Origin of the sequence: Piscinibacter defluvii (assembly GCF_004011805.1) — a bacterium.
Classification (GTDB): Bacteria; Pseudomonadota; Gammaproteobacteria; order Burkholderiales; family Burkholderiaceae_C; genus Piscinibacter; species Piscinibacter defluvii.
The window spans coordinates 1-54,771 of the sequence record NZ_RCHJ01000015.1 but is presented as its reverse complement, the minus strand read 5'-3'; the positions used below and the strand labels follow the sequence as shown (position 1 = coordinate 54,771).

At 68.6% G+C, this 54,771-nt stretch carries 57 protein-coding genes (1 of these 57 only partly in view); 25 read left to right on the top strand and 32 right to left on the bottom strand.

Annotation, left to right across the window (positions count from 1 at the left end; all coding sequences use genetic code 11):
* The 4 genes from D9C15_RS22590 to D9C15_RS22575 all read left to right on the top strand — a co-directional run.
* On the top strand, positions 1 to 791 hold the 3' portion of the coding sequence (locus D9C15_RS22590) for an NAD(+)--dinitrogen-reductase ADP-D-ribosyltransferase (protein ID WP_205854876.1). 37 nt of this gene lie to the left of the window's left edge; 791 of the gene's 828 nt are visible here — the last part of the coding sequence; its start codon lies off the left edge, out of view; its stop codon occupies positions 789 to 791.
* Entirely contained in the window at positions 781 to 1,707 is a 927-nt protein-coding gene (gene draG, locus D9C15_RS22585) for an ADP-ribosyl-[dinitrogen reductase] hydrolase (RefSeq protein WP_128000729.1), read from the top strand. Before D9C15_RS22590 ends, draG begins: the two co-directional genes overlap by 11 nt.
* Positions 1,708 to 1,718: 11 nt before the next feature.
* The gene (locus tag D9C15_RS22580; RefSeq protein WP_128000728.1) at positions 1,719 to 1,955 is read left to right on the top strand and encodes an FmdB family zinc ribbon protein; all 237 of its coding nucleotides are present in this window, start codon (positions 1,719 to 1,721) and stop codon (positions 1,953 to 1,955) included.
* 274 nt (positions 1,956 to 2,229) lie between these two features.
* Entirely contained in the window at positions 2,230 to 3,291 is a 1,062-nt protein-coding gene (locus tag D9C15_RS22575) for a trypsin-like serine peptidase (protein WP_310734488.1), read from the top strand.
* Between the two features lie 29 nt (positions 3,292 to 3,320).
* Here D9C15_RS22575 and D9C15_RS22570 read toward each other — a convergent pair whose 3' ends face one another.
* Together D9C15_RS22570 and cspE are read right to left on the bottom strand one after the other, a co-directional pair.
* A complete protein-coding gene (locus D9C15_RS22570; RefSeq protein ID WP_205854875.1) occupies positions 3,321 to 3,611 on the bottom strand; it encodes a hypothetical protein in 291 nt (96 codons plus the stop codon).
* Positions 3,612 to 3,709: 98 nt separating this feature from the next.
* Positions 3,710 to 3,922, bottom strand: coding sequence for a transcription antiterminator/RNA stability regulator CspE (gene cspE, locus D9C15_RS22565; RefSeq protein WP_112190595.1), 213 nt, complete (start codon positions 3,920 to 3,922; stop codon positions 3,710 to 3,712).
* 308 nt (positions 3,923 to 4,230) lie between these two features.
* Between cspE and D9C15_RS22560 the strand changes: the two genes are divergently transcribed.
* Positions 4,231 to 5,451, top strand: a complete 1,221-nt coding sequence (locus tag D9C15_RS22560) for an esterase/lipase family protein (protein ID WP_128000727.1) — start codon at positions 4,231 to 4,233, stop codon at positions 5,449 to 5,451.
* Between the two features lie 159 nt (positions 5,452 to 5,610).
* On the opposite strand, the gene D9C15_RS22555 is transcribed toward D9C15_RS22560, so the two are convergent.
* The 16 genes from D9C15_RS22555 to D9C15_RS22480 form a co-directional block, all read right to left on the bottom strand.
* A complete protein-coding gene (locus D9C15_RS22555; RefSeq protein ID WP_128000726.1) occupies positions 5,611 to 5,979 on the bottom strand; it encodes a ribonuclease HepT family protein in 369 nt (122 codons plus the stop codon).
* 18 nt (positions 5,980 to 5,997) lie between these two features.
* On the bottom strand, positions 5,998 to 6,303 hold the full coding sequence (locus D9C15_RS22550) for a 2Fe-2S iron-sulfur cluster-binding protein (RefSeq protein WP_128000725.1): 306 nt from the start codon (positions 6,301 to 6,303) through the stop codon (positions 5,998 to 6,000).
* A gap of 18 nt (positions 6,304 to 6,321) precedes the next feature.
* The gene (locus tag D9C15_RS22545; RefSeq protein ID WP_128000724.1) at positions 6,322 to 7,161 is read right to left on the bottom strand and encodes an SIR2 family NAD-dependent protein deacylase; all 840 of its coding nucleotides are present in this window, start codon (positions 7,159 to 7,161) and stop codon (positions 6,322 to 6,324) included.
* Positions 7,162 to 7,169: 8 nt separating this feature from the next.
* Positions 7,170 to 8,333, bottom strand: a complete 1,164-nt coding sequence (locus tag D9C15_RS22540; protein WP_128000888.1) for a DegT/DnrJ/EryC1/StrS family aminotransferase — start codon at positions 8,331 to 8,333, stop codon at positions 7,170 to 7,172.
* Between the two features lie 32 nt (positions 8,334 to 8,365).
* Positions 8,366 to 8,614, bottom strand: a complete 249-nt coding sequence (locus tag D9C15_RS22535) for a DUF6129 family protein (RefSeq protein ID WP_128000723.1) — start codon at positions 8,612 to 8,614, stop codon at positions 8,366 to 8,368.
* Position 8,615: 1 nt separating this feature from the next.
* Positions 8,616 to 8,828, bottom strand: a complete 213-nt coding sequence (nifT, locus tag D9C15_RS22530) for a putative nitrogen fixation protein NifT (protein ID WP_128000722.1) — start codon at positions 8,826 to 8,828, stop codon at positions 8,616 to 8,618.
* Positions 8,825 to 9,988, bottom strand: a complete 1,164-nt coding sequence (locus tag D9C15_RS22525; protein ID WP_128000721.1) for a cysteine desulfurase family protein — start codon at positions 9,986 to 9,988, stop codon at positions 8,825 to 8,827. The genes nifT and D9C15_RS22525 overlap by 4 nt, the downstream gene beginning before the upstream one ends.
* On the bottom strand, positions 9,985 to 10,308 hold the full coding sequence (locus tag D9C15_RS22520; protein WP_128000720.1) for a DUF3024 domain-containing protein: 324 nt from the start codon (positions 10,306 to 10,308) through the stop codon (positions 9,985 to 9,987). Before D9C15_RS22520 ends, D9C15_RS22525 begins: the two co-directional genes overlap by 4 nt.
* Positions 10,305 to 10,607: a nitrogen fixation protein NifZ gene (locus tag D9C15_RS22515; protein WP_128000719.1), complete on the bottom strand. Its 303-nt coding sequence runs from the start codon at positions 10,605 to 10,607 to the stop codon at positions 10,305 to 10,307. The genes D9C15_RS22520 and D9C15_RS22515 overlap by 4 nt, the downstream gene beginning before the upstream one ends.
* Before the next feature lie 9 nt (positions 10,608 to 10,616).
* Complete coding sequence (locus D9C15_RS22510) at positions 10,617 to 10,964, bottom strand: nitrogen fixation protein NifZ (protein WP_128000718.1); 348 nt, start codon at positions 10,962 to 10,964, stop codon at positions 10,617 to 10,619.
* On the bottom strand, positions 10,957 to 11,658 hold the full coding sequence (locus tag D9C15_RS22505) for a 4Fe4S-binding leucine-rich repeat protein (RefSeq protein ID WP_128000717.1): 702 nt from the start codon (positions 11,656 to 11,658) through the stop codon (positions 10,957 to 10,959). The genes D9C15_RS22510 and D9C15_RS22505 overlap by 8 nt, the downstream gene beginning before the upstream one ends.
* A gap of 9 nt (positions 11,659 to 11,667) precedes the next feature.
* Positions 11,668 to 12,240, bottom strand: coding sequence for a hypothetical protein (locus tag D9C15_RS22500; RefSeq protein WP_128000716.1), 573 nt, complete (start codon positions 12,238 to 12,240; stop codon positions 11,668 to 11,670).
* Between the two features lie 149 nt (positions 12,241 to 12,389).
* On the bottom strand, positions 12,390 to 12,779 hold the full coding sequence (locus D9C15_RS22495) for a HesB/IscA family protein (protein ID WP_128000715.1): 390 nt from the start codon (positions 12,777 to 12,779) through the stop codon (positions 12,390 to 12,392).
* A 2-nt stretch (positions 12,780 to 12,781) separates the two neighbouring features.
* Positions 12,782 to 12,976 (bottom strand): 4Fe-4S binding protein, encoded by a 195-nt coding sequence (locus tag D9C15_RS22490; protein WP_128000714.1) that lies wholly within the window; start codon positions 12,974 to 12,976, stop codon positions 12,782 to 12,784.
* A gap of 25 nt (positions 12,977 to 13,001) precedes the next feature.
* Entirely contained in the window at positions 13,002 to 14,591 is a 1,590-nt protein-coding gene (gene nifB / locus D9C15_RS22485; RefSeq protein ID WP_128000713.1) for a nitrogenase cofactor biosynthesis protein NifB, read from the bottom strand.
* A 116-nt stretch (positions 14,592 to 14,707) separates the two neighbouring features.
* Complete coding sequence (locus tag D9C15_RS22480) at positions 14,708 to 15,178, bottom strand: SRPBCC family protein (protein WP_128000712.1); 471 nt, start codon at positions 15,176 to 15,178, stop codon at positions 14,708 to 14,710.
* 137 nt (positions 15,179 to 15,315) lie between these two features.
* Between D9C15_RS22480 and D9C15_RS22475 the strand changes: the two genes are divergently transcribed.
* The 4 genes from D9C15_RS22475 (at position 15,316) to D9C15_RS22460 (ending at position 18,160) form a co-directional block, all read left to right on the top strand.
* Positions 15,316 to 15,744: a cupin domain-containing protein gene (locus D9C15_RS22475; protein ID WP_128000711.1), complete on the top strand. Its 429-nt coding sequence runs from the start codon at positions 15,316 to 15,318 to the stop codon at positions 15,742 to 15,744.
* A gap of 78 nt (positions 15,745 to 15,822) precedes the next feature.
* Positions 15,823 to 16,542, top strand: a complete 720-nt coding sequence (locus D9C15_RS22470; RefSeq protein WP_128000710.1) for a sigma-70 family RNA polymerase sigma factor — start codon at positions 15,823 to 15,825, stop codon at positions 16,540 to 16,542.
* A 22-nt stretch (positions 16,543 to 16,564) separates the two neighbouring features.
* Positions 16,565 to 17,392, top strand: coding sequence for a cupin domain-containing protein (locus D9C15_RS22465; protein WP_128000709.1), 828 nt, complete (start codon positions 16,565 to 16,567; stop codon positions 17,390 to 17,392).
* A gap of 18 nt (positions 17,393 to 17,410) precedes the next feature.
* On the top strand, positions 17,411 to 18,160 hold the full coding sequence (locus D9C15_RS22460) for an MBL fold metallo-hydrolase (protein ID WP_128000708.1): 750 nt from the start codon (positions 17,411 to 17,413) through the stop codon (positions 18,158 to 18,160).
* Positions 18,161 to 18,197: 37 nt separating this feature from the next.
* On the opposite strand, the gene D9C15_RS22455 is transcribed toward D9C15_RS22460, so the two are convergent.
* A complete protein-coding gene (locus D9C15_RS22455) occupies positions 18,198 to 18,512 on the bottom strand; it encodes a hypothetical protein (RefSeq protein WP_128000707.1) in 315 nt (104 codons plus the stop codon).
* 124 nt (positions 18,513 to 18,636) lie between these two features.
* Between D9C15_RS22455 and D9C15_RS22450 the strand changes: the two genes are divergently transcribed.
* Positions 18,637 to 19,518 (top strand): HDOD domain-containing protein, encoded by an 882-nt coding sequence (locus tag D9C15_RS22450; protein WP_128000706.1) that lies wholly within the window; start codon positions 18,637 to 18,639, stop codon positions 19,516 to 19,518.
* 43 nt (positions 19,519 to 19,561) lie between these two features.
* Here the strand turns inward: D9C15_RS22450 and D9C15_RS22445 are convergent, their stop codons facing one another.
* The 3 genes from D9C15_RS22445 to D9C15_RS22435 all read right to left on the bottom strand — a co-directional run bounded on the left by D9C15_RS22445 (position 19,562) and on the right by D9C15_RS22435 (position 23,485).
* Positions 19,562 to 20,116, bottom strand: coding sequence for a DUF2796 domain-containing protein (locus D9C15_RS22445; protein WP_240668528.1), 555 nt, complete (start codon positions 20,114 to 20,116; stop codon positions 19,562 to 19,564).
* Positions 20,117 to 20,709: 593 nt separating this feature from the next.
* Positions 20,710 to 21,432, bottom strand: coding sequence for a response regulator transcription factor (locus D9C15_RS22440; protein WP_128000705.1), 723 nt, complete (start codon positions 21,430 to 21,432; stop codon positions 20,710 to 20,712).
* Between the two features lie 4 nt (positions 21,433 to 21,436).
* Positions 21,437 to 23,485, bottom strand: coding sequence for a PAS-domain containing protein (locus D9C15_RS22435; protein ID WP_240668526.1), 2,049 nt, complete (start codon positions 23,483 to 23,485; stop codon positions 21,437 to 21,439).
* 94 nt (positions 23,486 to 23,579) lie between these two features.
* Between D9C15_RS22435 and D9C15_RS22430 the strand changes: the two genes are divergently transcribed.
* From D9C15_RS22430 to D9C15_RS22370, 13 genes are all read left to right on the top strand, one after another.
* Positions 23,580 to 25,244: an acyl-CoA synthetase gene (locus tag D9C15_RS22430; RefSeq protein WP_128000704.1), complete on the top strand. Its 1,665-nt coding sequence runs from the start codon at positions 23,580 to 23,582 to the stop codon at positions 25,242 to 25,244.
* Between the two features lie 8 nt (positions 25,245 to 25,252).
* Positions 25,253 to 26,005 (top strand): ABC transporter ATP-binding protein, encoded by a 753-nt coding sequence (locus D9C15_RS22425; RefSeq protein WP_128000703.1) that lies wholly within the window; start codon positions 25,253 to 25,255, stop codon positions 26,003 to 26,005.
* The gene (locus D9C15_RS22420) at positions 26,002 to 26,727 is read left to right on the top strand and encodes an ABC transporter ATP-binding protein (protein ID WP_128000702.1); all 726 of its coding nucleotides are present in this window, start codon (positions 26,002 to 26,004) and stop codon (positions 26,725 to 26,727) included. The genes D9C15_RS22425 and D9C15_RS22420 overlap by 4 nt, the downstream gene beginning before the upstream one ends.
* A gap of 50 nt (positions 26,728 to 26,777) precedes the next feature.
* On the top strand, positions 26,778 to 27,980 hold the full coding sequence (locus tag D9C15_RS22415) for an ABC transporter substrate-binding protein (protein ID WP_128000701.1): 1,203 nt from the start codon (positions 26,778 to 26,780) through the stop codon (positions 27,978 to 27,980).
* A 69-nt stretch (positions 27,981 to 28,049) separates the two neighbouring features.
* Complete coding sequence (locus D9C15_RS22410; protein WP_128000700.1) at positions 28,050 to 28,934, top strand: branched-chain amino acid ABC transporter permease; 885 nt, start codon at positions 28,050 to 28,052, stop codon at positions 28,932 to 28,934.
* A gap of 13 nt (positions 28,935 to 28,947) precedes the next feature.
* Entirely contained in the window at positions 28,948 to 29,907 is a 960-nt protein-coding gene (locus tag D9C15_RS22405) for a branched-chain amino acid ABC transporter permease (protein WP_128000699.1), read from the top strand.
* Positions 29,908 to 29,959: 52 nt separating this feature from the next.
* On the top strand, positions 29,960 to 31,741 hold the full coding sequence (locus D9C15_RS22400) for an acyl-CoA dehydrogenase (protein WP_128000698.1): 1,782 nt from the start codon (positions 29,960 to 29,962) through the stop codon (positions 31,739 to 31,741).
* A 13-nt stretch (positions 31,742 to 31,754) separates the two neighbouring features.
* A complete protein-coding gene (locus D9C15_RS22395; RefSeq protein WP_128000697.1) occupies positions 31,755 to 32,255 on the top strand; it encodes a MaoC family dehydratase in 501 nt (166 codons plus the stop codon).
* A gap of 30 nt (positions 32,256 to 32,285) precedes the next feature.
* On the top strand, positions 32,286 to 33,035 hold the full coding sequence (locus D9C15_RS22390) for an electron transfer flavoprotein subunit beta/FixA family protein (RefSeq protein WP_128000696.1): 750 nt from the start codon (positions 32,286 to 32,288) through the stop codon (positions 33,033 to 33,035).
* Between the two features lie 28 nt (positions 33,036 to 33,063).
* Entirely contained in the window at positions 33,064 to 34,737 is a 1,674-nt protein-coding gene (locus D9C15_RS22385; RefSeq protein WP_128000695.1) for an electron transfer flavoprotein-ubiquinone oxidoreductase, read from the top strand.
* Positions 34,738 to 34,780: 43 nt separating this feature from the next.
* The gene (locus tag D9C15_RS22380) at positions 34,781 to 35,722 is read left to right on the top strand and encodes an electron transfer flavoprotein subunit alpha/FixB family protein (protein ID WP_128000694.1); all 942 of its coding nucleotides are present in this window, start codon (positions 34,781 to 34,783) and stop codon (positions 35,720 to 35,722) included.
* Positions 35,723 to 35,814: 92 nt separating this feature from the next.
* A complete protein-coding gene (locus D9C15_RS22375) occupies positions 35,815 to 37,440 on the top strand; it encodes a 3-(methylthio)propionyl-CoA ligase (RefSeq protein WP_128000693.1) in 1,626 nt (541 codons plus the stop codon).
* 15 nt (positions 37,441 to 37,455) lie between these two features.
* Positions 37,456 to 38,130 carry a response regulator transcription factor gene (locus D9C15_RS22370; protein ID WP_128000692.1) on the top strand — a complete coding sequence of 225 codons (675 nt, stop codon included), beginning with the start codon at positions 37,456 to 37,458 and terminating at the stop codon, positions 38,128 to 38,130.
* Between the two features lie 251 nt (positions 38,131 to 38,381).
* Here D9C15_RS22370 and D9C15_RS22365 read toward each other — a convergent pair whose 3' ends face one another.
* The 10 genes from D9C15_RS22365 to D9C15_RS22320 all read right to left on the bottom strand — a co-directional run bounded on the left by D9C15_RS22365 (position 38,382) and on the right by D9C15_RS22320 (position 52,064).
* Positions 38,382 to 38,792, bottom strand: a complete 411-nt coding sequence (locus D9C15_RS22365; RefSeq protein ID WP_128000691.1) for a hypothetical protein — start codon at positions 38,790 to 38,792, stop codon at positions 38,382 to 38,384.
* A 13-nt stretch (positions 38,793 to 38,805) separates the two neighbouring features.
* The gene (locus tag D9C15_RS22360; RefSeq protein WP_128000690.1) at positions 38,806 to 39,870 is read right to left on the bottom strand and encodes a nuclease-related domain-containing protein; all 1,065 of its coding nucleotides are present in this window, start codon (positions 39,868 to 39,870) and stop codon (positions 38,806 to 38,808) included.
* A gap of 97 nt (positions 39,871 to 39,967) precedes the next feature.
* The gene (locus D9C15_RS22355) at positions 39,968 to 40,435 is read right to left on the bottom strand and encodes a tyrosine-type recombinase/integrase (protein ID WP_240668524.1); all 468 of its coding nucleotides are present in this window, start codon (positions 40,433 to 40,435) and stop codon (positions 39,968 to 39,970) included.
* A 382-nt stretch (positions 40,436 to 40,817) separates the two neighbouring features.
* Positions 40,818 to 41,969 carry a Fic family protein gene (locus tag D9C15_RS22350; RefSeq protein ID WP_128000689.1) on the bottom strand — a complete coding sequence of 384 codons (1,152 nt, stop codon included), beginning with the start codon at positions 41,967 to 41,969 and terminating at the stop codon, positions 40,818 to 40,820.
* 407 nt (positions 41,970 to 42,376) lie between these two features.
* On the bottom strand, positions 42,377 to 43,102 hold the full coding sequence (locus D9C15_RS22345; protein ID WP_128000688.1) for a M48 family metallopeptidase: 726 nt from the start codon (positions 43,100 to 43,102) through the stop codon (positions 42,377 to 42,379).
* Complete coding sequence (locus D9C15_RS22340) at positions 43,092 to 46,364, bottom strand: type I restriction endonuclease subunit R (protein WP_128000687.1); 3,273 nt, start codon at positions 46,362 to 46,364, stop codon at positions 43,092 to 43,094. The genes D9C15_RS22345 and D9C15_RS22340 overlap by 11 nt, the downstream gene beginning before the upstream one ends.
* Before the next feature lie 24 nt (positions 46,365 to 46,388).
* Complete coding sequence (darG, locus tag D9C15_RS22335) at positions 46,389 to 47,558, bottom strand: type II toxin-antitoxin system antitoxin DNA ADP-ribosyl glycohydrolase DarG (protein WP_128000686.1); 1,170 nt, start codon at positions 47,556 to 47,558, stop codon at positions 46,389 to 46,391.
* Positions 47,558 to 48,211 carry a type II toxin-antitoxin system toxin DNA ADP-ribosyl transferase DarT gene (gene darT / locus D9C15_RS22330; protein ID WP_128000685.1) on the bottom strand — a complete coding sequence of 218 codons (654 nt, stop codon included), beginning with the start codon at positions 48,209 to 48,211 and terminating at the stop codon, positions 47,558 to 47,560. Before darT ends, darG begins: the two co-directional genes overlap by 1 nt.
* A gap of 12 nt (positions 48,212 to 48,223) precedes the next feature.
* The gene (locus D9C15_RS22325) at positions 48,224 to 49,528 is read right to left on the bottom strand and encodes a restriction endonuclease subunit S (RefSeq protein WP_128000684.1); all 1,305 of its coding nucleotides are present in this window, start codon (positions 49,526 to 49,528) and stop codon (positions 48,224 to 48,226) included.
* Entirely contained in the window at positions 49,521 to 52,064 is a 2,544-nt protein-coding gene (locus tag D9C15_RS22320; RefSeq protein ID WP_128000683.1) for a type I restriction-modification system subunit M, read from the bottom strand. The genes D9C15_RS22325 and D9C15_RS22320 overlap by 8 nt, the downstream gene beginning before the upstream one ends.
* Positions 52,065 to 53,169: 1,105 nt before the next feature.
* Here D9C15_RS22320 and D9C15_RS22315 point away from each other — a divergent pair.
* Together D9C15_RS22315 and D9C15_RS22310 are read left to right on the top strand one after the other, a co-directional pair.
* Positions 53,170 to 54,312, top strand: a complete 1,143-nt coding sequence (locus tag D9C15_RS22315; protein ID WP_164886814.1) for a phage integrase N-terminal domain-containing protein — start codon at positions 53,170 to 53,172, stop codon at positions 54,310 to 54,312.
* On the top strand, positions 54,309 to 54,692 hold the full coding sequence (locus tag D9C15_RS22310; protein WP_128000681.1) for a hypothetical protein: 384 nt from the start codon (positions 54,309 to 54,311) through the stop codon (positions 54,690 to 54,692). The genes D9C15_RS22315 and D9C15_RS22310 overlap by 4 nt, the downstream gene beginning before the upstream one ends.
* The last annotated feature ends 79 nt before the right edge of the window (positions 54,693 to 54,771 follow it).

Below are 54,771 nucleotides of genomic sequence, written 5' to 3'. Positions count from 1 at the left end.
CGACGAATCTCGTCGGCGTGCCGGCCGGCGTGCTCGCCTCCGCCGCGTTCAATGCACACCCGCAGCCGCTGCATGTCAGCGGTGCGCGCGAGGGCAACCGCGGCCTGTTCGCCCTGCTCGCGCGCTGCGCCACGCCGGAGGCGGCGCGCGAGGTGTTCGAGCACTACATGACGGTCGCCTTCGGCCTCGCCAGGCCCGCCGGCGATGCGCCTGCGCATCCCGAGCGGCGCCGCTGGCGCTCGAGCTACCTGAAGCTGTTGCAGGGCTGGGGGCTGGACGCCAACGGCCCGGCCGGCGCCGTGCTCAAGGGCTGGGTGGAGAGCCGCTTCGGCCTCGTTCCCGCCTTTCACGGCGCACCGCTGGCGCACTTTCCCTCGCCGGCCTGGGTGGCCTACCTCGAGCAGAAGGCCGCGAGCCGCTACCACAACAACAGCATCTTCCAGCAGCTCGACCTGCTGTTCGAGTTCTGCCAGTGGATGCTGGCGCGCTTCGCCTTGCTGGGCGACGGGACGCACGCGACGCTCTGGCGCGGCAGCCGCGACTGCGAGGCGCAGGTGGTGGCCGGCTCGCTGCGCGCGCGGCGCTGCACCGTGCGGCTGAACAACCTGGTCTCCTTCACGCGCGAGCGCGAGACGGCCGAGTGCTTCGGCGACTGGGTGATGCGCGCCCGGGTGCCGCTCGCGAAGCTGCTGCTGGTGCCCGGGCTGCTGGCGACCTCCTCGCTCAGCGGCGAATCCGAGGTGCTCGCGCTGGGCGGCGACTACGAGGTGGAGGTCAGCTATGGCCCCTGAGTCGCCGCACCGCCTGCTCGACCGCTGCCTGGGTGCCTACCTCGGCCTCGCGCTCGGCGATGCCCTCGGCGCGACGGTGGAGTTCATGACCCCGCGCGAGATCGCGCACCGCTTCGCGCGCGAAGGTGGGCTGCATGACCAGATCACCGGCGGCGGCTGGTTGAAGCTGCCGCCCGGTGCGGTGACCGACGACACCACGATGAGCCTCGCGCTCGGCGATGCGCTGCTCGAGGGCGAACGCCGCGGCCGCCCGTTCGACACCACGCTCGTCGCCGAGCACTTCGTGCACTGGTGGCGCGGCAAGCCGGTGGACTGCGGCAACACCTGCCGGCGTGGCATCCAGCGCTACCTCGCCGACGGCAGCCTGCAGGGCGCGCCCAACGAGGGCGACGCGGGCAACGGCGCGCTGATGCGCAACCTGCCGACGGTGATCGCCACGCTCGGCGACGATGCGGCGTTCGAACGCGTGGCGCTCGCGCAGGCAAGGATCACGCACCACCATCCGCTCTCGGACGCCGCGGTGCTCGGCCTCGGCCACCTGACCCGCGCGCTGCTGCGCGGCGAGGACATCGACGCCGTGCGCACCCGGGCCACCCGCTGGCTGCTGCAGTGGCCCGTGTTCGCCTGCATGCCCTACCCCGGTCGTGCCAGCGGCTACGTGGTGGACACGGTGCAGACCGTGCTGCACGCCTTCCTGACCCACGACGAGCCCGAGCCCGCGATGGTGTGGACCGTCAACCGCGGCGACGACGCCGACACCACCGGCGCGCTGGTCGGCATGCTGATGGGTGCGCGCCACGGCGTGCAGGCCCTGCCGGCGCGCTGGCTCGCACGGCTCGACGCCGCGACCCGACGCGCCGTGACCGACCAGGCCAGTTCGCTGCTCGCGCTCGCTCTCGACCCGACTTCCTGCTGAGGACCCCGGCCATGCCCCTGTACGACTACCACTGCCCCGCCTGCCACGCCGATTTCGAGCTGCTGGTGCGCTCCGGCACCGTGCCGGCCTGCCCGCATTGCCGGGCGACGACCGTCGAGCGGCAGCTGTCGCGCATCGCACCGGCCGGAACCAGTGCCGCGCTGATCGCGGGCGCGCGGCGGCAGGCCGCGAAGGAAGGGCACTTCAGCCACTACTCGAAGGCAGAGCGGGCGAAGTTGCCGAAGTAGCGGCCTCGGCCGGTCTGGCGCCGCCAGGGCCGTCGGCGTGACGGAATGGCTGGAACATGTGCCCGGAGACGGCCCGCCATGGGCAGCGCCAGCGGCCCGGCCCTGCTTCTCCGGACAGCCGCATCGTCCATCGTCGAAGCTCGGCCGGACCCATCGGGTACGATGCCGTCCACGGGGCGACTGTCGAAGCGATGCCGCCCCACCATGCCCCCCTTGGAGCGCCACCGGCGGAAGCGTCGCCCCTGACGGGACAGTCCTCGACTGGAGTTGCCCGATGTCTTCCGATCCACCGGATCACGAGGCCGCCGCCCCGCCGGCCGAGGCTGCGCCCGACCCCTCCTTGCTCGCGGCACCGCGTGCCGCGGCCGGCAGCAGGGACAGCGAGAGCGCCGAGTTGCAGCGTCAGGGCGCAAAGGCGGCCGCACGCGGCGAGCCCCGGGAGGCGAATCCGATGCTCGATGCCATCAATCAGCCTCCATCGACCGGGGAGAGCCAGGCGATGTGGGCCAGCCGCCGCGACGCGTGGGAGCAGGGCCGCGTCGCGCAAGAGTCGTTCAAGGAGCCTCCGGACGGACCGGCAGGCAGCGTGGCCGAGCGCGGCCGCGTGCGGGACGAGACGCTCTTCGGCGTCACCCGCGTGCTCACGTTCGCGGGCGCCACGGGCCTGACCTCGGCCAGTGGTTTCTTCTTCGAGCGCGACGGCCGCCTGTTCCTCGTCACCAGCCGGCATGTGCTGTTCGATGCCCCCAGCGGGCATGCCCCCGACCGCATCGAGATCCAGGTGCACACCGACCAGCGGGACCTGACGCGGCTGGCCACGCTGTCCATCCTGCTGTATCGCGAGGGAGCCGCCGTCTGGCGTCAGGCGCGCGACAGCGGCGGGGAAGTCGACGTGGCCGCACTCGAACTGGACCGCAATGCCATGCCTTCGAGCAGCGTGGTCCAGGCCTTCGGTCCGCAGCACCTGTCGGTTGCGTTCGACCTGTTCGAGGTGGGCGACCGGCTGGCGATCCCAGGCTTTCCGCTCGGCTTCTTCGACACGGTGCACCACCTGCCGGTGGTACGCCAGGCGAGCATCGCCTCTCACTTCGGCGTGCGATTCCAGGGCCAGGGCTTCTTCCTCACCGATGCACGCATGCACCGTGGCAGCAGCGGGTCACCCGTGCTGGCCAGGGCCGAATCCGCCAACGATGGCGCTCCCCGGTGGTGCTTGCTGGGCGTGCACTCGAGCCGCATGGACATGGCGACCCGCGACGTCGCTCAAGACGAGTCGCTCGGACTCAATTGCGCGTGGTACGCCGACATCCTGCTCACGCTCACCGCTGACAGCCCGTGATCCGGCGCCCCCTGCCGGCGCCGCCACCCTCAGGCAGACCCGGCGCGGCGCGTTGAGGACGCGCCTGCAGGCCGCTTGAGCCGGAGCAGCTCGCGATTGCGCTCGACATCGCGCTCGAACGTCGACAGGACGACGTCCGAGATGTCGGCGTGCAGCAGCACCGTTCGCGCCGCTTCCGCACGGGCCTCGAAGATGGCCAGCATCGTCTCGCGTGCCGACGGCGGAAGTGCATCGATCAGCGCCGGCACCAGCGCATCGAGCGCGACCAGGCTGCCCTTGAGTTCGCAGATCCGCTCGGTGGCTTCCTGGAGATTCTTCATGCGGACCCCTTGGGCAGAAGGACAAAAGCGCGGCCAGGCCGCGCTTTCGTCGATGAAGGCCGGGTCATGCCCGACCTTCGGCGGATCGTGCAGGGGTGTCAGCCGAGGCTGCGGATCCTCGAGGCCTGCGGCCCCTTCTGGCCCTGGGTCACCTCGAACTCCACGCGCTGGTTCTCGGTCAGCGTCTTGAAGCCGCTGCCCTGGATCTCCTTGAAGTGGGCGAACAGGTCCTTGCCGCCGTCGTCGGGGGCGATGAAGCCGAAGCCCTTGCCCTCGTTGAACCACTTCACGGTGCCGGTTTGGGTAGTCATATCGAAATCCTTTCGAAGTTGCCGGACGCAACAGCGCGCCAGGCGAAGAGACGCCAAGAAAATCTTCAAGAGGGGATTCGACCGCCGGCAGAACGCCGTTGAGGAGCGAAGACCTAGGATCGGATGGTCTCGTGCATTTCAGCCCAGCCATGGTACAGGAAAGCGGCGCCCAGTGCCGCACTTTCTTTTCCGGCACCTCGGCGCCGGCCATGTGAACCGGCGCCTGTGCGGTGTGGCCCGCTTCGGGTCAGACAAGCCGGCGCGCTTCGACGACTTGCGGCGCAGCCGGGCAGCGCGCACACTGCCCCATGACACAACCTCTGCTGCAAGCTGCCGATCTGCGCGGCGCCGTGCGACTGACCGCGGATGCCGTCTCGGGCTTGACGAGCCTGGTCGAGGCGATGCATGCGCGCATCGCCAACCCGCTGCGGATTGCCAGCCGTGATGATGATCCGCCGGCAGAACGCGCGGGCGGCATCACGGGTGTGGTCTATCAATCGGTGCGCGGCGTCACACGCGTGGTCGGCGGCACGGCAGAAGCCCTGCTCGGCTGGCTGGCACCGGCGCTTGCCGCCACGGATCCACGCCAGCCGCCGCGGCCCGAACGGGAGGCCATCGTGGCGGCGCTCAACGGCGTGCTCGGCGACCACCTGGCCGCAACCGACAACCCGCTGGCGATCACCATGGCATTTCGTCGTGCCGGTCAGCCGCTGCCGATGGAGCGGTACGCGCTGCGTTCGCGACTTGTCGGCGCGACACCGAGGGTGGCCGTACTCCTGCACGGGCTGTGCATGAACGACCTGCAGTGGCGTCGTGCCGATCACGATCATGGCGAGGCGCTGGCTCGGGACCTTGGATACACGCCGGTCTACCTTCACTACAACAGCGGTCTGAGCGTGTCGACCAATGGCCGCATCCTGGCCGCCTTGATGGAACAGCTCTACGACGGGTGGCCGGTGCCGATCGAGCGCCTGGTGATGATCGGGCACAGCATGGGCGGACTCGTCGCGCGCAGCGCGTTGCACCACGGCGCCCTCATCCAGCGCAACGCCCTGCGCTGGCCTGCGCGGCTGAACGACCTGGTCTGCCTGGGCACGCCGCACCAGGGTGCGCCGCTCGAGCGCGCCGGTCACGGCGTCGACCGGCTGCTCGCGGCCCTGCCCTATGCGGCGCCCCTGGCACGCCTGGGCAAGGTTCGCAGCGCCGGCATCAATGACCTGCGGCATGGGAACATCGTCAACGTCCCGCCCGACCAGTTCGGCACGCACGAGTTCACGCCCGTGCCTCTGCCGGAACGGACCCGCTGCTATGCCATCGCCGCGAGCCTGGGGCCGTCGGGCGGTCACCTCAAGAGCCGGCTCCTGGGCGATGGCCTGGTCCCGGTTGCCAGCGCGCTGGGCCAGCACGAGAACCCTGAGCGGTGCCTCGCATTCGATCCGGACCGTCAGGCGGTGGTATTCGAGACTGGTCACCTTGACTTGCTGTCCAGCACCGAGGTCTATGACCGACTCCGCCACTGGTTGACGTGACGATGCCCTGCCCGGGCACTTCCTCGGTGAGACGACAGGGTGCACCCTGGCCGCGCGCCGGGCGTGCAGGTGTCGGGCGACCGTTCCGGATCGAGCCTGTGCGAGAACAACGCCCGCCGTGGGTGTGCCCGGGCGGCACGGGTCGGGAGCCGGCCTTGCTCAGGCTCCGGCTGAGAAGTCCCACGCGAACAAGCCCGGCTCGCGCTTGCGCAGCGCCTCCAGCAACGCCAAGGTCTGCGGCACCAGGGCGCTGACCGCATACCAGATCTCCTCGCGGCGCGGCTGGACGCCGCGGCGCAGCTTGTCGTGCAGCGCGGCCCAGCCGTTCCAGTCCAGCGGCGCGAGGCGGCGGTGCAGCAGCGGGGTCACGTTGCCCAGCGTGTGGGCCATGATCAACAGCTGCGCCTCGACGGCGCGCAGCGTGAGCGTGCTGGCGAAGAGCTCGTCCTCGCCCTGCATCTCCCTCGTGAGCGTCTGGATCGCGCGGCCGGTGTCGACGACGATGTCGTGGAGCGAGCGCTGGTACATGCCGTCGCGGCCGGGCGCTCAGTAGCCCGAGAGCGCGCCGGGCAGTTCCACCGTCACCGGCTCGGTGCCCAGCACCACCTGGCACGCGAGGCGCGACTTGCTGCCCACGCCGACGAGCGTGTCGAGCTTGGCGTTCTCGGCCGGCGTGGTGCGCGAGACCGTCTTGCGCCCCTCCTGGATGAACACGTGGCAGGCGCCGCAGCTGGCGTTGCCGCCGCACTTGGTGGCGAGCTGAACGCCGGCGTCGAGCATGGCCTTGAGCAGCGAGATGCCGGAGGCGACCTCGAAGGTCTTGCCGGCCGGCAGCAGGGTGAGGGTCGTCATGGTGGTGGGGCTCCGTTCTCAGGCGGCCACGGCGTGCTGGCCGGTCAGCGCCGCGGCCACCTCGGCCAGCGGCAGGTCGATGCGGGTGATGCCGGCTTCCTCGAGGAAGCGGCGCTCCATGCGGGTGGGCTCGCCGGGCAGCACGGCGTAGTGCGGGCCGCCGCTGCGCTTGGTGATCTGGCGTGCGAAGGCCCGCGGCAGCTGGTCGTTGAAGCGGCAGCCGAGGAACACGAAGCCGAGCGACGCGCGGCGCTGCTGCACGAGCGCCGGGATCGGCGTCTGGATGTCGATCTCGGTCAGCACCTCGACGAAGTCGCTGTCCGACACCAGGTAGTTCGCCGCCGGCGCGTGGCCGCCCCAGGGCTTGTAGAACACGGTGCGCGCGGCCACCGGCCCCTCGACGGCCGTGCCGTCGGCACCATACCAGCCGGTCCAGCTGCCGAAGTGTTCGCTCTGGCTCAGGCCCTGCACCTCGGCCCAGTCGCTGCGCGCGGCGAGCGCCCGGCGCATCGTGTCGTCGTACCAGGTGTCGACGATCAGCGGCGCGGGCAGCGCGGCCAGCCAGCGGTGCAGCGGCGACGGGGCCGGCGCGGTGGCGAAGGCCTCGCCCATCAGGCCGACGAGCGTCTTGCGGTGCTTGAAGTTCTCGATGAACTGCGCCACCGCCGTGACCCGCGTGCGGATCTTGCCCGGCACCGAGCTGCGCGCCGCAAGCGTTGCGGCGAGCGCGAGCGGGTCGGCGGGGGGCAGCGGCCCCTCGCACAGCGAGAGCAGGCCCGGGCCGAGGTAGGGCGCGAGCGTGCCCGCCGCAAGGCCGGCGGCGACTTGCGGCGGCAGGTGGTCGAAGGTGGTCGTCATCGCGGTTCTCAGTAGATGGCGGCGCCGGCGCCGACGTTGACCGACGAGTCCTTCATCGTCTTGACGATGAACTTCACGTGGTCGGCCGTCAGCCCGGCATGGAAGGGCAGCGCGATCGCGCGGTCGGCGATGCGCTCGGTGAGCGGGAACTGGCCGCGCCGGGCGCCGCCCTCGGCGGCGCCCGGCTGCTGGTAGTGGAACTGCTGGTGCAGCGGCTGGCAGTAGCGCGCGGCCTCGATGTCCTCCTCGGCCAGGTCCTCGACGATCTGGTCGCAGGCGCTCGCGGTGAAGCGCTTGCCGAGGTGCACGACGTAGAGCATCCAGTGCACCGCGTCGACGTCCGGCCCGACGTAGGGCGGCTTGATGCCCTCGAAGCTGCGCATCTGCTCGAGGTACCAGGCCTCGACCTGCTGGCGCCGCTCGAGCAGCTCGGGCAGGCGCGCGAGCTGCGCAGCGCCGAGCGCGGCGGCGAGCTCGGAGAGGCCGCACTGCAGCGGCACGCGCGCACCGATCGAGACCGAGCGGCGGTCCGCCAGGCTGCGCGCGCGCAGGGTGCGCAGCTCGCGTGCGAGCGCCTCGTCGTCGGTGACGACCATGCCACCCTCGCCGCAACACAGCGCCGAAGGTTGCGAGAAGTCGAACACCGCGGCGTCGCCGAAGCCGCCGACGCGCGTGCCGGCATAGACCGAGCCGATCGCCTCGGTCGAGTCCTCGATCAGGAACAGGCCGTGCTGCGTGGCCAGGCGCTGCCAGGCCGCCCACGCGGCCGGGTGGCCGTTGACGTTGCCGACGATCGCGGCCTTGACCTGCGGCCCGAGCAGCGGCTCGGCGCGCACCGGGTCGGCGCAGCCGGACCAGTAGTCGATCTCGGTGAAGAGCGGCGTCGCGCCGGCGAGCGCGATCGCGTGCGGCACCTGGTGCCAGCCGTAGGGCGAGGCCATCACGGTGTCGCCGGGCCCGAGGCCCTGCGCGCGCAGCAGCAGCAGGGTGCCCAGGGTGCCGCTGGCCACAGCGACCCCGTGCGCGCGGCCCGCGTGCGCGGCGAAGCGCTGCTCGAAGTGTTCCACCATGCGGCCCGCGGAGAGCCGCGGCTGCGCGAGCGCGGCCTGCACCAGTTCGCGTTCGACCTCGCCGACGTCGGGCTCGGACAGGTGCAGCGGTTCCTCGGGCACGTTCAGGTCGTCGTCGGTCACGGCGGCCTCCTTCAGCAGACGAACAGCCCGCGCGCGGCCGCCGGGTCGTCGGTCACCTGCCAGCAGTGGCCGTCGCTCGCGCCGAGGTAGAGCGCGCGGCGTGCGCCACGGGCCGCAGGCTTCTCGTCGCGCATGTCGAAGGCGTCGACGACCACGATGCGCAGCCCCGGCAGGCGCTGCCGCAAGGCGCTCGCGGCCTCGCGCACGCCGGGCGCGGCGTCGGCCAGCGCCAGGGCTTCGGCGAGCAGGTCACCGTTCACGTCAGTCTCCGGCGAGGCGACGGGCTTCCACCGTGATCGGCAGGCTCGTGCCCTCGGCCATCTCCGGCAGCGCGAGCTGCCAGCCGTTGGCGAGCGTGACCGTGCCGCCCCACAGGCCCGGCAGTTCCTGGCTGACGATGGGTTCCTCCAGGTCCTTCTTCGGCACATAGGCCGACAGCGCGCCGGACGAGGTCTTGCGGATCATGACTTTCATGCGGCGCTCTCCAGGGAAGCGGTGGGTTCCAGAAGCGGGGCGAGCGCACGCACGATGGCGGCGATCGCGGTATCGATGTGCGCCTCGGTCGTCGTGCGGCCGAGCGAGAAGCGGATGCCGCCCCGGGCATGCGCGGGGCTCTCGCCCATCGCGAGCAGCACGTGGCTGGGCTGGGTGCCGCCGGCGCTGCAGGCCGCGCCGGAGGAGGCGACCACGCCGGCGCGTTCGAGGCGGGTGAGCACGGGGTCGGCATCGAGCTCGGCGAAGCGCAGGCACAGCGTGTTGGGCACACGCGGCGCGGCGCGGCCGACGACGTGGACGCCGGGCAGCGCGTCGAGCAACGCGACTTCGAGCCGGTCGCGCAGGCGCGCGAGGCGTTCGAGTTCGTGGGGCAGGTCGGCCGCGTGGGCGTCGCAGGCCGCGGCGAAGCCGGCGATGCCGGCGAGGTTCTCGGTGCCGCCGCGGCGCTGGCGCTCCTGGCGGCCGTGCAGCAGCGCCGGCAGCGCGAGGCCCTGGCGCACGACGAGCGTGCCCACGCCCTTCGGCCCGTTCAGCTTGTGCGCCGAAGCGCTGAGCAGGTCGATGCCGCTGCCCGCGAATCGGAAGGGGCTCTTGCCGATCAGCTGCGTCGCGTCGACGTGCAGCCAGGCGCCCGCGGCGTCGCAGAGGGCGACGGCTTCCGCGAGCGGCATGCACACGCCGGTTTCGTTGTTCGCGCCCATCAGGCTGAGCAGCGCCACGTCCGGGCCGAGCGCGGCGCGCAGCGCGGCGAGGTCGAGCCGGCCGGTGCCGTCCACCGGCACGCGCGTCACCGGCACGCCCTGCTGCTGCAGGTGCGCGGCCAGCGCCATCAGCCCGGGGTGCTCGACGGCCGAGAGCAGCCAGCGCCGCCGGCCCTCGCCCGCGCGCGACTGCAGTGCGCCGAGCACGGCGTGGTGGTTGGCCTCGGTGGCGCCGCTGCCGAGCACCAGCTCGGCGGGCTTGCAGCCGAGGAAGGCCGCGATGCGCGCACGCGCCTGCGCCATCGCCTGTCGCGCCGCCTGACCGGGTACGTGGGTCGACGACGGGTTGGCCCAGTGCTCGGCCTGCACCTGCGCCATCGCCTGCAGCACGGCCGGCAGCGGTGGCGTGGTGGCGTTGTGATCCAAGTAGACCGTCATGGCCAGTACACCCGGCTCTCGTCCGCACAGACGATCTCGAGCGCCGACCTCAGGTCGCGCGTGCCGCACACCGGCCGCCACGCCGCGGACGCATGGTCGCGCGCGTGCAGCAGCCAGCGGCCGGCGGGCAGCGGCTCGAACCAGGCGATGTCGATCTCGCCGCCTTGCGGGTCGATGTTGCGCGAGCAGTTCGGGCTGACGATCTTCCAGCCCTCGCCTTCGCGCTCGACGTGCGGGCGCACGTAGCGGTAGCGCAGCCGCTCGCGCAGCGAGCGCTGGATGCGCGCCGCCTCGAACGCGACCACGCGCTGCGCATTCACGGCAGCGCCTCCATCACGCCGGGGCGCGGGCCGGGCGCGGCGGCGCCGCGGGGAGTGATCTCCTCTTCCAGGCAGCCCAGCACGACGAGGCCGAAATCGACCAGGTACAGCGGCACGTTGGCCTCCTCGTGCCGGCCCACCTGCACGATCTCGCCGGGGCCGCCGGCGGCGATCAGCAGTGCGTCCTCGGGGATGTCGGGCAGGCTGCCGTCGTTGTAGAGGTCGACGGCGGCGGTGACCTCGAGGCCCCAGTCGTAGCGGGGCAGTCGGATCTCGGGCGGCAGGTTCGGCGTGCTCATGGCGTTCTCCTAGCGCAGGTCGTTCAGGCGCGCGACGTCATCGCCCAGCCGCTCCTGCAGCAGCGCGATCACCTCGGGCGGCAGATGGTCGAGCGTGCACAGCTCCTTGGCCCGCATCCCCACCTGCACCCGGCTGTCGACGAACTCGACGGCGTAGATGTAGAACTGCTGCAGGAAGGTGCCGATCGAGCGCACGTAGCCGATCTCGCCCTTGTTCACGAGCACCTCGCCGATGTCGCGGCCGGTGTAGGTGCCGTCGTTGCGGATCACGCTGCGGCTGATCACCCGTTCGCCCATGCCGAAGCGCGGCGGCGCGGCGATCTCGATCACGTCGTCGTCACGGGCGATGTCAGCCATGCGCGGCCTCCTCGGTGCGGCGCGTGGCGACGGTGTGCGCCACGATCACGTCGGCGTCGCCCTCGAGCAGGTGCAGCAGCGCGAGCGGCAGTCGTTCGGCGACCACGCGACGCACCACATCGGCCGGGTCGTCGACGAGGCGCAGCAGCGCGGGCATCGGCAGGCGCCGCGCGACCTCGCGGCGCACCTGCGCATCGGCGTCGCCGGTCATCGTGTGCAGCAGCGCGGCGGGCAGGCGGCGCGCGACGGTCTCGCGCACCTGGTAGTCGGCGTCGGCGCGCATCGCCGGCAGCTCGGCCTCGGCCAGGCGCTGCGCGACGCGGATGCGCACCTCGCGGTGCGGGTCGCTGCGCATCCGGCTCAGCCAGCGCTGCGGGATGCGCAGCGCGACCTGCAGGCGCACGGTCTCGTCCGGGTCGTTCACCAGGCCGGGCAGCAGGAAGATCTCGGCATGCCGCGCGGCGATCGCCCGCACCTCGAAGTACGGATGCGTCAGGTGCCCGCCGGCCAGCGCCGGGTGGGTGCGGAAGAAGCGGTCGATGCGGCGCGCGTAGGCGTCCTGCATGCAGCTGTGGCCGGGGCGGCAGCCGCCTTCGGCCTGCAGCGCGTGGTGCGCGCAGGCCGCGCAGTCGACCGGCTGGCCCAGCCAGTCGCGCACCGGGATGTCGTTCCAGGCGGCGGCGCTGCTGTCCATGGTCGTGCCTCAGGCCGGCAGCATCCCGGTGCGGGCCATCGCCCAGGCGGCGGCGCCGGAGGCGTAGGCGGCGGCGCGCTCGTCGTCCGCACCGACCAGCGCCCGCACGCGCACGGCTTCGAGCAGCGAGCCGCCGACCCGGTCGTCCGGGTCGAGCGCGGCCAGCAGCGCGAGGGCGTCGCGCGCCTCCACCTCGTCGGCCAGGCGCAGGCTGAGGTAGGCGTAGCCCTTGAGCACGAAGAGGTAGAAGCGCGAGCGCGCATCGGTCTTCGCGTCCGGCAGCGGCTGCTTGGGCACCTCGCGCCAGACGCGCGGCAGGCCGAGCGCCTCGGCCGCGACCACGAGCGCGCGGCGCGCCACGTCGCGCGCCGGCGCGAGCCGGTGGCCGTAGAAGTGGTGCCGGTACAGCGCGATCAGCACCGCCGGATGCTCCGGCGCGAGCGCCTGCGCGCGCATCAGCGCGAGCATCGCCGCCGGCGGATCGCTACTGCGGCAGGCGCCGGCCTCGGCGAGTGCGGCCTCTGCGGCCGGACTCAAGCCGTGACCCAGCACCGCGTCGTCGAAGCCGTCGGCCGCATGCATCTCAGCCTCCCATGGCGGCGATCGCCGCCCTCGGCGCCTGAAGCACGCAGGCCAGACCAAGCTCCCCGCCGCGGAACCGGCTCTGCCGGTCCGCCGGCGGGCGGCCCCCTCGGGGGGTAGCGAACGAAAGCGAGCTTGGGGGCTCCATGTCACGCCTTGACCATGCGCTTGATCGACCCCACGGACACCGCCGTCTCTGCCGGCGGCGCCGCCTCGCTCGAGCTCGAGCAGCCGCAGGCCGCCTGGTTCGGGTTGATGAAGGCGAGACCGGCGGAGGTGGGCGTCTCGGTGAAGTCGATCGTCACGCCGTCCAGCAGCAGCCGGCTCTGCGCCGGCAGGAACAGGCGCGTGCTGCCGACCAGCACCTCGGCATCACCCTCGCGCAGCGCGGACTCGACGCTGAACTCGCTCGAGTAGCCCGAGCAGCCGCCGGGGGTCACCGTGAGGCGGAAGCCGCCGGTCGGGTGCTCGGAGAAACGCACCATGCGGCGGATGAACTTCTCGGCGGCGGGGGTGACTTCGATACGGGGCGTGAGCATGGTCAGGCTTTCTTGATGCAGCCGTCGACGGGGCAGACCGCGATGCACTGCGGTGCATCGAAGTGGCCTTCGCACTCGGTGCACTTGGCCGGGTCGATGATGAAGGTGCCGCCCTTCTCGCGGATCGCGACGTTGGGGCATTCGGGCTCGCAGGCCGAGCAGCCGGTGCACATGGAGGCGATGATCTTCAGGGCCATGGCGGTCTCCTTGTCAAAGAACTGGCTAGGCAGCGGCGGCCTGTTCGCCGCCGGTGTAGGCACCCTGTCGGATGCGGGCATCGCCGCGCGCCTGGTGCACGATCTCGCCGCGCGCGAGGCGCTGGCGGTAGTCGGCGAACCAGGACAGCGCGGCCTTCTCGATGAACTCGTGCGCGTAGGCGTCCACCGGCTCGATGCCGGCGGCCTTCAGCTCGTCGCGCGGGCAGGCGCCGATCTTGGACACCAGCACGGCATGGCAGTCGTTGATCGCGTAGACGATGGAGGGCAGCTGCTCGTCCTCGCCGTAGCCGCCCTGGCAGTAGAGGTCGACGCGGCGGTGGCCGACGAAGAGGGCTTCCTTCGCGCTCACCTCGAAGATCTGGAACTCGGTGGCGTGGCCGAAGTGCTGGTTGACCTTGCCGCCGCCTTCGGTCGCCACGGCCACCAGCACCTTGATGTCGCCGCCGGCGAGCGACTCGTCCCACGCGTCGGCCAGTGCATCCACCTTGGCCTGGTGCTGCGCCTCGCGCTCGGCCTCCACCTTCTGCTGGTAGGCACGGCGCTTGTCGATGTCGTAGACGATTTCCATCTGCTCGATCTTGTCGAGCGTGAACTCCTCGCTGCGGTCCTCGCCCAGCAAACCGACCGCATCGGCGCGGCATTGCCTGCAATGCCGCATCAAGTTCGCGCCGCCGGCGCAGGCGTCCTGCACGGCCTTGAGTTCCTGCGCGCTCGGGCCGCGCTGGCCCGTCAAACCGAAGTGCGTGCCGTGTTCGGGCTCGCTGATCAGCGGCATGATGTTGTGCAGGAAGGCGCCGCGCTTCTTGACCTCGCGGTTCACGTCGATCAGGTGCGCGTCGTTGATGCCGGGGATCAGCACCGAGTTGATCTTGGTGAGCACCCCGCGCGCGGTGAGCATCTCCAGGCCCTTCATCTGCTGCTCGTGCAGGATGCGGGCGGCCTCCACGCCGGTGACGCGGCGGTGGTCCCAGAAGATCCACGGGTAGATCTTGGCGCCGATCTCGGGGTCGACCATGTTGATCGTGATCGTCACGTGGTCGATGTTGTGCTTGCAGATCTCGTCGACCATCTCCGGCAGCGCGAGGCCGTTGGTGGAGAGGCACAGCTTGATGTCCGGCGCCTTCTCGGTGAGCTGGCGCATGGTCTCGAAGGTCTTCTTCGGGTTGGCGAGCGCGTCGCCCGGGCCGGCGATGCCCAGCACCGTCATCTGCGGGATCTCGCTGGCCACCGCGAGCACCTTCTTCACTGCCTGGTCGGGCGTGAGCTTCTGGCTCACGACGCCGGGGCGCGATTCGTTGCTGCAGTCGTACTTGCGATTGCAGTAGTTGCACTGGATGTTGCACGCCGGCGCGACGGCCACGTGCATGCGCGCGAAGTGGTGGTGCGCCTCTTCCGAGTAGCAGGGGTGGTTCTTGACCTTGTCCCAGATCTCGGCGGGCATGTCGTCCGGGCCGCCCGAGGAGCCGCAGCTCGACTTGCCCGCGCCGCCGCTGCTGCCGCAGCCGCCGCCGGTGGCGGGGGTTTCGATCGTCGGGCTCAACACGGGGCGACCCTTGCGCAGGTCGCCGATCGACACGAAAGCCGCATTGCTCATTCCGCACCCCGCCATCCGTTCGTGATGCGGTCTGCATTGCGAGAGCTGTGCCAAGCGCCGATGCCAATCGCATCAAGCACTTAGCGCTGCCGGCCGGGTGCGGCCGGCTGTGCGGATCACGACAAAGCCGACACCGGCGCGAGGTGGCGCCGCAGCCCGGCCTCGCCGGCGCGCATCACGCCGGCGTGGTTCCAGCGGAACAGCGGCGCCAGCAGCGGGGCGAGCCAGCGCATCCAGGAGCGTGTCGGCTCGACCCGCCAGACATAGGTCACGTCGGTCCAGCCCGGGCCGGCGCGCAGGAGCCACAGGCCCTCGCCGTGCAACTGGCCGCGCGAGCGGCCGCGCAGGCGCTCGTGGCGCACCGACTCGATCGCCTCGACCTCGATGACGATCTCGTAGGGCAGCAGCGTGCCCCAGCGGATGCGGCGCAGCGCACCGATCCCGTCGGGCGCGCCGGCGCGCAGGATCTGCACCTCGCGCACGTGCGGCCACCAGCGTGGCCAGCCGTCGGGGTCGGCCAGGGCGGCCCAGACGGGCTCCACCGGTGCGGGGATGCGCCAATGGCTCACCAGGTCGAATCGGGTCATGGTGGGGCTCCTCGGCCCGGACGGGACATGCCGCGGCGTACGGCCCGCCGGCCGGCGCGGATTCAGGGTACGGCCTCTTCCCCCCCGGGCGCCGCAGGGGATTGAATCCAGTCCGGACGTCCTTCCGTAGCGCCGACATGCCTTCCTCCGACCCCGACACCGACCCGTTGCGCCTGGGCCGCGCCCAGGCCCGCGGCATCCGCCGCCGGCTGATGGAACGTGTCGCCGATGCCGACACCACGCACCTGACCGTTCCCGCCGAGGGCGGCGACTGGCAGCCTTTCCTCGACGGCGTGCAGATCAAGGTGCTGCGCGAGCACGAGGGCGTGCTGTCGTACCTGCTGCGGCTGGCGCCCGGCGCGGCGCTGCCGCCGCACCGGCACCCGATCGACGAGGAATGCGTGGTGCTGGAAGGCCGGCTGCAGGTCGGCTCGCAGCTCGAGGTCGGCCCGGGCGGTTATCACCTGGCGCACCGCGGCGCGCTGCACGCCTCGGTGCGCAGCGACACCGGTGCGGTCATCTTCCTGCGCGGCGCGGCGCCCGGGGTGGAAGACCTGATCGGTTGAATCCAGCCGGCGCGCGGCTGCGTAGAGCCCGCGATCGGAGACATCCGGCCCGCGCGCCGGGAAAGGCAAGGTGGCTGCATGAACGCTGCAAGCATCGAACCGGGCGAGCCCGGTCCCGATCCGGCGTTTCCGCTCGACCCGCTCGACGACCCCGAGGCCCTCGCGCATGGCGCTGGCGAGCCGGTGGCGGACGAGGGCCCCGGCCCGCGTGCCCTGCCCGCCGCCGCCGACGAGGCGCAACTGGTGCGCTGGCTGGAGGCCGTGGTCGAGCAGGACGAGCGGGCGCTGGCGGCGCTCTACGACGCCACCGTCGCGCGGGTCTACAGCCTGGTGCGGCGTATCGTGCGGCGCGAGGCGCTGGCCGAGGAGGTGGTGGAGGACACCTACTTCCAGGTCTGGCGCCAGGCACCGCGCTTCGACCCGGCGCGCGGCGCGGCGATCACCTGGCTGCTCGCGATGGCCCGCTCGCGCGCCATCGACGCGCTGCGCCGCGAGGCGCGCTTCCGCCACGAGGCACTGGACGACGGGCCCGGCACCGAGGTCGCCGACGAGCGTGCCGGCCACGACGAGCTGCTCGAGCTGGCCCGCCGGCATGCCGACCTGCACCAGGCGCTGCTGCAACTCGGCGCCCAGCCACGCCAGCTGGTCTCGCTCGCCTTCTTCCGCGGCCTGACCCACGAGGAGATCGCCGACCACACCCGCCTGCCGCTGGGCACGGTGAAATCGCAGATCCGCCGCGCCTTGCAGACCTTGCGCCAGATCCTCGGCGACGAGTGCGCCTGGGCGCTGGCGTCCTGAGCCGCGCCATCAGGAACCGGCCATGAACAAGCCCGACACCCCGCTGCCCATCGTCCCCGCACCCGAACCGATCGACCCGGCGCTGGCACCGCTGCTGAGCCTGGTCGACACCGCCCCGGCGCTGCCCGCCGACGCGCTGCGCGCTCGCCTGCTCGGCCGCCTGGCCGCCTCGCGCGCCGCCGCGCAGGCCATGGTGACGCGCCGCATCGCGCGCTGCGCCCCGCTGGCGCTGGCCGACGGCGTTCAGGCCGTGACGCTGTACGAGCACGACGCGGGCGCGCGGCTGCGCCCCGGCGAGCCGCTGCGCGCGCGGCTGATCGACCTCGCGCCCGGCGCGGCCTGGGCCGGCCCGGGCCCGGGCGTGCACCGCGAGTGGCTGGTGCTGCGCGGCTGCGTCACCCTGGGCGAGGCGACGCTCGGCGAGCGCGACTACCACGTCGACCCTGCCCCGGCGGCGACCGCGCGGCTGGCCTCGGCCGAAGGCGCCCGGGTGTTCCTGCGCGAGAGCGACGCGCCCGCCGGCCCCGGCGACGTGCCCTTCACCGTGCACGACGCGCAGGCCGGCTGGCCCGAGTTCGCAGCCGGCATCCGGCGCCGCGTGCTGTGGCAGCGCGACGGGCAGGCCGCGCTGCTCTACCTCGCGCAGCCCGGCGCGAGCGTGCCGCTGCACGACCATGGCCACGACGAGGAATGCCTGATGGTGCGCGGCGAGCTGTTCCTCGACGACCTGCTGCTGCGCGAGGGCGACTACCAGCTCGCCCCGGCCGGCACCGGGCACCGCATCACGGAGACCGACACCGGCGTGGTGATCTATGCTCACGGCGACCTGGACCTGCGCTTCCGCTCCTGAGGAGCGCCCCGTGCCGCGATGATCTTCCGCCAGCTCTTCGAACCCCTGTCGAGCACCTACACCTACCTGATCGCCTGCGAGCACACCGGCCAGGCGCTGCTGATCGACCCGGTGGTCAACAGCCTGGAGCGCGACCTGGCCGTTCTGCACGAACTCGGCCTGACGCTCGCCCTGACGCTGGACACCCACATCCACGCCGACCACATCACCGGGGCCCGGCACCTGAAGGAGCGCGTCGGCAGCCGCATCGGCATGCCGGCGCTGGAGCGACTGCCCTGCACCGACCTCGGCATCGAACACGAGCAGCTGGTGACGCTGGGCAGCCTGTCGATCCGCCCGCTGCACACGCCCGGCCACACCGACGGGCATTTCGCCTACGTGGCCGGCGAGCGCGTGTTCACCGGTGATGCGCTGCTGATCGACGGCTGCGGCCGCACCGACTTCCAGAACGGCAGCGCCGCCGTGCTGTACCGCAGCGTGACGCAGACGCTGTTCGCACTGCCCGAGGAGCAGCTGGTCTACCCGGGGCACGACTACCAGGGCCGCCGCGTCTCCTCGATCGGGCAGGAGAAGGCGCGCAACCCGCGCCTCGGCCAGGGCCGCAGCCAGGCCGAGTTCGAGGCCCTGATGGCCGGGCTGAACCTGCCCTACCCGAAGTTCATCGACCACGCCGTGCCGGGCAACCGGCAATGTGGCGTGTGCCCGACCGACCTGCCGGAGCAATTGCAGGCCTATTGCCACCGCATGACCGAGAGCACTCAGGGCTGAGCCCGGGCGCGCGGGTGTCCCTGCGGACACCCGCGGTTCAGAACGACACGGTGCGCGCGTCGACGTCGATGTGCACCGACGCACTGCCCAGCAGCGTGGTCGCCGCGCGCGCGAACTCGAGCCGCAGCGCCTCGTCGGCCTCGAATCCGCGCGCGCCGATCGCCTCGGCCAGCACGACCAGCTTGTCCCGCGTCAACACCTTGCCGAGCGGGTTCGTCGGTTCGCATTCGTAGGCGACGAAGCGGTCGTCGAGCCAGCGGCGCGCGTCCTCGACGGCGCCGGGTGCAGCGCCTTCCGGCACGTGGCAGTGGATGTCGGTGGGGCCGAAGCTCAGGCGGACGGTCGGTCTCATGGTGGCGGCGGGGCGACGTGACGTGGACCACAGTCTACGCAGTCGGGCGGCCGCGGGCTCAAGATCGGCGCCGGCCGGCCGACAACCGAGCAAGCCGTCCCGGCCCCCCTGCCTGCGAGCGCCGATGTCTTCCGCCTTCATCCCCAGCGGCATGGCCGCCATCGAGAGTGAAATCGACCACGCCCGCCGGCGTGGCCCGCTGCAGCAGATCGTGGTGCCGCCCTGCCCCGAGCTGCTCACCCGGCTCGAGCGGGTCATGGCGACGGTCGAGCCCGACCTGAACGAGGTCGCGCGGATCGCCCAGGCCGACGTGGCCATGGCCGCCACGCTGATCCGCCAGGCCAACGGCGCGTTGTTCGCCGCCGATCCACCGGTCTCGTCGGCCGGCCAGGCGATGAACCGGCTCGGCCTGCAGCGCAGCGCCGCGCTGATGCGCGCCTTTCTTGCACGCCATGCGATTCCGGTGCGCAGCCCGCTGCTCGAGGGCTTCTGGGAGCACTCGACGCAGCGCGCCGAGACGCTGGCCTGCATCGCCCGCCACCTGCCCGGGCTGTCGCCCGACCTGGCCTACGGCTTCGGACTGTTCTGCCACGTCGGCCAGCCGGTGCTGATGCAGAGTGTGCGCGGCTACGCCGGCACGATGATGGAGGCGCGTGCGCGCCGCGACCGCAGCTTCGTCGAGACCGAGAACGCCAACCACCGCACCGACCATGCCGTGGTCGGCGCGCTGACGGCGCGCTGCTGGCACCTCGCCGCGCCGGTGGTGGCGGCGATCCGGCTGCACCACAGCCTGGAGTCGCTCGGCCAGCCGGGCATCGAACCGGAGGTGCACACGCTGCTGGCCGCCGGGCTGGTGGCCGACATGCTGGTGGCGCGTCAGAACAGCCTTCCGCCCGAGCCGGAGTGGGCCCGCTTCCACCCGGCGGCGCTGGACTGGCTGGGCATCGCCGCGGCCGACATCGACGCCTGGCGCGACGAACTGGCCGAACGCGCGGTGCTGGCCTGAAGCGGCAAGCGCCAGCAGGCCGAGGGCCGAGGCGAGGACCGGCTCAGCGCAGCAGCCTGACGCTGCGTGCCGGCCGCTTCAGGGTCACCTTGGCCTGGCCCGTCGGCCCGGCCACCTGCACATCGATGCGCTGGATGCGTCGGTAGGCCTCGAACAGCCCGACGTCCAGGTTGCGCAGCTCACCCGGCCGCGCGCAGCTGAACTCGTAGTCGGCATCCAGGTCGGCGTGTTCGTCCTTGGCCGCGGCGCCGGCACCGGGCTCGAGCACGGGCGCTGACACCTCGGCCCGGCTCAGGCTGCATTGCGCGGCGGCATCCGCCGCAAACAGGGGCGGGGCGCGGTCCGGACTGCGCAAGCGCGCCAGCATGTCGGCGGCAGCCTTGCGCTCGGCCTCGGTGCGAGGGGCGCGCTCGAAACCGAGCAGGTTGTCCAGCGGCGCCTGCATCGCGATGGTCAGCGTGTGGCCGTCGACCGCCACGTCGAGCCTCAGGGCGCCGTGTTCGTGCGCCTTGCCGGCCGCCCGTGCCGCGCTGCCGCAGGTGCAGGCGACCGCCAGTGCCAGCACCATGGCCGGCCGAATGCAATGGGTTCGATCCATGGATGCTTCCGGAAGAAGTGCGAGCTATGGGCGGGAAGCCGGTCTGCGGCCCCCCAGGCTACCCCAGGCAAAGAAAAACGGGCTGGATGCCGAAGCATCCAACCCGTTGACCCTGTCGCGATGAGTTGGCGCGGCTGGCAGGATTCGAACCCACGACCCCTTGGTTCGTAGTTTCGGCCACACCGCTAAGTTGTTGATTTATCAGGGGTTGAAGCCGTCTGTTCCTATCCATTTTGCCCTGTTTTGGACAGTTCCGCCCAGGAAAGTCACCCAAAAGTCACCCAGAGAAGTTGCGAGCGAATCGCATTTGTCAGTAGGGTTCTCCCGATCGAACAGCAGCGCATCTTCACAGGCGCTGGACGGCCATCAACGGACCTCAGCCGTTTCGACGTGAGCGATCCTTCAACACTGGCAGCCGTCGGCCGCGTTTGCCTGCCAAATGGCGGCGAGCTCCGAAACCTGACGTTGACGGTCGCACGGCACAGCAGTCAGCTATATCCATGGAACCGCTTGATGGTTCTCAGATCCGTCCGTAGTCGCCCCAGGTTGGTGCTGGCGAATCTCGACTTTCTGGCCAGCCCCGCCATTACGCTTCAGGACCACTCGACTGTGGCCGAGAACATGTAGCCGGCGCCGTAGACCGTCTTGATGATCCTGGGATTTTGCGGATCGGGCTCGAGCCGCTTGCGCAGCCGCGAGATGCGAACGTCGATGCTCCGGTCCAACGGCGAAAGGTCGCGCGTGCCCTCGAGCTGTTCGCGCGTCAGTATCTGATGCGGCCGTTCAAGAAAGCAACGCAGCACCCGCGCCTCTGCCGTGCCGAGCACGTGCTGATCGCCGCTGGGACTGCAAAGCGTGTTGGCTGCGCAGTCGAGGGTCCAGTCGCCAAAGTGCGCAAAGCGGCGTTGGAGGCCAGGCGCTGCGCCTGTGACGCCGCCCGTGCCGCGGCGCCGCAGGATGCTCCGCACGCGCGCCACCAGCTCGCGCGGCTCGAAGGGCTTGACCACGTAGTCGTCGCCGCCGCCTTCGAGCCCCATCACGCGGTCGGCGGTGTAGCCGCGGCCAGTGAGAATCAGCACGCCGCAGTCGCAACGGCGAGCGATCTCGCGTACCAGCTCCATGCCGTCCATGTCCGGCAGACCGAGGTCGACGATGCACAGGTCGGGCCGCTCGGTCGCCAGCCGCCGCAACACCGCCGCGCCGTCGCGGAACTCTTGCGTGACGAATTCGAACTCCTGCAGGGTGCGTGCAACCTGGCGTGCCACATCGGGGTCGTCCTCGACGACGAACACCCGCGCGCGTTTGGACTCGTTCACAGATTCAACTGCGCGCGGGCTGGCGCAGCAGGTCGATCAGCTGTCGATGGGTGAAGGGCTTGGCCAGCATGGGCACGCCCTCCGGGCCACCGCCGGTCTCGCCGGGCGCGTAGCCGCTCATCAAGGCCACGCGCGGTACGTGCCGCGCCAGAGCGTGCCGGGCGACTTCTCGGCCATCCACCGGGCCAGGCATCACCACGTCGGACAACAGCAGCGCGATCTGCGGCGTCTGGTCCAGCAGCTGCAGCGCCTCGGCGCCGTTTTCCGCTTCGACGACCGCGTAGCCCAGGTCGATCAGCGAGCGCCGAACCACCTTGCGCACGTCGGGGTCGTCCTCGACCAGTAGCGCGAGCGCGAGTGCGGGCCCGGCGGCAGGCGCGGGAACGGCTGCGTCAAGGGAGTGGTCGACATCATCGGCGCGCTCGGCGCCCGCAGACACCTGCAGCCAAAACGACACCACGGTGCCGCGGCCTGGCGTGCTCGCGATGTCGATCGCACCGCCCGACTGGCGCACGAAGCCGTAGACCATCGACAGGCCCAGGCCCGTGCCAGCCCCTTGGCGCTTGGTGGTGAAGAACGGTTCGAAGACGCGCGAGCGTGTGGCGGCGTCCATGCCGTGGCCGTCGTCAGCGATGTCGATGCGCACATAGGCACCTGGGGCGGCATGCAGTTCGGCCGCGCGCTCGGGCAGCAGCACCGCCGGCGCGGCGCGCACCGTGATGCGGCGCGCGTTGGCGTCGCGCGAGTTGAGGATCATGTTGACCAACGCGTCCTGCAGTTGGCTGGCATCGGCCCAGGCCCGCAGCGGGGCCTCTCCGGCGTCGACCTCGAGCTTCATGCCGTCGGGCAGCGAGCGCCGCAACAGCTTCACCACCGTGTGCGCCAGCGGGCTGATGTCTACCGGTCCGGCATCCAGCGGCCGGCGGCGTGCAAAGCCGAGCAGTGCGCGGATCAGATCGGCGCCGCGCCGCGCGGCCGCCAGGGTCGGGTCCAGGAACTCTGCCGAATCCTCGCCATCACCCACCCGGTCCCGCAATGCGCTCAGGTTGCCGATGATCACGGTCAGCATGTTGTTGAAGTCGTGCGCGATGCCACCCGTGAGCTGGCCCAGGGCTTCCATCTTCTCGGCCTGCGCGAGCTGCTGCTGCGTGCGGCGCAGTTCGGTGAAGTCGAAGGTCAGCTCAAAGCATCCGATCACGCTGCCGTCGGACGCCCGCTCGGGCACGAGGGTCGTGCGCGCGGTGCGCGCGCGGCCGTCGACGCAGCGTACCTCGTACTCGTAGGTCACCGGCTCGCCGGCCAGCGCGCGCGCCACGTTGGGCCGGATCGCCTCATAGGTAGCGTCTCCCAGGTACGAGCGAGCGCTCACGCGGTCGAGCCGCTGAGGGTCCAAACCGAACCACTGCTGGTAGCCATGGTTGATGTAGCGATAGGTCTTGCGATGGTCGAAGTAGCCGATCAGCACCGGAAGGCTGTCGGTGATCAGCCGCATTTGAGCTTCCGACAGGCGAAGCTCCCTGGTGCGTTCGGCCACGCGCCGCTCAAGCTCCGCCGCGTCCTGCCGGATCTGTGCCTCGGCTTGCTTGCTCGCCGTGATGTCGGAGTACAGCGTGATGAAGCCGATGCCCGGCACCGGCACACCCTTGACCCGCAGCACCTGCCCCGACGGGCGCACACGTTCGAAGTCGTGCGGCTCGAAGCGGCGGGCGGCAGCCACGCGCTCGGCCACATGCGCATCGGCGTCGCCCGCACCGTATTCGCCGCGCGCGGCGTTGTGGCGGATGAAGTCCTCGAAGGGGGCGCCGGTGTAGGCGAGCGATGCGGGGAAGTCAAGCAGGCGCAGGAAGGCCTGGTTGCAGGCCACCAGGCGCAGGTCCTGGTCGATCAGCGTGAAGCCCTGGTCGATCAGGTCGAGTGCGGCCTGCAGCGACTCGTAGCGCGCGAGCCGGTCATCTGTGTCTGGCGTGGGCATGGCGTACGGCGCCTGGTGGCTCAGCGTGGGGTGAGGAAATTCTAGGAGCCCGGACTCGCATGCAACCGGTGACGCAAACATTCGTCATATTCGTTCGGAAGTGGTGCAAAGGTCATCGTCCATTCTTCTCCCCACGGCCTGCAGAGAGCCGATCAGCCAGGCAAAGGAGACAGACATGGCAGCCGCCACGCCAACGCCGAACCTCCGTTCGAGCCCTTATGCAAACGGGTTGGACAAGAACCCAGCCAACTACGTCGCACTGTCGCCGCTGAGCTTCATCGAACGCGCCGCCTGGGTTTACCCTGAGCACACCGCCATCGTCTACGGCCATTTGCGCCAGACCTGGCGCGTCACCTACGGGCGTTGCAGGCGTCTGTCGAGCGCGCTTTCGCGCCTCGGCATCGGCGCCGGCGACACAGTGGCGGCAATGCTGCCCAATGTGCCGGCGATGTTCGAGGCCCATTTCGGCGTGCCGATGTGTGGTGCGGTGCTCAACACGCTGAACACCCGGCTCGACGCCGAGGCGATCGCCTTCATGCTGCAGCACGGCGAAGCCAAGGTGCTGCTGACCGACCGCGAATTCGCGCCCGTGATCGGCAAGGCGCTGGCGATGATGGGCGACAGGCGCCCGCTGGTGATCGAGGTCGAGGACGACAGTGCGCCGGCCGGCGATCGCCTGGGCGAGATCGACTACGAGGCGTTCCTCGAGAGCGGCGATGCCGACGGTACCTGGCGACTGCCCGCCGACGAGTGGGACGCGATCGCGCTCAACTACACCTCGGGCACCACCGGCAACCCCAAGGGCGTGGTCACGCACCACCGCGGCGCCTACCTGAACGCCGCGAACAACGTGATCGCCTGGAGCCTGCCGCACCACCCGGTGTACCTGTGGACGCTGCCGATGTTCCACTGCAACGGCTGGTGCTTCCCTTGGACGATGGCGCTGGTCGCCGGCACCAGCGTCTGCCTGCGCCGCGTCGATCCGGCGCTGATCTTCCCGCTGGTGCGCGAGCACCGGGTGACGCACATGTGCGGCGCGCCCATCGTCTACAACATGCTGATCAACGCGCCGGCGGCGCGCGAGGGTTTCGGCCATGTCGTCAAGGGCCTGATCGCCGGGGCGGCGCCGCCAGCCGCCGTGATCGAAGGCTGCGAGGCGGCCGGCATCGAGCTCACGCACGTCTATGGCCTGACCGAGGTCTATGGCCCGGCGGCGGTCTGCGCCAAGCAGGAGTCCTGGGCTGGCCAGAGCGCCGAGGAGCGCGCCCGCCTCAATGGCCGCCAGGGTGTGACCTACCCGCTCCAGCAAGCCGTCACCGTGCTCGACCCCGACACGATGCAACCGGTGCCCGCCGATGGCGAGACCATTGGCGAGATCTTCTTCCGCGGCAACGTGGTCATGAAGGGCTACCTCAAGAACCCGAGCGCCACCGAGGAGGCCTTCGCCGGTGGCTGGTTCCACACGGGCGACCTCGCGGTGATGCACCCGGACGGCTACGTCAAGATCAAGGACCGCAGCAAGGACATCATCATCTCCGGCGGCGAGAACATCTCGTCGATCGAGGTCGAGGATGTCCTGCACCGCCACCCGGCGGTCATGCTGGCCGCCGTGGTCGCGCTGCCGGACGCCAAATGGGGCGAGGTCCCCTGCGCCTTTGTCGAGCTCAAGCCCGGCGCCCAGGCGAGCGAGCCGGAGCTGGTCGAATTCTGCCGCGGTCAACTTGCGCGCTTCAAGGTGCCCAAGCGCGTGGTCTTCGGCGAACTGCCGAAGACCTCGACCGGCAAGATCCAGAAGTTCCAGCTGCGCGAGCGGGTCGGTTCGATCTCGGCCATCGAGTGAGGCGCAGCATGGCACACGACTTCATCCTCGACACCCAGGGTCTGACCAAGGAGTTCGGCGGCTTCGCCGCCGTGCAGAACGTGGACCTGCGCATCCGCCGCGGCCACATCCATGCCCTGATCGGACCCAACGGCGCCGGCAAGACCACCGTCTTCAACCTGCTGACGAAGTTCCTGCAGCCCACGCGGGGCCGCATCACCTTCGACGGCCACGACATCACCGCGGAGAAGCCGGCGCAGATCGCGCGGCGCGGCGTCGTGCGCTCGTTCCAGATCTCGGCCACCTTCGGTCACATGAGCGCGCTGGAAAACGTGCGCGTGGCGCTGCAGCGCGGGCTCGGCACGTCCTTCCACTTCTGGCGCTCCGAGGCCAGCCTCGCCTCGCTCGATGCTCGGGCCCGGGAACTGCTCGACGCGGTGGACCTCGGATCGTTCGCAAGCACCCTGGCCGTCGAGATGCCGTACGGCCGCAAGCGCGCGCTCGAGATCGCGACCACGCTCGCGCTGGAACCGCAGCTGATGCTGCTCGACGAGCCGACCCAAGGCATGGGCCATGAGGACGTCGACCGCGTCGTCGAGCTGATCAAGCGGGTGTCCAAGGGACGCACGGTGCTGATGGTCGAACACAACCTGTCGGTGGTCGAGAAGCTCAGCGACGCCATCACCGTGCTGCAACGCGGGCAGATCCTGTCCGAAGGACCGTACGAGGTGGTGTCCAAGGACCCGCGCGTGCTCGAGGCCTACGTCGGAGTTGAAGCATGACCGCGACCGCAACCGCAACCGGCAACGAGATGCTGCGCATCACCGACCTGCACGCCTTCTACGGTGAATCGCACATCCTACATGGCATCGACCTGAGAGTGAACGAGGGCGAGCTGGTCACGCTGCTGGGCCGCAACGGCTCGGGCCGCTCGACGACGCTGAAGGCGGTGATGGGCCTGGTCGGCCGGCGCACCGGCTCGGTGATGTTCAACGGCAGCGAGCTGACATCGGTCCCGCCGCACCAGGCCGCACGCCTGGGCATCGGCTACTGCCCGGAGGAGCGCGGCATCTTTGCCGGTCTGTCCACCGAAGAGAACCTGATGCTGCCGCCCCAGGTCAAGAGCGGCGGCATGACGGTCGAGGAGATCTACGAGCTGTTTCCCAACCTGCTCGAGCGCCGCGCCAGCCCCGGCATGCGCCTGTCCGGCGGCGAACAGCAGATGCTGGCGATGGCCCGCATCCTGCGCACGGGGGCACGGTTGCTGCTGCTCGACGAGATCACCGAAGGCCTGGCGCCGGTGATCGTCAAGCGCCTTGGCGAAGTGATCGGCCTGCTCAAGTCGCGCGGCTACACCATCGTGCTCGTCGAGCAGAACTTCCGCTTCGCGGCGCCCCTGGCCGACCGCCACTACGTGCTGGAGCACGGCCGCGTCGTGGCCACCGTGCAGCGCGACGAGCTGGCCTCCAAGACCGAGATGCTGCACGAGCTGCTCGGCGTCTGACCCCTTTCCGCCACACCTTCGACAACCCACCACCGACCCTGGAGACACCCATGAAACGAACCGCCCTGGCTGCTGCCCTGTTCACCGCCTTCGCCGCGCCGGCGATGGCCCAGATCTCCGACAACGTCGTGCGCATCGGCGTGCTGACCGACCTGTCGGGCACCTACTCCGACCTGACCGGCGCCGGCGCGGTCTACGCCACGGAGATGGCGGTGGCCGACTTCATTGCCAAGGAAAAGCCGGGCTTCAAGATCGAGATCGTCTCGGCCGACCACCAGAACAAGGCCGACATCGCCGCCAACAAGGCGCGCGAGTGGTTCGAGAGCGGCAAGGTCGACACCGCCACCGAACTCGTCACCACCTCGGTGGCACTGGCGGTGATGGAGGTCGGCAAGGCCAAGAACAAGCTGCTGCTGATCAACGGCGCCGCCTCGACGCCGATCACCAACGAGAAGTGCAACGACGTCACGGTGCACTACACCTACGACACTTATGCCCTGGCCAACGGCACGGCCAAGGCGGTGACCAAGGCCGGTGGCAAGACCTGGTTCTTCCTGACCGCGGACTACGCGTTCGGCCACGCGCTGGAGAAGGACTCGACCAAGGTCGTCACCGACAACGGGGGCCAGGTGCTCGGCTCGGTGCGTCATCCCTTCCCCGGACAGGATTTCTCGTCGTTCCTCCTCAAGGCGCAGAGCTCCGGCGCGCAGGTGATCGGCCTGGCCAACGCCGGCAGCGACACCACCAACTCGATCAAGCAGGCGGCCGAGTTCGGCATCTCGAAGAAGCAGTCGCTCGCGGGACTGCTGATGTTCATCACCGACGTGCACGCGCTCGGCCTGAAGACCACACAGGGCATGTACCTGACCGACTCGTTCTACTGGGACCTGAACGACGAAACGCGCGCCTGGTCGAAGCGCTACTTCGACAAGATGAAGAAGATGCCCACCGGCATCCAGGCGGGCCAGTACTCGTCGGTCTACCACTACCTCTCGGCGGTCAAGGCGGTCAATTCCGACGACACGGCGAAGGTGATGGCGCAGATGAAGAAGACGCCGATCAACGACTTCTTCGCCAAGAACGGGAAGATCCGCGATGACGGTCGCATGGTGCACGACATGTACCTGGCGCAGGTGAAGACGCCCGCCGAGTCGACCAAGCCCTGGGACTACTACAAGATCAAGGCGACGATCCCTGCGGCCGAGGCCTTCCAGCCGCTGTCCGAGTCGCGCTGCCCCCTGGTGAAGAAGTAACAGGCTGCCTCGCAGCACGGTGCGGGCTGGGGCAGCCCGCGCCTTCATCCCCAAGAGGAGGAGCGACACATGGAGATCTTCGGCATTCCCAGCGCGTTGCTGGGCAGCCAATTGCTGGTCGGCCTGATCAACGGCTCGTTCTACGCCGTGCTCAGCCTCGGCCTGGCGATCATCTTCGGCCTGCTCAACATCATCAACTTCGCGCATGGCGCGCAGTACATGCTCGGCGCCTTCGTGGCACTGCTCGCGTCCAAGTACCTGGGTGTGAACTACTGGCTCGCCCTGCTGCTGGCCCCCCTGACGGTGGGCGTGCTCGGCGTGGTGATCGAGCGCACGATGCTGCAGCGCCTGCGCGGCCTGGATCACCTGTACGGCCTGCTGCTGACCTTCGGGCTGGCGCTGATCCTCGAGGGGCTGTTCAAGAACTTCTTCGGTGTCTCCGGCGAGTCCTACGAGGCGCCGGAGGCCCTGTCCGGCGGTGTCGACCTGGGCTTCATGTTCCTGCCGCTGTACCGCGGCTTTGTGGTGGTTGCGGCGCTCGGGGTGTGCCTGATGGCCTGGTACCTGATTGAGCGAACGTCGCTGGGCGCCACGCTGCGCGCCGCCACGCAGCGGCCTGACCTGGTGCAGGCGCTGGGCATCAATGTGCCTGTGCTGATCACGGCGACCTATGCGGTCGGATCCGCCCTGGCCGCCTTCGCCGGCGTGCTGGCGGCGCCGATCTTCCAGGTCAACCCGGTGATGGGTTCGAACCTGATCATCGTCGTCTTCGCAGTCGTGGTGATCGGCGGCATGGGATCGATCCTCGGTTCGATCGTCACCGGGCTCGGGCTCGGCCTGATCGAGGGTCTGACCAAGGTCGTCTACCCGGAAGCGTCTGCCGTGGTCATCTTCCTGATCATGGTCATCGTTCTGCTGCTCCGCCCCGCAGGGCTGTTCGGCAAGCAGGCTTGAAAGGGAGCGACGCATGAAACCCGTCATCGCGGCCGCCGGGAAGACCCCGACCTGGCATCTCTTCCTCGGCGTGGCCCTCGTCGGTGCGATCGCACCGTTCGTGGTCTATCCCACGTTCCTGATGAAGATCCTGTGCTTCGCGCTGTTCGCCTGCGCATTCAATCTGCTGCTCGGCTACGCCGGCCTGCTGTCCTTCGGCCACGCCGCGTTCTTCGGCGGTTCGGCCTACGTCACCGGCTGGCTGTGCAAGCAAGTCGGCGCCACGCCCGAACTCGGGCTGCTCGCGGGTGCCGGCTTCGGCGCGCTGCTCGGGGCGGTCTTCGGCGGCCTGGCGATCCGGCGCGCAGGCATCTACTTCTCGATGATCACGCTCGGCCTCGCACAGCTGGTGTTCTTCCTGGCGTTGCAGATGAAGTTCACCGGCGGCGAGGATGGCCTGCAGGGCATTCCGCGCGGCAAGCTGTTCGGCCTCGTCGACCTGAACGACAGCATGACGATGTACTGGTTCGTGCTGCTGGTCTTCCTGGGCGGGTTGTTCGTCGTGTACCGCACGATCCACTCGCCCTTCGGCCAGATCCTCAAGGCGATCCGCGACAACGAGCCGCGCGCGATCTCGCTCGGCTACGACGTCGACCGCTACAAGCTGCTGGCGTTCGTGATCTCGGCCTCGCTCGCCGGCCTGGCAGGTTCCACCAAGTCGCTTGTGTTCCAGCTCGCCTCGCTGACCGACGTGCACTGGCACACCTCCGGCCAGGTGGTGCTGATGACGCTGCTCGGCGGCCTGGGCACCGTGCTCGGTCCGGTAGTGGGTGCAGCCACGATCGTGGGCCTCGAGAACGTGCTCGCCGACAAGGTCGGCCCCTGGGTCATGGTGATCATGGGCGTGATCTTCGTCGTCTGCGTGCTCGCGTTCCGGCGCGGCATCGTTGGCGAGCTGGCGGCCCTGCGAAGCCGCGGCGGCGCAGACCACTGACGGCCGCTCTCACCCGACGCTGAACCCTCTGCCCCCGACGGAGAAGACGACCATGACCTACGCCGCACCGCTGCGCGAGATGCTGTTCACGATGAAGGAGATCGGCGGTCTCGACGCCGTGCTCGCCCAACCCGGCTTCGAGGAGGTCACGCCCGACCTCGTCGAGACCATCCTCGACACCGCCGACAAGTTCGCTGGCGAGGTGCTGGCGCCGCTGAACCAGTCCGGCGACCGCCAGGGCAACCGCTGGGACGCTGGGGTGGTGACCACCGCCGAAGGCTTCAAGGAGGCCTACGCGAGCTTCTGCGAAAGTGGCTGGAACGGCATGCCGGCGGATCCGGAGTTTGGCGGCCAGGGCATGCCCACGCTGCTGTCGACCGCGGTGCTCGAGATGTGGAAGTCGGCCAACATGGCCTTCAGCCTGTGCCAGATGCTGACGCTTGGTGCCGTCGAGGCCATCGCCCACCACGGCACCGAGACCTTGAAGGCGCGCTTCCTGCCGCCGATGGTCGAGGGCCGTTGGACCGGCACGATGAACCTGACCGAGCCGCAGGCCGGGTCGGACTTGGCTGCGCTGCGCACGAAGGCCGTGCCGGAGGGCGACCACTACCGCATCAGCGGCACCAAGATCTTCATCACCTGGGGCGAACACGACATGGCCGAGAACATCGTGCACCTCGTGCTGGCGCGTCTGCCGGACGCACCCCCGGGCGTCAAGGGCATTTCGCTGTTCCTGGTGCCCAAGTTCCTGGTCGGCGACGACGGCCGCCTCGGCGAGCGCAACGACCTCGTGTGCGCGTCGATCGAGCACAAGATGGGCATCCGCGCCAGCGCCACCGCGGTCATGAGTTTCGGCGAAGGGCCGGGCGCGATCGGCTACCTGGTCGGCGAGGCCAACCAAGGCCTCGCGTGCATGTTCACGATGATGAACCACGCACGCCTGAACGTCGGCCTGGAGGGCGTGGCGATCTCGGAGCGCGCCTACCAGCAGGCGCGCGGCTACGCGCTCGATCGCGTGCAGGGCAAGACCCTGTCGCGCGAAGGCGATGCCGACCGCACGATCGTGGGCCACCCGGACGTGCGCCGCATGCTCATGGACATGAAGGCGCGCACGGAGGCGCAACGCGCGCTGGCCTACTTCGCCGCCGGCTGGATGGATCGCGCACGCGGACATGCCGACGCCGACCAGCGCGCCGCGGCGCAGGCGCTCGTGGATCTGTTGATTCCGATCGTCAAGGGCTGGTGCACCGAGGGTGCCCAGCTGGTGACGGCGACCGGCGTGCAGGTGCACGGCGGCATGGGCTTCATCGAGGAGACCGGCGCGGCGCAGCACCAGCGTGACGCGCGCATCACGACGATCTACGAGGGCACCACCGGCATCCAGGCCAACGACCTGATCGGCCGCAAGGTGGCGCGCGACGGTGGTGCCGTGATGAAGCGCCTGATCGCGCAGATGAGCACCGACGCCAGCGCGGTGGGGCACGAAGGCGACGCGCTGATGGTGGCGCTGCATGCGGCGCTGCGTCGCGGCGTCGAGGCCCTCGCCGAGGGCACCGAGGGTTTGCTGGCCCAAGGGGGGCGCGAGGCCGCGGCCGCTGCGGTCCCCTACCTCTGGCTGGCCGGCACGGTCATCGGCGGCTGGCTCATGACGCGCGCCGCCGTGGCGGCCAGCGCACAGCTCTCCAGTGGCAGCGAGGATCGCGAATTCCTGGAGGCCAAGCGCGTCACGGCGCTGCACTTCGCACTGCATGTGATGCCGCATGCCGCGGCCTGGCGCGACGTCGTGCTCCATGGCGCCGAGTCGACGCTGGGCCTTGCGGCCGCGCAACTCTGAGACGGGGACACCCATGAACGACCAGAACGGCCACGACATCGAGGACCTGCAGCCCGGGATGGCGGCCACGTTCTCCAAGACGATCACCGAGGCCGACATCGTGCTGTTCGCCGGTGTCTCGGGTGACAACAACGCCGTGCATGTCAACGAGGAGTTCGCCGCCGACACGCCCTTCGGCGGCCGGATCGCGCACGGCTTCCTGACCGCGAGCGTGATCTCCGCCGCAGTGGCCAACCGCCTGCCCGGACCGGGGACGATCTACCTCGGCCAGCAGATGCGCTTCAAGGCGCCGGTGCGGCCGGGCGACACCGTGCATGCCACGGTGACCGTGATGTCAGTGGACCTGGCCAAGGCCCGCGCCGTGCTGGCCACCGTGTGCCGCGTGCGCGACACCGTGGTGATCGAGGGCGAGGCGCAGGTGATGACGACATCGCGGGCGAGGCGCGAGGCGAAGGCCGCCTCGGCCGAGGCCTCTGGCACGCCTGCGGCGGGCGCCGCGGTCGCGGCCCCCTGAAGAACCGAACCACGCTGAGGAGTGGCAGCCATGAAGATCCTCGTCGCCGTCAAGCGGGTGGTGGACTACAACGTCAAGGTGCGCGTCAAGGCCGATGGCACCGGCGTGGACACCGCCAACGTCAAGATGAGCATGAACCCCTTCGACGAGATTGCAGTCGAAGAGGCGGTGCGGCTCAGGGAGAAGGGGGCTGCCGGCGAGGTGGTGGCCGTCTCGTGCGGCGTGACCCAGTGCCAGGAGACGCTGCGCACCGCGATGGCCATCGGCGCCGACCGCGGCATCCTGGTCGAGACCGGTGAAGAACTGCAGCCGCTGGCGGTGGCCAAGCTGCTGAAGGCACTGGTCGAACAGGAGAAGCCCGACCTGGTGATTCTCGGCAAGCAGGCCATCGACGACGACTGCAACCAGACCGGCCAGATGCTGGCCGCGCTTCTCGGCCGGCCGCAGGGGACGTTCGCGAGCAAGGTCGAGGTCGAGGAGGGCCGCGTCCGTGTCACACGCGAAGTGGACGGCGGCTTGGAGACCGTCAGTCTGGCCACGCCCGCGATCGTGACCACGGACCTTCGGCTGAACGAGCCGCGCTACGTGACCTTGCCCAACATCATGAAGGCGAAGAAGAAGCCGCTCGTCGTGGTCAAGCCCGGCGAGCTCGGCGTGGACGTGGCCCCGCGCCTGCAGACGCTGTCGGTGCGCGAGCCCTCGGGGCGCAAGGCCGGGATCAAGGTGCCCGATGTCGCGAGCCTGGTCGACAAGCTGAAGAACGAGGTCAAGGTGATCTGAGCGGACGCCGGGTCGGACGGGCATCGACATGAACACGCAGGAACTCATCGCCACCCACGGCCCGCGCGAGGCCATGGACTACGACGTGGTCGTCGTCGGCGCCGGGCCGGCCGGGCTGGCCACCGCGATCCGGTTGAAGCAGATCGCGCCGGACGCCAGCGTCGTCGTGCTCGAGAAGGGTTCGGAGCCAGGCGCGCACATCCTCTCGGGCGCCGTCATGGACCCACGCGCGATGGATGAACTCTTTCCCGACTGGCAGAAGCTCGGCGCGCCACTGGGCCAGGCGGTGACGGGCGACGACGTGCTGTTCCTCAGCGAAACCGGCAGCACGCGCACCCCCGACTGGCTGGTGCCGCGCAACCTGCACAACCACGGCTGCTACGTCGTCAGCCTGTCGAACGTGGTCAAGTGGATGGCGCAGCAGGCTGAAGGCCTCGGCGTCGAGATCTTCCCGGGCTTTGCCGCGGCCGAGGTGCTCTACGAAGGCCAGGGGCGCGTCGTGGGCGTGGCGACCGGCAACATGGGCCTCACGAAGGAAGGGGCGCCGGGCGACAACTTCCAACTCGGCATGGAGCTGCGCGGCAAGTACACGGTCTTTGCCGAAGGCGCACGCGGCCACCTGGGCAGGCAGCTCCTGGCAAAGTACAAGCTGACCGAGGGCCGCGATACCCAGACCTTCGCGATCGGCATCAAGGAACTGTGGGAGGTGCCCGCCGACAAGGCGCAGCCCGGCCGCGTGGTGCACACCGCCGGCTGGCCGATGTCGGGCGACACCTTTGGCGGCGGCTTCCTCTACCACCTGGCGGACCACCAGGTGACGCTCGGCTTCGTGATCGGGCTCGACTACCGCAACCCGTACCTCAGCCCCTTCGAGGAACTGCAGCGCTGGAAGACGCACCCGGCGATCCGCGCGCACATCGAAGGCGGCAAACGCATCGGCTACGGCGCGCGCGCGATCAACAACGGCACGCCGCAGGCGCTGCCGAAGACGGTGTTCCCGGGCGGCGCGCTGGTGGGCTGCGACGCCGGCTACCTCAACGCGGCGCGCATCAAGGGCAGCCACGCCGCGATCAAGTCCGGCATGCTCTGCGCCGAAGCGCTTGCGCCTGCGCTCGCCGCCGGCCGCGCCCACGACGAGTTGGTCGCCTACCCCGAGGCCTTCGGGAGGAGCTGGCTGCACGACGAGCTTCAGCAGACCCGCAACTTCAAGCTCTGGTTCAAGAAGGGCAAGGCGATCGGGCAGCTGATGGCCGGTGTCGAGCAGTGGCTGCTGCCCAGGGTCGGCGTGATGACCCCACCCTGGACCCTTCACAACCACCGCGCCGATCACGAGGGCCTGGAGCCCGCCAGCGGCTTCGAGCCCATCGCCTACCCGAAGCCGGACGGCCGGCTGAGCTTCGACCGCCTGTCGTCGGTCTTCGTCAGCAACACCAACCACGAAGAGCACCAGCCGGCGCACCTGACGCTCAAGGACGCCGCGGTGCCGGTGCAGATCAATCTGGCCCGCTTCGCCGGGCCCGAGAGCCGCTACTGCCCAGCCGGTGTGTACGAGTTCGTGAAGGGCGAGGACGGCGCCGATCGCCTGCAGATCAATGCACAGAACTGCGTGCATTGCAAGACCTGCGACATCAAGGACCCGACGCAGAACATCGTCTGGGTGACGCCCGAAGGCGGTGGCGGGCCCAACTACGCCGGCATGTGACGCGCCGGACATCACCCCCAACCGACACAGGAGCAAACCTGCCATGACCATCCTCGTCATCGCGGAACACGACCACGGCGCCTTGAAGGGCGCCACGCTCAACGTCGTCACCGCGGCCATCGACATCGCCAGGCTGGCCGGCGGCGAAGTCCACGTCCTCGTCGCGGGCCACAACGCCAATGGCGCGGCCACGGATGCGGCCGCGCTGCAGGGCGTGGCCAAGGTGCTGCATGCCGATGCGCCACAACTGGCCGAACAACTTGGCGAGAACATCGCGGCTCAGGTCATGGCGGTCGCCATGGACTACACCCACCTGCTGTTTCCCGCCACGGCCCACGGCAAGAACGTCGCGCCCCGCGTGGCCGCCCTGCTCGACGTGGCCCAGATCAGCGACGCGACCCGGGTGATCGCGGCTGACACCTTCGAGCGCCCGGTCTACGCTGGCAACGCGATCGCCACGGTGCGCAGCGCCGACCCGATCAAGGTGGTCACCGTGCGCACCACCGGCTTCGATGCGGCGGGCCGGGGCGGCAGCGCGGTGGTGGCGCCAATCGCTGCGGTGGCCGACAGCGGCCTGTCGAGCTTCGTCGGCGCCGAGATCGTCAAGCTCGACCGGCCGGAGCTCACGGCGGCCAAGATCATCGTCAGCGGCGGCCGCGGCCTCGGCTCGGCCGAGAAGTTCGCAGAAGTGCTGACGCCGCTGGCCGATGCGCTCGGCGCTGCGCTCGGTGCGAGCCGGGCCGCGGTCGACGCGGGTTATGCACCCAACGACTGGCAGGTCGGCCAGACCGGCAAGATCGTCGCCCCGCAGCTGTACGTGGCCTGCGGCATCTCCGGCGCCATCCAGCACCTGGCGGGCATGAAGGACTCGAAGGTGATCGTCGCGATCAACAAGGATCCCGAGGCGCCGATCTTCCAAGTGGCCGACTACGGCCTCGAGGCCGACCTGTTCGAGGCGGTTCCCGAACTGGTCCGCTCGCTCTGAACGCCGCAGCCGCAGGACCACGACATGACCATGCTCCGCCATGCACTGGCTCAGGTTCGCGCCCCCATCGCTTCACACACGGAGGCTCCAGAATGCTTGGCCAAATGATGAGCATGCCGTTGCTCACCTCGTCGCTGCTCCTGCACGCCGAGTCGCAGCACGGCGACCGCGAGATCGTCACCCGACGCGTCGAGGGCGACATCCACCGCATGACCTACCGCGACCTGGGTCGCCGGGCGCGGCAGCTCGCGAGCGCGCTGGTGGGGCGGGGCGTGCAGCCGGGCCGGCGCGTGGCCACCCTGGCGTGGAACACGCACCGTCACATGGAGCTGTACTACGCCGTCTCGGGCATGGGCTCGGTGCTGCACACGATCAACCCGCGCCTGCACGCCGACCAGGTGGTCTACATCGCCGACCACGCCGAGGACCAGGTGCTGTTCTTCGACCTCACGTTCCTGCCGCTCGTGGAGGCCATCGCCGGCCGGGTCGGCACCATCCGGACCTTCGTCGCGATGACCGACCGCGCCCACATGCCGGCGTCGAAGATCGACGGCCTGCTGTGCTACGAAGACCTGCTGGCGGCCGAAGACGACCGCTTCGAGTGGCCCGAGTTCTCCGAGGAAGAGGCGGCGACGCTGTGCTACACCTCGGGCACCACCGGCAACCCCAAGGGCGTGCTCTACAGCCACCGCTCGACCCTGCTGCATACCTATGCGGCGGCGCTGCCTGATTCGCTGAACTGCTCGGCGCGCGACACGATCTTGCCGGTCGTGCCGATGTTCCACGTCAACGCCTGGGGCCTGCCTTACGTGGCGTGCATGGTCGGCGCCAAGCTGGTCTTCCCGGGCGCCGGGCTGGACGGCAAGTCGCTGTACGAACTGTTCGAGGCCGAAGGGGTGACTTTGTCGGCGGGCGTGCCCACGGTCTGGCAAGGGCTGCTGTCGCACGTGGCGGCCAACGACCTGCGCTTCTCGACGATGCGGCGCACCGTCATCGGCGGCTCGGCCTGCCCGCCGGCCATGATCCGAAGCTTCCAGGACGAACACGGCGTGCAGGTGATCCATGCCTGGGGCATGACCGAGATGAGCCCGCTGGGCACGGTGTGTGCGCTCAAGGCCCGACATGATGCGCTGACGCCCGATCAGCGCCTGGCCGTGCAGTCCACCCAGGGCCGTGCGGTGTTCGGCGTGTCGATGAAGATCGTCGATCCCGACGGCCGGGCGCTGCCGCACGACGGCGCGGCCAGCGGTGACCTCCTGGTGCGCGGTCCGTGGGTGGTGTCACGTTACTTCCGCGAGGAAGGTCCGGGGCCGCTGGTCGACGGCTGGTTCCCGACCGGCGACGTGGCACGCATCGACGCCGACGGTTTCATGCAGATCACCGACCGCAGCAAGGACGTCATCAAGTCCGGCGGCGAGTGGATCGGATCCATCGACCTGGAGAACATCGCGATGGCGCACCCGGCCGTGGCGATGGCCGCCTGCATCGCGGCCAGGCACCCGAAGTGGGACGAGCGGCCGCTGCTGATCGTCGTGCGCAGACCCGGCATGGCGCTCAGCCGCGAGGAACTTCTGGCGTTCTACGACGGCAAGATTGCGAAGTGGTGGACGCCGGACGACGTGGTGTTCGTCGACAGCATTCCGCTGGGTGCCACGGGCAAGATGCTCAAGCACAAGCTTCGCGAACAGTACAAGGACCACGAACTGCCTGCCGCATGATCGGGTAGCGGCGAGATGCGCGTGCTGTTGATTGATCATGCGCATGGGCGCATGCCTGGACTGGCATCGCGACTGCGTGACGCAGGTCATGCAGTCGACCAAGCCGAGTTCCACGCGCTCGGAATCGATCGGTTGACGCTGACGGGCATCGACCTGATCACGGTCGACTTGGCCAGATCGACGAGCAACGCCGCATCGATCATCGCGACGCTGCGGCGGTTGGATTCGCAGATTCCGATCCTTGCCATCAATGCTCGCGACGTGGGGGCCGACCGCATCAAGGCCCTCGATGCCGGCGCCGACGATTGCGCTTCGGAGAGCCAGAGCGACGAGGAGTTGCTCGCCAGAATTCGTGTTTGGCACCGTCGCGGCATGGGCAGCGCAGCCCCTGTGATCACAGTCGGTCCGCTGGTTTTCGATACACACGATCGCACCGTCCACCTGGCTCGACGAAGGCTGCAACTGTCGCGCCGCGAACTCGGTCTTCTCGAGGCGTTGATTCGTCGGTCCGGTCGACACGTCAGCGCCGGCGTGCTCATCGACCAGATGTTCGAATGGGACGAGGCGCTGACCCCGAACTCGATCCAGGTCTACATGTGTCGCCTGCGCCGCAAGCTGGATCATCCTGGCATCCTGATTCAGACAGTTCGCGGCTTGGGCTATGTCTTGCAGACCACACCTACCAGCTGATCCTTGCCCTGCCCGCGCAGGCCCTGATGGGCATCAGTGCTCGAGGTGATCACTCGCATGGATGTCAGTCAACCCAGCTTGGTAGTGATCGCCATGTGGCCGAAACCGTGAGTTCGCGGATTGAGGTCGACTGTCCGCAATCGCTGCAGAGTCATTGCTGAGCCGGTCAGCCCGAACGACTGAGATGGGTCGACCACTGCCAGCCGCCTTGCGACGGCATCTGACCGCAGTTGGACCCGGTCCCGTCAGGCCTATTCATCGGGCACAGCGCCGCTGGTAGGCACATTCGGTGCGCTACGCCCGCTCGCTTGCCCGTCGAGCATCTGGATCAAGTCGCATCGCCTCCGAAGATCACCGTCGAGCGCGATGTTCCACAGCAGTTCACGCTCAGCGTCAGTCCGAGCGTGGTCCGGGCTCACGGCCTCCAACTGCACCGGTCGGCTGCTGGCTGGCCGGCAGCCGTAGCGCTCCAGTTCCACGTCCATCAACCAGTTGAGGAACGCCGAGTCGTCGGATGGCTCGGCGTAGTAGCGCTTGCAGTCGCGCACATAGTCCTCGAGATCGTCCATCGTGGTGATCGCCGTCGGCTCGAAGCCGGTGATCCGCGTCCACCGTCGCACGTCGACTTCGCTGAGCATCAGCCGGTTGCCGTATCGAATCATGGTCACATCCTCGTTACCCGGTCCGAAGTTCGTCTACATGAGGCAGCGCAATGACCGACGGCCGAGGCCGCCCTGCTTCGTGGAAGTACACGCAATCGTCGATGCCGACCGCCGTGGTGGGCAAGAGATTGCCTCCCAGCCTTCCAAACGGTGCCAGCCCTACGAGGGGCACCAGGCCCCACAGCTTGCCACGCCACCAGTGCAGCGACGCGGTGCGCCCAGCAGCGAGCGCATTGGTGCGCCGCCCTCCCGCCCGGACCCAGAGCAGATCACCGATGAGTTCGCGCCCGCCGTGCAGTCGGACGACATCCCACGTCCGAAGCCGGCCGACGACCTCGGCGATCTTCGCCGTCGTGGCCGGCGTCATCATCTCCAGCAGGCCGTCGGTCAGCTTGCTCGCGGTCGAGGGCTTGGCGCACCGCTCGATCAGCTTGGCCAGCAGCAGTTCGGATCCGGACACGCCGCGGCCGAACCGTGAACCATTGACTTGCAGATCGTAGAGCGTGACCACGTTGGGATGCGCCGCCAAACGCTCGTCGAGGTCGAGCCTCGGGTGCGTGAAGACGACGACCTGGCTGAACAGATCGCGCGGCACGTCCAGACCGGTGCCTTGCAGGTGCTGGCGCAGCGCCCGCACCTTGCTGTCGTTGTGCGCGACCAGGCTGTCGAATGCCTGCACCTCGCCCGAGCGCCGCTGGTAGACCCACTGCTCGCCGTCGAGTCGCAAGGTGCCGCTCCAGTGCTTGACCTCGATGATCGCGATGCGCCGCGGTGTCACGACGACCAGGTCGATCTCATAGCGACCGGCAGCAGGAATGGCGGGATCTCGCGGCACGCGCTTGCCGCCGAAGATGTGCCCGAAGCGGGACGACTGGTGCCGCCCCATGACGCGCCGAAGCGACAGCTCGCCCTGCGCGCCGGCCAGCACCTCCGGCAGTTCGGCGTGGGGACCAACACACATCATCGCGTGCCAGTCATCCAGGCGCCGCTCCCAACTGGAATCGGGCGGTCGCTGCTCGGGCACGCCGGGCAGCCGAAAGTCCTGGAACCTGTCGTCGTCTGTTGGAGAGTCGGTCAAGTGCGTCGCTCCGGCAAGTGAACCTGCCGGGATGCTTGCCCTGGATCTCCAGGCTTCAAGGGGTGGTGCGCGGGCCGGGTACCGCCTCCGCCGCACTTCAGATGCCGATCCGCTCCACCTCGTCAAGCTTGATCTGGTCGCCGCGCCGGTCGTACAGGCCCGTCGTGCGCGAGGACTCGTGGTTGGCCATCTGCTGCGCGATCTCCAGCTTGCCGCCGTTCAAGAGGTACTCGGTGATGCCGGTCGCGCGGAACGAGTGACATCCAATGGCCGTGGCGATCCCGGCAGCTTCCGCGCGCCGCCGGATCATCCGGTACACGTCGGCCTGGGACATCGGCCGCGACGTCAGCGTGTCGGTGGCGGCGCGCGCCGACCTGAAGAGCGGCCCGCCTGGATCGTCGGCGATGCCGGCCGCCTCCAGGTAGTCGTAGAGCCACTCCTCCAGCCGGTGGTGGCACGGCATCTCGTGGCGCTTGCCGCCCTTCTCGTCCAGCTTTTCCTCGAAGCTGTTGAAGCCGCCCGTCCTGTGAAGCGTTCGAACGCGCCAGAAGTAGAACAGCCGCACATCCGGGGCCACTCCATCCGGTGATGCGCGATAGGCCGTACCTCTGGAGACAAGGGCTGTGCCACAGTTGCCGCCGAATTGGATCGGGCGAACCGGTCCCCAGCCTGCATTCCAGTAGCAAAGGTCAGCGACAACCTTACGTCCTGATTTGATCTCCAGTCCCCCATCACAAGGCGTGACATCCAATTGCCCGCGCCCTGGCATTGTCGGCAAGAAGAGCCGCCCCGGATAAAGGTCGTGCTGCAGGTAGCCTAGCGGTTCGCGTGCTTGCTTGCAATCGGGATCACATCGATTCCGACGCGTCGTGTTGGGGCGCGAAGGCGACCGGTGTCGCGTCAATCGGCCTGCCACGCCAGGTACTCTTGTTCGCGCTGGTCCTCCGTCATGGGCTCCCTGCCAGCAGTTCGACGTAAGCAGCGTAGCTGAACAGGCGATTCTTCTTCTGGCCGGTCAGCTCGCTCAACATCCCCAGGTCCTGCAGCAGCTTCACCGCCGCGGTGGCCGTGGGAAAGGTGGTGTCCAGCTTCTGCCGCGCCTGTTCGATGGCGAAGCGCGGCATCAGGGGCAGCAGTTCGAACAGGCGCAAGGCCACCGCGCCCACGCGGGGCGCAGCCAGCAGGCGCTTGCGGTCGGCGTTGATCAGGCTCGCCATCGCGACGATGCCGCGCTCCGCGTCCGTGGCGGCGGTCTCCACGCCGTCGAGGAAGAAGCCGACCCAGCCTTCCCAGTCACCTTCGGTGCGCACGGCCGACAGACGCCGGTAGTACTCGGCCTGGTGCTGCTTGAGGTAGCCGCTCAGGTAGACCAGCGGCTCGGGCAGCAGGCCCCACTGCTCCAGCAGCGCCGCGATCAGCAATCGGCCGATGCGCCCGTTGCCGTCGAGGAACGGGTGGATGGTCTCGAACTGCACGTGCACCAGGGCCACGCGCACGAGCGGCGGCAGCGCTGGCGCCGGGTCATGGATGAAACGCTCCAGGTCGGCCAGCAGCCCCGGCACCTTGTCTGGTGGCGGCGGCACGAACGCGGCCCGGCCGGGCCGCGCGCCGCCAATCCAGTTCTGCGAGCGCCGTAACTCTCCCGGCTGCTTGCCGGCGCCGCGTGCGCCATCGAGCAGCAGCCGGTGGGCGTCGCACAGCAAGCGCACCGAGATCGGCAGGCCGGCCTCGTTGCGCAGGTTGTCGCGCACGAGCCGGAAGGCGCGCAGGTAGTTGGTGACCTCTTCGACATCGGCCGTGTTCGTCAGCACCTGGCCGGCCTCGTCATCGAACAGGTCGGTCAGCGTAGCCTGGGTGCCCTCGATCTGCGAGGTGAGCAGTGCCTCCTTGCGGATGGCGCTGTAGAGCAGCCAGTCGACCGAGGGCACCAGGCCGGCCACGCCGCCCAACCGGGCAAGGGCCATCTCGGCGCGGTGGTTGGCGGTGGCGTAGCTCTCAGCCGCCAGCGACGGGTCGGCCGGCGGCAGCGCATGAGGCACGAACGCTTGCACCGCCTCGCCCAGCGTGGTGGTGGTGACGGAGGTTCCGGTGGTGCGCATCGTATGAAAGCTGGCTTGAGCAGTGCGCCTTCATAGTAAAGTATTCTTTAATTCATGGAAAGCCTGCGAAAGCACGCTTGCAGGGGCCCGCAGCGCCAACGCCCATACACTCTCGCGCCAAGTGGATCGGGGGTTCCTGGTTGGCGCTACAGCCTCGGTGGGTTCACTGGGGCTTCTCGCTTTCTGGCCGGCAAGCGCCAAGAGTACTTAGCAAGTGCGCTTAACAAGCTAAGCGCTAAGCCTTTGATTTGAAAGAGGTTTCGGAAACGGGCCGGCGCCAACCCCAATCGCTAAGCGCGCACCATCTCCGCGTCGCGGATCGGACTCAGGCCGCGGATGCGGGTGAAGGCCGCCTTGCCCTCCAGTTACTTGACCACAGACCCTCGTACGCGGACCACTTCGCCCACCTACAGATCCATCCCCGCCCCCCGCTGCCTCAACCACTCCTTCCGCTCACGATAGTCCGGCATCACCTTGTCCACCTCGTTCCAGAACAGGTCGGTGTGATCCCGGTGGTGCATGTGGCACAGCTCGTGGACGACGATGTAGTCGGTGATCTTGGGCGGCGCCATCAGGCACTTCCAATGGAAGTGCAGGCCGCCGCCGGGCAGGCTGCTGGCCCAGCGGAAGCCCAGCTCCTTTACCTGCAGCGGCCCGGGCTGAACACCCACACGTGGCGCGAAGTGGTTGACGCGCTGGACCAGGCGCGACATGCCTCGGGCAATGTAGAAGTCGCGGAATGCGTCCTGCGCTGCCGTCTTGCCGTCCTGCTCCACCACGCTGCGCAGCAGGCAGAAACGGCCGTCCTTCAGCTTCAGGGGCTCGTCCTGCTCCGGCACCAGCAGCAGGCGGTAGGCGCTGCCCAGGTACAGGAAGCTCTCGCCGTTCACCCATTCGCGCACCACGCGGGTGGCGTTCAGGTCGCGCCATTCGGCCAGGTTGCGGTAGATCCAGTGCCGGCGGCTCAGCACGGTCTCGTCCACCTGCTCGGGCGTCATGCGCGCGGGCGGGCGCACGGTGACGCAGCCGTCGCGCTCGATCACGATGTCGGTGGTCTGCCGCGCCGTGCCGGGCAGCAGGCGGTACTCGATGTCCTTCACCTTGCGGACGATGGGCGCGGCCTCAGCTTGCATCGTTCGCGGCCTTCAACAGCTGGTCATGGCGGTTCTTCGCCAGCTTCATCACCTCCACGGCCACACGCTCACGCTGCGCCAGCACAGCCTCCAGGCCCGTGCGGGCGATGGCAGTCTTGATCTCGCCGCGCAGGCGCTTCTGCTTGTCAGCGCTTTGCCAGAAGTCGATGCTGCCGATGGTGTCCTGCAACAGTTCCACCAGCGTGGCCATCAGCACCTTGAACGCCGGCAGGTCGGCCGCCGGCACGGTGGTGCCGCCATAGGCCACGTCGGCCAGGTGCTCGTAGAACGTGCTGGCCTCGGTGCCCAGGCCTTCCACACCCTGCTTGCGGCCGGCCACGGCTTCGGTGCGCAGTTCTTCCAGCTTCTCCACCAACAGGTCCCACTCGTCATGGTGACGCTCGATCAGCGCATCCACCTTCTCCGAAAGCTTCTTGTAGAACGCCGGGTCCTCGTCGTGGTGCACGGTGCAGTGCTTGCGGATGGCATGCTCCATCTCGCTGGCCTTGGCCTCGTCGTTGCCGCCCGCGTGCTGCTGCAGCCGATGCAGGAAGTCCTCGGCCAGCAGTTCCACCGGCGGCACCTTGGGGTTGATGCCCAGGCTGACCAGATGTTCGTTGATCAGCGCCTTCACCTTCTCGCCCGCGTCGCCCAGTTGCAGGCTCTCGTCCTTGTAGCGCTCCTTGGCCACCTGCAGGATGTAGCCGAAGCGCTTGGCCGGCACGCGGAAGGCCTGCGCTGATGTGTGCGGCAGGATGATGTCCAGGCTCATCAGGAACTTCTTGAGGTACACCTCGAAGTCGGCCCGGTAGCGCTCGTCGGCCAGCGCCTTCACGGCCGCATGCACCACGGCGGCGGCCTGCCGCATGTCGCCCAGCTTGCCGGTCACGAAGGCCTCGATGCCATTCACGCCGCGGGCGTTGAAGTGCTGCAGCAAGCGCTGGTAGCGCTCTTCCAGCACCGGCAGTTCGGTGGTGATGCTCTTCAGCCCGTCGTGCAGTTCCTGCAGCTCGTCGCTGGCGGTGTAGAGCGTCAGTGCCTCGGTCAGGTGGTTGGCCAGGCCGATGTAGTCCACGATATAGCCGCGCTGCTTGCCGCGCTTCACGCGATTGGTGCGGGCAATGGCCTGCAGCAGCGTGTGCTCGCGCAGCCGCTTGTCGATGTACATCACTTGCTCGATCGGCGCATCGAAGCCGGTCAGCAGCATGTCGCAAACGATCAGGAAGGCGATGCCAGTGTTGGCCTTGTCGGGGTCATCCAGGTCGAACCCCTTGCAGAAGTTCTCCACCGCATTCAACCGCGCGGCCTGCTTGCGGGCGTGCGTGATGTAGGCCGCCTCATTGGTGCCGTCGGACGACACCACCACCGCGGTCTTCAGGAAGGACAGCCGACGCAGCAGTTCAGCATCCGGTCGCGCCTTCGCTTGCTCCGCCGCCAGGCGCTCCGCGATGGCGGCATCGATGCCCTCCTGGTAACGCACGCAGGCCAGCTTGGAGTGGCACACCACCTGTGCCTTGAAGCCGTTGGGCAGGATGTTGTCCACGTAGTGCCGCACCAGGTCGCGGGCGATGGCATCGATGCGCGTCTTGGCCTCCAGGATGTCGCCGGTGGCGCCGTACTTCTTGCGGATGGCGGCCAGCTCTTCCTCGCTGCGGTCGCGGAACAGGTCCTCGAACTTCTCGTCGAAGGCGTGCTTCTCGTTCAGCGCACTGTCGGCCGTGCGGCCTTCGTAGAGGATCTGCAGCGTGGCACCGTCGTTCACCGCGTCCAGCAGCTTGTAGGTGTCGATGTACTCGCCGAAGCGCTTGTGCGTCTTGCGCTCACCATGGCGCTCGGTGATCAGCGGCGTGCCGGTGAAGGCCAGGCGCGTAGCGTTGGGGAAGGCTTCGAACAGGTTCTCGCCCAGGTCGGAGCCCTGGGTACGGTGCGCCTCGTCGATCATCAGTACGATGCGGTCGCTGGCGTTCACCACGCCAAAGGTCTTGCCCGCCGGCATGGCCCTGTAGGTGCCTAGCGCCTCGGCCACTGCATTGCTGAGCACCTGCTCGCGCTCCTGGAACTTGTGGACCATCACCATGTTGATGTCCGAGCTGTCGGTGGCCAGGTGGCGCCGCAGGTCCTGCGTGCTGCCGATCACGTTGACGCGCCCGCCGATCAGCGTGGCCGTCTCGCCGAGCTGTTCCTCCAGGTCCTGCCTGTCGTTGACGAGCACGATCTTGAAGTCGCTCAGGTCCTGGCTGGCGCGCAGCATGCGGGCCACGAACACCATGGTGAGCGACTTGCCCGAACCCTGCGTGTGCCACACCACGCCGCTACGCTCGGCCGCCGTGTGGCCGGCGCGCAGCCGCTGCACGATCTTGCCGGCGGCGCGGAACTGCTGGTAGCGGCACACCACCTTCACCCGCGCGCCGGCATCGGTGTCCATGAACACGGTGCAGGTGCGCAGCATCTGCAGCAAGTTGGCTGGCATCAGCATACCCGCCACCAGTTGCTGCTGCGGGTTCATACCCGCCCTGGCGGCATCGTCAGCCGGGTACAGCGTCTTCCAGGCGTAGAAGTGCTCCTCGCCGGAGCTGATGCTGCCGTAGTCCGCCTCCAGCCCGCAGGTTCGCACCAGCAGCAGGTTGCTGTGGAAGAGGCGGGGTTCGCCCTCCTTCAGACCGGCAGCCTCCGTTTCGGCGCGTTTGCGCATGTAGCGCTGCAACTGCACAAACGCTTCCTGCATCGGGTTGGCGCAGGTGGCCGAACCCTTCTTGCACTCCACCACCGCCAGCGGGATGCCGTTCACGAACAGCACGATGTCCGGCACGATGAACTCGCGCACGCAGCCAGGCGTGGCGATGCGGAACTGGTTGATGGCGTGGAAGCGGTTGCGCTCGGGGTGGTGGAAGTCGATGAGCTTGACCACCGGGTCCACCTCGCCGGTGGCCTCGTTCACGTCCACCTGCGCCTTCAGCAGCAGCTCGTGCACGGCCTGGTTGGCCTCCAGCAGCGTGCGCTGGGGTTGGCGGAAGAGCTGCGACTCCAGTTCGTCGAGCTGGTGGTCGGTGAGCCAGGGAGCACCTTCACCTCTGCCATCTGGCAGGGTGTTTAGCCCGCGCACCGCTTCGCGGAACACGCCGGGCAGCCACCAGGGCCGAAAGCTGGGGCGCAGGCTAGGCGCCGCGTCCTGCGGCAGCTGCGGGCCCTGGTCGACAACAGTCCACCCCTGCGCAGCCAACTGCTGCAGGAAGGGCTGTTCGACCTCGGAATACTCGCTCATCGCGGTGGCCCCGGCAGGCCACGCCTAAAGCGGGTCACGCTCCTGCGGCGCCAGGTCCTCACGCGGCGGCAGGCCGTCCTGCAGTGGTTCCCATGCGGCAATCGTCTGAAGCAATCCGGGCCGCTCGCCCGTGCGGGGTGATTGCAGCAACCTGTTCAGCGCAATGCCGACGGCGCGGTCATCGAACAGCCGAGTCTTGCGCTCGGCGCCATCTTCGTGGGGCCAGCGCGCCAGGCCATCGCGCACGGCCTGAACCGTTGGCTCGACGTTGCCGCGTGCCAGCAACCAGTCCACCGTGGCCAGCAACTCCATGCCGTAGGGCGACTCGAAACCATCGATCAGCGCCGAAGTGTCCTCCAGAGCGGCCAGGTACGGCTTGGCCTCGCTGCGCAGGTAGGCCTGAACCACCTGCGTGCGCTGTTCGTTGAACCACACCACGTCGAAGGGCTTGGCATCGCCGATGCGTTTCTCGCTGCCCAGGTAGCTGCCATCCAGTTGGTCCAGCACCTTGGTCAGCCCATGCGCATACGGGCCGAACTTGTTGGCCTCGAAGCGCAGCTTCAGCGGATTGTTCCCGGGCACGTCCCGGTCCAGCGTGCGATTGAGGAACCAGGCCAGCTTCTGCACTTCCAGCAGGCTGCACTCGAAGCCCATCACCCAGTAACGGCGCACCAGTTCGGCGATCATGGCCCGGGCTGGCGTCAACGCTTCCACGCCATGACGCTTGGCCACGTTCTGATAGGTACGAGTCGGCTCGAAGACCGTGATCGCGATGTCCAGGTCGCCCAGGGCGCGCTCGATCTGGTCCTTCACCAGCGGCCAATCCAGGCCGCCATTGCCGGCACCCAGCGGCGGAATCGCGACGGAGCGCACGTGGTTCTCGACCAGAAAGCGCCGCAGGTCCTGCAGCCCTTCGACAATCCATTCCAGACGGGACTTGGCGCGCCAGTCTCGCTTCGTCGGGAAGTTGATGACCCACCGCGGCCCGTCCAACTCGCCCGGCTCGGTCACGAACATCTGCCCCGTGCGCACGTCGCCGGCCTTGCAGGCCTGCGCATACAGCCGGAAGTTCTCGGCGAACCGGTCCTTGAACATCAAGGCAATGCCCTTGCCCATGATGCCCACGGTGTTGACCGTGTTCACCAGGGCCTGGGCCTTGGATTCCAGCAGATTGCCTTGCGTGTAGTGGATCATCAGAAGTACCAGGCGGGCCGGGCTGCCACCTGCAGCGGCACCTGGGCCGCGGCTACGGCCTGTTCGACCTGGATTTTGACGCCCTGGTTGTAACAGACAATCCCCGACAACCCCTGCAGCGGGCAATGCCGATGGACCAGCGCCTCGGCCTGGTAGCGGGAGAACTTGTCCGGGTCCTCCGGGTCACGCTTGAAGTCACGCGCCTGCAGGATGGGCCAGTCGATGCGGTCGAGTTGTGCCGGGTCCCGGTAGTAGTTGACCAGCGGGTTGTTGGCATGGCTGTCGGTGAACAGCACCGTCAGGCCCAGTTCCACCACACGACGCAAGCTCGCCACCAGGATCAGGATGTCCGGCTTGGGATGCCTGGGCACGCCGTTCCAGCCGGTGTTGATGTTGTGCATCATCACCGAGAAGGGTGTGAAGTAGAAGGGCACGTAGTCGTTCAAGACGCCGCCCGGCCCCACAGTCACCGGCCAGTGGGCGCGCTTGCCGATCAACTCCTGGTTGCCGATACTCACCCAGTCCGCCGCGCGCGTGGCGCTGTTGCCGCAATGCAGGCCGTGCTGCAGCACCCAGGGCAGGTTCGCGCGATGGATGATCCGGAAGATCAGCGCGCGCTCGGGATTGAGCAACTTGGCGTAGTCGTCGGCCATGGGCGTGGACTTTCAGCCGGCTCCAACAGGGACCTTGCCAGTCAGCAGGTCGTGCATCAGGCCTTGCTTCTGCATGCGAAGCTTCCGCAGCCGATCCTGATCCAAGCGAATCGGTGCCTCGATGGATTGCACGCGCTCGATGATGCGCTCTTGCTCATCGACGGGCGGCCACGCAAAGAGCAGTTGCCCCAGGATCTCGCTATTGGCCACTTCGCGTCCGCCGCTGTTGACCTTGGCGCGAATCTGAGCTTTGACCCGGGCATCGCCTGCCAGCAGCATCTGCAGGAAATCGGGGCGAACCTGACTCGCGTCCACGGCAATACGCATGAGGTTGGACGACATGATCCATCCGACGTTCTCCTGGCGCACAGCGACGGACCGGCCGACATCTGCGACGCGCGAGAACACGACGTCTCCGAGCTTGAGCCTGAATTCGGCCAGACGTGCCGCGTCACGCTCGCCGACGAACAGGAGTTCATGCTCATCAAACAATCCTTCGCCTAGTGAGCCAATCGTGACAACAGGGCAGCCCTCAACCACCCAGTGCTCACCCTTCAATGACGACCCGAAAGGCCCGGTCCGAATCCACTTGTCGGCACCGCGCTGCTTCGCTTGAAGACCGGTCACTTCCCAACCTACCGGCACCAGGCCGATCTTGGTTGGCACGTAGAGGTCGGGGGCCTCAAGAGCGGATCGTCGAAGCGACCCTCCGTCCGCAACGCCGCGCGTCAACAAGTCGTGCATCAGCCCGGCCTTGATCTGATGGTGCTTCTCGATCAGCGCTTCGGTGGCTGCGATGGCGGTGTCGAGGCTGGTGAGGATGGCGGCGATGCGCTGCTGCTCAACCAACGGCGCCAGGCGAATGGGCGTCTGCGCGATCGTCCGCGTCGATAGCCCATAGCGCGTGGAACCCGTCGCACGCTGCGCGAAGTAGGCGGAAGTCTCCGGCAGAGATAGTTGCTTCGACAAGTAGATGGGATCGACCACAGCTTCTCTGGGCCGCAACTGAGCCAAATGGTAGCCACACACCAGACTCTCGATGTCATCCAACACGACCGAAGGTATTCCGATGTCGTCAGGCGTCTCCGAATCCTTGGTGATCATCACGTCGCCGCGGCGCACACCGAAGCGCTCGATCTCGGCAGCAGTAGCTGTCGCCTCCATGAATGACAGGTCTGCCCGGATGTAGTCGTTGCCGTACACATCCATGTAGTTGCATAGCTTGACCGGCAACTCGCCTGCCACCGCCTTCTTGTCGACGTTGCTCACCCGGATGTCGGCCACCTCATGGAGCTGAACTGTTCTCCAGTCAGGCATATCCCAACCCCGACAGAAAGTGCGTTAGTTCCGCCGTCGCTCCAGCACGCGCCTGCTCCAAGTGCGCCGCTGTGACGGCGTACTTGCCCCACAGGTTCTCGATCGCCGCCACGCAGGCCCGCTGGTCCGCCCGCAGGTACTGCCCATAGGTGTCCATCAACACCGCCTGCAAGCGTTGCAGGATCACCTGCCGCGCCTCATCGCGGCCGATGCGCTGCCGCGCCTGTTCCACCAGCTCATCGCGGTTCTTCTCGGTGCTCTTGATGCGCGCCTTAAGGCCCCTCGCTTCTTCCTCCAGCGCCTTGTGCCGCGCCAGCAGTGCATCCAGTCGGTCGGCTTCTGCCTGGTGGGACTTCCAGTCGCCGAAGCTGCTGTCCTTCTTGGCCAGCTTGGCCTGCCCCTTGGCTTCCTTGAGTTGGGCCTTCAGGTCCTTCACCTGCTCGGGCGGCAGAACGCCGGTGCCGTCGCTGTCCTCGAAGTCTTCTTCGCCCGCCGCAGCAAACAGCGCCTGCAGCTCGGCCAGGCGCGCGTGCTGCTGCTCCAACTCGGCCAGCACCTGCGGGAACTGGCTTTGCAGGATGTCCTGGTCGGGAATCAACTCCGCGCCCCAACCGCTGGCCGCGATGGACTTGAAGTCGGCCGACAACTGCTTGTAGAAGTTGGCGAACGCGCCGCGCACCTGGTAGCGGGTGAGCAGGTGCTGGCCGCCGAACACCCGCTCGATGCTGTCCAGCAACGTGGCGCGCACCGCGTACACGTTGCGTGGTGCGCCCTGCTGGTTGGTGGGGTCCGGCGCCAGCGCATCGATCACCGGCAGGTGCTGCTGCCACCAGGCTTGAAGCTGCGCAATGAATTCGGCATGGCGTTGCTGCACGCCGTTGTGCTGGGCTACGTTCGTGGCGATGGCACGCTTGTCGGCGAGCGCGGGGCTGAAGTCGGCATAGCGTTCGGCATCCGCCCCGCCGCGCGGCAAGAAGCAGCTTTCCCGCAGGCCGGGGTAGTTGCTCCAGAAGTGCGCCAGCGCGTCGATCTCCGCCACCGGCACGCCGCCGTGCAGGTGCGCGCGCACGTCGTGCGGCTCGGGCGGCGGCGCGTTGTCCACGTAGCGGCGGATGTTGCAGTTGTAGTCCTCGGCCGCGATCTCGGCATAGGGCACGCGGCGGGCGTAGGCCGACACGTCCTGACCGGCCCGGTAGACGTGCACGATCTTGTCGATGTCTTCGGGCCGCAGGTGGTTCTGGGCCTTGCCTTCGCGGTATTCGCGGTCGGCGTTGATGAACAGGGCGTGCTCGCGGGTGGCGGCGCCAGCCTTGTTCAGCACCAGGATGCAGGCCGGGATGCCGGTGCCGTAGAACAGGTTGGCGGGCAGGCCGATCACGGCTTCCAGCACGCGGCGCTCGATGAACTGCCGGCGCACCTCGCGCTCTTCGCCGCCGCGGAACAGCACGCCGTGCGGCATCACCGTGGCCAGCTTGCCGTCGGCCTTCAGCACGGCCAGCATGTGCTGCACGAACATCAGGTCGGCCTTCTTGCCCTTCTCGGGCAGCCACACCGGGAAGCGGCCGGGGAACTTGATGTCCTTCTTGATGTAGTTCTGGCTGAAGGGCGGGTTGGCCAGCACGCGGTCGAAGCGCTTCAACTGGCCGTCTTCGTCCTGGTGCTGCGGCTCGCGCAGCGTGTCCTGCTGGCGGATGTCGGCATCGGGGATGCCGTGCAGCAGCATGTTCATCTTGCAGATGGACCAGGTAGTGCCCATCTTTTCCTGCCCGAACAGCGACGCATTGGCCGCGTTGCGGCCGTGCTCGCGCAGGTAGTCGCGCACCTGGATCAGCATGCCGCCGCTGCCGCAGGTGGGGTCATAGATGCGCATGCCCTCCTGCGGGTCGCACACCTCCACGCACACACGCACCACCTCGGCCGGGGTGTAGAACTCGCCGGCCTTCTTGCCGGCCTGGTCGGCAAAGTCCTTCAGCAGGTATTCGTAGGCTGCGCCCAGCAGGTCGGGGAACTCGAAGTCCTCGTCCTTCAGCGGGATCTTGTCGAAGTTCTGGATGAAGTTGACGAGCGTGTCGTCGTCCAGCGTGGTGGAGCCGATCTTCTTGTTGAAGTTGATCGTGCCCTTCAGCACGTCCTGCAGCGCGTCGGCGTTGGCGTCTTCCAGCGCCTCCAGCGCCTTGTTGAGCATGGAGCCGACGTTCTCCTTGATGTGCTTCAGCGCCGGGTGGCGAGTGCCGGTCTCGGGCTCAGTCCAGGGCGTGTTCCAGCGGGCGCGCGCCGGCACGTAGAAGTATTGGCCGGCGTACTGGTCAGGGTCTTCGAGGTTGGCTTCGATGGCAGCGGGCGCGAGGCCGTCGCGCTCACCCTCGGCGCGGATCTGGGCCTGACGCTGCTCGAACAAGTCGCTGGCGCGCTTCAAGAACAGCATGCCGAAGACGTATTCCTTGTACTCGCTGGCGTCCATGTTGCCGCGCAGGTCGTCGCAGGCGGTGAGCAGCAGTTGCTCCAGGCGGGCCAGGGTGAGGCGTTGGTGGGGCATGCGGTCGGCAGGGTCGGGTCAAAGGGCTCGGCCGGTGATTCTCTCAGGCGCTCGGCGCATGTTCATCGGTCACAGTGAAGCGCGTTTTCGGCGGCTTGAGGGGCTGGAAAGTCCGGCCGTTGCGGTAGTTTCCCCCGTTCGCCGGGCGCCTCGCGGTGACTCCGCTGCCGCGCGTGTCGGACCTACCAGCAACCCACGAACGCGAGCCTCGTCCGCGCCCAACTAGAGGCATGGCAGAAGAAGGTCAAGCCCGAGGGGAAGACCGCATCGTCAGTGCCGCAAGGTGTCTTGTCGCACCTAATTGCAACTCTGCCCGGATCAAGTGGTCGGTTCTTGCCCGATGAACATGCGCCGCGTTTGCGGCGCTGTTGACATCACACGCACGCTTGCGGTCAACTCTCGATCAGCCCTGCGGTGCCTGCAGCAGGACGTCAAGTCAACAGCAGGCCGGACGCTGCCACCGAGCGCTCAGACGCTGAAGCAGCCGTTAGCGGTCGTGACCCGCACTTCCATCGCGTAGCCTGCTTAGACGAGTTACGCGGCCGTGCAAGACGCGGCCCCCATCCCTCTCTCCGATCCGCATCCCCGAGATGCGATGCGCTGCCAGGCTCGCCCGCGAGCACCTGCAGCCACACCCCGCAATGCGTACGCGTTGCGATCCCTGAATACCCTCGTCACGGCCACTGCCCTTGCGGGCGTTCGCCCGGCACGCGCTGCACGTCGCAGCGAGCCGGGTGAAGACCACCGTGACCCTGCACGCCCTCGGTGGAAGGGGGCGCGTCCAGCAGGAGCCGAGGGATCACCTTCGCTTGCCCACTGAATGACCAGCTGGACTGGTCGCCGCGCCACGAGCGCATCGATGACTCCGCGCGGAAACGCGCGCGGTCGTCCGGGCAGCTTCCGATTTTTTAAGACCTCCAGCGGCCAGCTCGGCCGCCCCTTTGGACGAACCCTTCCGGCACCGAGGCCCGCCGGATGTAGACACCGCTCTTCGCCTCCGCGCCGCTTCGAGACGGAACACCTCGGAGCGACGCGCCCCGACGCCGTGTTCCAGGTTGGCCATCGACCCCGGCTGGCTCCCGGGGTCACCCACTTGGAGATCGATATGGGTTCGAAGACAAGACAGCGCGGCAGGCACGAGCTGCGCAAGCAAGCAGGTGAAGGACGTGACCCCGCTGCGGTGCTGGCGTCGCTGCCGATCGGCACGAGCGACTGGAAGCGTGTGCTGGACGCCATCGTCAAGCAGCACAACAGCCAGCACGCCAAGCTCTACAAGGTGGTGTCGTTCAAGACCATGAGGGACCGCGAGTACTTCTACTTCAGCTTCTTCAACGAACTGCGCACCCACACGACGTTTCGGGACGCCGACCCGCGCGTCCTCAAGCAGCGCCATGTGCAGGCGGTGGTGGCGCGCTGGCTGGAGCGTGACATGGCCACCGCCAGCATCCACAACTACCTGTCTTTCCTGCGTACCTACGCGGGCTGGATCGGGCGACCTGGCCTGGTCCGCGAGGTGGCTTTCTACGTCGGCGCCGATTCGCCGCACGTGCACCGCAGGCAAGTGGCGGTGGAAGACCGCAGCTGGACGGCCCATGGCGTCGACATCGAAGCCAAGATTGCCGAGGTGGCCGCTTTCGACCAGTGGGTCGGCCTGCAGTTGGAGATCTGCTACCGGTTCGGCGCCCGGCCCAAGGAAGCTCGGCACTTCCGGCCTCACGGCGCGCTGATCCCCCGAGAGCAGGCCTTCGAGCGCGATGCAGCGGCCTACCCGGAGTGTGATGAGTTCGTGCGCTTCGCCCAAGGCACGAAGGGCGGACGCCCGCGCGACGAACCGCTGCAGACGCCCGAGCAGCGTGAGTTGCTGATACGGCTCCAGTCCATCGTTGCCAAAGGCTGGTACGTGGGCCAACCAGGCCGGACCGCGTACCAAAACGAGTACCGCTTCTACAACGTCATGAAGCGCTTCGGCCTGACGCGAACCGGGCTGGGCGTCACGCCGCACGGCCTGCGGCACCAGTCGGCGAACGACGGCTACGAGGCCGACACCGGCGCGCCCTCTCCGGTGCGCGGCCAGCAGGAGCGCCCGGAGAACGATGCCGATGCGCGCTATCGCACGGCCATCCGCCTGGGCCACTCGCGCCTGCGCTCCAGCACGTTCTACGTTGGGACGATGGGCAAGCCCGGCCAGGCTGATACGGCCGAGGTCCCGCCCGCCGCCGAGGGCGATCCCGCGGAGCAGTCGTCATGAGCCGCGGCCTGCCCCTTTCCGAAGCCATGGCGCATGTCGGCCTGAAGCGCCGGACCTTCGACAGCCTGATTCGCCCGCGCGTGACGCCGATCCGCGTGGGCACGAGCCTGATCTTCGACGTGCACGACCTCGATCGCGCCTTCGACGAGTTGAAGGCGGCCTCGCAGGCGTCGGATACCCCTGCCAGCGCCTCCGAGCCGGCGCAGAATGCGCGCAGGAACGGACGGCCCATTCCACAGAAAGGAGTTGAACCATGGGCCGATCAACACGGGGGATCCACCCCGACGAAGGCGGTACCTGGCAGGTCGACAAGATCTGGCGCGGCACTCGATTTCGCCAGCGCGGTTTCACAAGTGCTAGCGAAGCGCAGGCCTGGCTGATCAAGCAGCTCGAAGAGTTGCGCACCGTGACGCTTCACGGTGCGCGGCCCAAGCGCACGTTTGATCAGGCCGCGGCGCA

Excerpts from the sequence above, each read along its gene's own strand:
- D9C15_RS22525 (WP_128000721.1), bottom strand. The coding sequence starts at position 9,988 with ATGACGGTCTACTTGGATCACAACGCCACCACGCCACCGCTGCCGGCC.
- D9C15_RS22380 (WP_128000694.1), top strand. The coding sequence starts at position 34,781 with ATGACCATCCTCGTCATCGCGGAACACGACCACGGCGCCTTGAAGGGC.
- D9C15_RS22570 (WP_205854875.1), bottom strand. The coding sequence starts at position 3,611 with ATGAAGAATCTCCAGGAAGCCACCGAGCGGATCTGCGAACTCAAGGGC.
- D9C15_RS22345 (WP_128000688.1), bottom strand. The coding sequence starts at position 43,102 with ATGCAAGCTGAGGCCGCGCCCATCGTCCGCAAGGTGAAGGACATCGAG.
- D9C15_RS22470 (WP_128000710.1), top strand. The coding sequence starts at position 15,823 with ATGAACGCTGCAAGCATCGAACCGGGCGAGCCCGGTCCCGATCCGGCG.
- D9C15_RS22410 (WP_128000700.1), top strand. The coding sequence starts at position 28,050 with ATGGAGATCTTCGGCATTCCCAGCGCGTTGCTGGGCAGCCAATTGCTG.
- D9C15_RS22390 (WP_128000696.1), top strand. The coding sequence starts at position 32,286 with ATGAAGATCCTCGTCGCCGTCAAGCGGGTGGTGGACTACAACGTCAAG.
- D9C15_RS22375 (WP_128000693.1), top strand. The coding sequence starts at position 35,815 with ATGCTTGGCCAAATGATGAGCATGCCGTTGCTCACCTCGTCGCTGCTC.
- nifB (WP_128000713.1), bottom strand. The coding sequence starts at position 14,591 with ATGAGCAATGCGGCTTTCGTGTCGATCGGCGACCTGCGCAAGGGTCGC.
- D9C15_RS22560 (WP_128000727.1), top strand. The coding sequence starts at position 4,231 with ATGACACAACCTCTGCTGCAAGCTGCCGATCTGCGCGGCGCCGTGCGA.
- D9C15_RS22325 (WP_128000684.1), bottom strand. The coding sequence starts at position 49,528 with ATGCCTGACTGGAGAACAGTTCAGCTCCATGAGGTGGCCGACATCCGG.
- D9C15_RS22420 (WP_128000702.1), top strand. The coding sequence starts at position 26,002 with ATGACCGCGACCGCAACCGCAACCGGCAACGAGATGCTGCGCATCACC.
- D9C15_RS22395 (WP_128000697.1), top strand. The coding sequence starts at position 31,755 with ATGAACGACCAGAACGGCCACGACATCGAGGACCTGCAGCCCGGGATG.
- D9C15_RS22500 (WP_128000716.1), bottom strand. The coding sequence starts at position 12,240 with ATGCATGCGGCCGACGGCTTCGACGACGCGGTGCTGGGTCACGGCTTG.
- D9C15_RS22495 (WP_128000715.1), bottom strand. The coding sequence starts at position 12,779 with ATGCTCACGCCCCGTATCGAAGTCACCCCCGCCGCCGAGAAGTTCATC.
- D9C15_RS22475 (WP_128000711.1), top strand. The coding sequence starts at position 15,316 with ATGCCTTCCTCCGACCCCGACACCGACCCGTTGCGCCTGGGCCGCGCC.
- D9C15_RS22580 (WP_128000728.1), top strand. The coding sequence starts at position 1,719 with ATGCCCCTGTACGACTACCACTGCCCCGCCTGCCACGCCGATTTCGAG.
- D9C15_RS22575 (WP_310734488.1), top strand. The coding sequence starts at position 2,230 with ATGTCTTCCGATCCACCGGATCACGAGGCCGCCGCCCCGCCGGCCGAG.
- D9C15_RS22555 (WP_128000726.1), bottom strand. The coding sequence starts at position 5,979 with ATGTACCAGCGCTCGCTCCACGACATCGTCGTCGACACCGGCCGCGCG.
- D9C15_RS22310 (WP_128000681.1), top strand. The coding sequence starts at position 54,309 with ATGAGCCGCGGCCTGCCCCTTTCCGAAGCCATGGCGCATGTCGGCCTG.
- darG (WP_128000686.1), bottom strand. The coding sequence starts at position 47,558 with ATGATCCACTACACGCAAGGCAATCTGCTGGAATCCAAGGCCCAGGCC.
- D9C15_RS22510 (WP_128000718.1), bottom strand. The coding sequence starts at position 10,964 with ATGGCTGACATCGCCCGTGACGACGACGTGATCGAGATCGCCGCGCCG.
- cspE (WP_112190595.1), bottom strand. The coding sequence starts at position 3,922 with ATGACTACCCAAACCGGCACCGTGAAGTGGTTCAACGAGGGCAAGGGC.
- D9C15_RS22445 (WP_240668528.1), bottom strand. The coding sequence starts at position 20,116 with ATGGATCGAACCCATTGCATTCGGCCGGCCATGGTGCTGGCACTGGCG.
- D9C15_RS22365 (WP_128000691.1), bottom strand. The coding sequence starts at position 38,792 with ATGATTCGATACGGCAACCGGCTGATGCTCAGCGAAGTCGACGTGCGA.
- D9C15_RS22370 (WP_128000692.1), top strand. The coding sequence starts at position 37,456 with ATGCGCGTGCTGTTGATTGATCATGCGCATGGGCGCATGCCTGGACTG.
- D9C15_RS22320 (WP_128000683.1), bottom strand. The coding sequence starts at position 52,064 with ATGCCCCACCAACGCCTCACCCTGGCCCGCCTGGAGCAACTGCTGCTC.
- D9C15_RS22480 (WP_128000712.1), bottom strand. The coding sequence starts at position 15,178 with ATGACCCGATTCGACCTGGTGAGCCATTGGCGCATCCCCGCACCGGTG.
- D9C15_RS22425 (WP_128000703.1), top strand. The coding sequence starts at position 25,253 with ATGGCACACGACTTCATCCTCGACACCCAGGGTCTGACCAAGGAGTTC.
- D9C15_RS22550 (WP_128000725.1), bottom strand. The coding sequence starts at position 6,303 with ATGACGACCCTCACCCTGCTGCCGGCCGGCAAGACCTTCGAGGTCGCC.
- darT (WP_128000685.1), bottom strand. The coding sequence starts at position 48,211 with ATGGCCGACGACTACGCCAAGTTGCTCAATCCCGAGCGCGCGCTGATC.
- D9C15_RS22350 (WP_128000689.1), bottom strand. The coding sequence starts at position 41,969 with ATGCGCACCACCGGAACCTCCGTCACCACCACCACGCTGGGCGAGGCG.
- D9C15_RS22455 (WP_128000707.1), bottom strand. The coding sequence starts at position 18,512 with ATGAGACCGACCGTCCGCCTGAGCTTCGGCCCCACCGACATCCACTGC.
- D9C15_RS22435 (WP_240668526.1), bottom strand. The coding sequence starts at position 23,485 with ATGTTTGCGTCACCGGTTGCATGCGAGTCCGGGCTCCTAGAATTTCCT.
- D9C15_RS22340 (WP_128000687.1), bottom strand. The coding sequence starts at position 46,364 with ATGAGCGAGTATTCCGAGGTCGAACAGCCCTTCCTGCAGCAGTTGGCT.
- D9C15_RS22315 (WP_164886814.1), top strand. The coding sequence starts at position 53,170 with ATGGGTTCGAAGACAAGACAGCGCGGCAGGCACGAGCTGCGCAAGCAA.
- D9C15_RS22450 (WP_128000706.1), top strand. The coding sequence starts at position 18,637 with ATGTCTTCCGCCTTCATCCCCAGCGGCATGGCCGCCATCGAGAGTGAA.
- D9C15_RS22405 (WP_128000699.1), top strand. The coding sequence starts at position 28,948 with ATGAAACCCGTCATCGCGGCCGCCGGGAAGACCCCGACCTGGCATCTC.
- D9C15_RS22465 (WP_128000709.1), top strand. The coding sequence starts at position 16,565 with ATGAACAAGCCCGACACCCCGCTGCCCATCGTCCCCGCACCCGAACCG.
- nifT (WP_128000722.1), bottom strand. The coding sequence starts at position 8,828 with ATGAAAGTCATGATCCGCAAGACCTCGTCCGGCGCGCTGTCGGCCTAT.
- D9C15_RS22400 (WP_128000698.1), top strand. The coding sequence starts at position 29,960 with ATGACCTACGCCGCACCGCTGCGCGAGATGCTGTTCACGATGAAGGAG.
- D9C15_RS22460 (WP_128000708.1), top strand. The coding sequence starts at position 17,411 with ATGATCTTCCGCCAGCTCTTCGAACCCCTGTCGAGCACCTACACCTAC.
- draG (WP_128000729.1), top strand. The coding sequence starts at position 781 with ATGGCCCCTGAGTCGCCGCACCGCCTGCTCGACCGCTGCCTGGGTGCC.
- D9C15_RS22515 (WP_128000719.1), bottom strand. The coding sequence starts at position 10,607 with ATGAGCACGCCGAACCTGCCGCCCGAGATCCGACTGCCCCGCTACGAC.
- D9C15_RS22490 (WP_128000714.1), bottom strand. The coding sequence starts at position 12,976 with ATGGCCCTGAAGATCATCGCCTCCATGTGCACCGGCTGCTCGGCCTGC.
- D9C15_RS22505 (WP_128000717.1), bottom strand. The coding sequence starts at position 11,658 with ATGGACAGCAGCGCCGCCGCCTGGAACGACATCCCGGTGCGCGACTGG.
- D9C15_RS22385 (WP_128000695.1), top strand. The coding sequence starts at position 33,064 with ATGAACACGCAGGAACTCATCGCCACCCACGGCCCGCGCGAGGCCATG.
- D9C15_RS22545 (WP_128000724.1), bottom strand. The coding sequence starts at position 7,161 with ATGACGACCACCTTCGACCACCTGCCGCCGCAAGTCGCCGCCGGCCTT.
- D9C15_RS22430 (WP_128000704.1), top strand. The coding sequence starts at position 23,580 with ATGGCAGCCGCCACGCCAACGCCGAACCTCCGTTCGAGCCCTTATGCA.
- D9C15_RS22415 (WP_128000701.1), top strand. The coding sequence starts at position 26,778 with ATGAAACGAACCGCCCTGGCTGCTGCCCTGTTCACCGCCTTCGCCGCG.